Source organism: Mycobacterium sp. pR1184, assembly GCF_041287235.1.
Lineage (GTDB): Bacteria > Actinomycetota > Actinomycetes > Mycobacteriales > Mycobacteriaceae > Mycobacterium.
On sequence record NZ_JBGGKR010000007.1, the window covers coordinates 286,659 to 344,329 of the forward strand.

General features: G+C 66.9%; 45 protein-coding genes, 1 tRNA gene and 2 pseudogenes (1 of these 48 only partly in view). 23 read left to right on the top strand and 25 right to left on the bottom strand.

What is annotated here, in order from left to right:
* The 6 genes from ACAG21_RS15180 to ACAG21_RS15205 all read left to right on the top strand — a co-directional run.
* Positions 1-255, top strand: partial view of a hypothetical protein gene (locus tag ACAG21_RS15180; RefSeq protein ID WP_370496928.1) — the 3' end only. It extends 1,419 nt beyond the left edge of the window; only the last 255 of its 1,674 coding nucleotides appear in the window; its start codon lies off the left edge, out of view; the stop codon is at positions 253-255.
* Between the two features lie 172 nt (positions 256-427).
* A complete protein-coding gene (locus ACAG21_RS15185) occupies positions 428-1,876 on the top strand; it encodes a Wzz/FepE/Etk N-terminal domain-containing protein (RefSeq protein WP_370496929.1) in 1,449 nt (482 codons plus the stop codon).
* Positions 1,873-3,348 (top strand): O-antigen ligase family protein, encoded by a 1,476-nt coding sequence (locus ACAG21_RS15190; protein ID WP_370496931.1) that lies wholly within the window; start codon positions 1,873-1,875, stop codon positions 3,346-3,348. Before ACAG21_RS15185 ends, ACAG21_RS15190 begins: the two co-directional genes overlap by 4 nt.
* A gap of 81 nt (positions 3,349-3,429) precedes the next feature.
* A complete protein-coding gene (locus ACAG21_RS15195; RefSeq protein ID WP_370496932.1) occupies positions 3,430-4,443 on the top strand; it encodes a glycosyltransferase family 4 protein in 1,014 nt (337 codons plus the stop codon).
* Positions 4,430-5,386 carry an aldo/keto reductase gene (locus ACAG21_RS15200; RefSeq protein ID WP_370496933.1) on the top strand — a complete coding sequence of 319 codons (957 nt, stop codon included), beginning with the start codon at positions 4,430-4,432 and terminating at the stop codon, positions 5,384-5,386. The genes ACAG21_RS15195 and ACAG21_RS15200 overlap by 14 nt, the downstream gene beginning before the upstream one ends.
* Positions 5,383-7,080, top strand: a complete 1,698-nt coding sequence (locus tag ACAG21_RS15205; protein WP_370496934.1) for a GMC family oxidoreductase — start codon at positions 5,383-5,385, stop codon at positions 7,078-7,080. The genes ACAG21_RS15200 and ACAG21_RS15205 overlap by 4 nt, the downstream gene beginning before the upstream one ends.
* Positions 7,081-7,084: 4 nt before the next feature.
* On the opposite strand, the gene ACAG21_RS15210 is transcribed toward ACAG21_RS15205, so the two are convergent.
* Both ACAG21_RS15210 and ACAG21_RS15215 read right to left on the bottom strand, forming a co-directional pair.
* Positions 7,085-8,128: a glycosyltransferase gene (locus ACAG21_RS15210; RefSeq protein WP_370496997.1), complete on the bottom strand. Its 1,044-nt coding sequence runs from the start codon at positions 8,126-8,128 to the stop codon at positions 7,085-7,087.
* Positions 8,129-8,139: 11 nt separating this feature from the next.
* Positions 8,140-8,961, bottom strand: a complete 822-nt coding sequence (locus tag ACAG21_RS15215; protein WP_370496935.1) for a class I SAM-dependent methyltransferase — start codon at positions 8,959-8,961, stop codon at positions 8,140-8,142.
* 223 nt (positions 8,962-9,184) lie between these two features.
* On the opposite strand from ACAG21_RS15215, the gene ACAG21_RS15220 reads away from it, so the two are divergent.
* Positions 9,185-10,036, top strand: coding sequence for a hypothetical protein (locus tag ACAG21_RS15220; protein WP_370496936.1), 852 nt, complete (start codon positions 9,185-9,187; stop codon positions 10,034-10,036).
* A gap of 22 nt (positions 10,037-10,058) precedes the next feature.
* Here the strand turns inward: ACAG21_RS15220 and ACAG21_RS15225 are convergent, their stop codons facing one another.
* From ACAG21_RS15225 to ACAG21_RS15245, 5 genes are all read right to left on the bottom strand, one after another.
* Complete coding sequence (locus ACAG21_RS15225; RefSeq protein ID WP_370496938.1) at positions 10,059-12,005, bottom strand: glycosyltransferase; 1,947 nt, start codon at positions 12,003-12,005, stop codon at positions 10,059-10,061.
* Positions 12,002-13,465 carry a flippase gene (locus ACAG21_RS15230; protein ID WP_370496939.1) on the bottom strand — a complete coding sequence of 488 codons (1,464 nt, stop codon included), beginning with the start codon at positions 13,463-13,465 and terminating at the stop codon, positions 12,002-12,004. The genes ACAG21_RS15225 and ACAG21_RS15230 overlap by 4 nt, the downstream gene beginning before the upstream one ends.
* A 6-nt stretch (positions 13,466-13,471) precedes the next feature.
* Positions 13,472-14,980, bottom strand: a complete 1,509-nt coding sequence (locus ACAG21_RS15235; RefSeq protein ID WP_370496940.1) for a sugar transferase — start codon at positions 14,978-14,980, stop codon at positions 13,472-13,474.
* Positions 14,981-15,129: 149 nt separating this feature from the next.
* Positions 15,130-15,693 (bottom strand): dTDP-4-dehydrorhamnose 3,5-epimerase family protein, encoded by a 564-nt coding sequence (locus ACAG21_RS15240; RefSeq protein WP_370496941.1) that lies wholly within the window; start codon positions 15,691-15,693, stop codon positions 15,130-15,132.
* Positions 15,694-15,735: 42 nt separating this feature from the next.
* The gene (locus tag ACAG21_RS15245) at positions 15,736-16,893 is read right to left on the bottom strand and encodes a PPE family protein (RefSeq protein ID WP_370496942.1); all 1,158 of its coding nucleotides are present in this window, start codon (positions 16,891-16,893) and stop codon (positions 15,736-15,738) included.
* A 468-nt stretch (positions 16,894-17,361) separates the two neighbouring features.
* Here ACAG21_RS15245 and ACAG21_RS15250 point away from each other — a divergent pair.
* The 3 genes and pseudogenes from ACAG21_RS15250 (at position 17,362) to ACAG21_RS15260 (ending at position 20,943) form a co-directional block, all read left to right on the top strand.
* Positions 17,362-18,061: pseudogene (locus ACAG21_RS15250) on the top strand (TetR family transcriptional regulator).
* 120 nt (positions 18,062-18,181) lie between these two features.
* Positions 18,182-18,889, top strand: coding sequence for a TetR family transcriptional regulator (locus ACAG21_RS15255; protein ID WP_370496943.1), 708 nt, complete (start codon positions 18,182-18,184; stop codon positions 18,887-18,889).
* A 74-nt stretch (positions 18,890-18,963) separates the two neighbouring features.
* Positions 18,964-20,943 (top strand): hypothetical protein, encoded by a 1,980-nt coding sequence (locus tag ACAG21_RS15260; protein ID WP_370496944.1) that lies wholly within the window; start codon positions 18,964-18,966, stop codon positions 20,941-20,943.
* Positions 20,944-20,971: 28 nt separating this feature from the next.
* Here the strand turns inward: ACAG21_RS15260 and ACAG21_RS15265 are convergent, their stop codons facing one another.
* Both ACAG21_RS15265 and metG read right to left on the bottom strand, forming a co-directional pair.
* Positions 20,972-21,337, bottom strand: a complete 366-nt coding sequence (locus ACAG21_RS15265; RefSeq protein ID WP_096289849.1) for a PAS domain S-box protein — start codon at positions 21,335-21,337, stop codon at positions 20,972-20,974.
* 121 nt (positions 21,338-21,458) lie between these two features.
* A complete protein-coding gene (gene metG, locus ACAG21_RS15270) occupies positions 21,459-23,015 on the bottom strand; it encodes a methionine--tRNA ligase (protein WP_370496946.1) in 1,557 nt (518 codons plus the stop codon).
* Between the two features lie 18 nt (positions 23,016-23,033).
* Here metG and ACAG21_RS15275 point away from each other — a divergent pair, with 18 nt between their 5' ends.
* From ACAG21_RS15275 to ACAG21_RS15295, 5 genes are all read left to right on the top strand, one after another.
* Positions 23,034-23,894: a TatD family hydrolase gene (locus ACAG21_RS15275; protein WP_370496948.1), complete on the top strand. Its 861-nt coding sequence runs from the start codon at positions 23,034-23,036 to the stop codon at positions 23,892-23,894.
* A gap of 143 nt (positions 23,895-24,037) precedes the next feature.
* Positions 24,038-25,165, top strand: coding sequence for a transglycosylase family protein (locus tag ACAG21_RS15280; protein ID WP_370496949.1), 1,128 nt, complete (start codon positions 24,038-24,040; stop codon positions 25,163-25,165).
* A complete protein-coding gene (rsmA, locus tag ACAG21_RS15285) occupies positions 25,129-26,049 on the top strand; it encodes a 16S rRNA (adenine(1518)-N(6)/adenine(1519)-N(6))-dimethyltransferase RsmA (RefSeq protein WP_370496998.1) in 921 nt (306 codons plus the stop codon). The genes ACAG21_RS15280 and rsmA overlap by 37 nt, the downstream gene beginning before the upstream one ends.
* Before the next feature lie 78 nt (positions 26,050-26,127).
* Positions 26,128-27,081: a 4-(cytidine 5'-diphospho)-2-C-methyl-D-erythritol kinase gene (locus ACAG21_RS15290; protein ID WP_370496950.1), complete on the top strand. Its 954-nt coding sequence runs from the start codon at positions 26,128-26,130 to the stop codon at positions 27,079-27,081.
* A gap of 339 nt (positions 27,082-27,420) precedes the next feature.
* Entirely contained in the window at positions 27,421-29,058 is a 1,638-nt protein-coding gene (locus ACAG21_RS15295; RefSeq protein WP_370496951.1) for a fatty acyl-AMP ligase, read from the top strand.
* Between the two features lie 80 nt (positions 29,059-29,138).
* Here ACAG21_RS15295 and pth read toward each other — a convergent pair whose 3' ends face one another.
* From pth to ACAG21_RS15335, 8 genes are all read right to left on the bottom strand, one after another.
* Entirely contained in the window at positions 29,139-29,714 is a 576-nt protein-coding gene (pth, locus tag ACAG21_RS15300; RefSeq protein WP_370496952.1) for an aminoacyl-tRNA hydrolase, read from the bottom strand.
* A 12-nt stretch (positions 29,715-29,726) separates the two neighbouring features.
* Positions 29,727-30,383: a 50S ribosomal protein L25/general stress protein Ctc gene (locus tag ACAG21_RS15305; protein ID WP_370496953.1), complete on the bottom strand. Its 657-nt coding sequence runs from the start codon at positions 30,381-30,383 to the stop codon at positions 29,727-29,729.
* Between the two features lie 141 nt (positions 30,384-30,524).
* Positions 30,525-31,394 carry an oxidoreductase gene (locus ACAG21_RS15310; RefSeq protein WP_370496954.1) on the bottom strand — a complete coding sequence of 290 codons (870 nt, stop codon included), beginning with the start codon at positions 31,392-31,394 and terminating at the stop codon, positions 30,525-30,527.
* Between the two features lie 64 nt (positions 31,395-31,458).
* Positions 31,459-32,088 (bottom strand): LpqN/LpqT family lipoprotein, encoded by a 630-nt coding sequence (locus ACAG21_RS15315; RefSeq protein WP_370496999.1) that lies wholly within the window; start codon positions 32,086-32,088, stop codon positions 31,459-31,461.
* A gap of 23 nt (positions 32,089-32,111) precedes the next feature.
* Positions 32,112-32,459 (bottom strand): arsenate reductase (glutaredoxin), encoded by a 348-nt coding sequence (gene arsC / locus ACAG21_RS15320; RefSeq protein ID WP_370496956.1) that lies wholly within the window; start codon positions 32,457-32,459, stop codon positions 32,112-32,114.
* Entirely contained in the window at positions 32,460-33,440 is a 981-nt protein-coding gene (locus ACAG21_RS15325) for a ribose-phosphate diphosphokinase (RefSeq protein ID WP_096289838.1), read from the bottom strand.
* A gap of 93 nt (positions 33,441-33,533) precedes the next feature.
* Positions 33,534-35,030, bottom strand: coding sequence for a bifunctional UDP-N-acetylglucosamine diphosphorylase/glucosamine-1-phosphate N-acetyltransferase GlmU (glmU, locus tag ACAG21_RS15330; RefSeq protein ID WP_370496957.1), 1,497 nt, complete (start codon positions 35,028-35,030; stop codon positions 33,534-33,536).
* A gap of 129 nt (positions 35,031-35,159) precedes the next feature.
* A tRNA-Gln gene (locus tag ACAG21_RS15335) sits at positions 35,160-35,231 on the bottom strand.
* A gap of 171 nt (positions 35,232-35,402) precedes the next feature.
* Between ACAG21_RS15335 and ACAG21_RS15340 the strand changes: the two genes are divergently transcribed.
* Positions 35,403-35,996: a TetR/AcrR family transcriptional regulator gene (locus ACAG21_RS15340; RefSeq protein ID WP_036472997.1), complete on the top strand. Its 594-nt coding sequence runs from the start codon at positions 35,403-35,405 to the stop codon at positions 35,994-35,996.
* A gap of 105 nt (positions 35,997-36,101) precedes the next feature.
* On the opposite strand, the gene ACAG21_RS15345 is transcribed toward ACAG21_RS15340, so the two are convergent.
* Complete coding sequence (locus ACAG21_RS15345) at positions 36,102-36,761, bottom strand: DUF1295 domain-containing protein (protein ID WP_370496959.1); 660 nt, start codon at positions 36,759-36,761, stop codon at positions 36,102-36,104.
* A 93-nt stretch (positions 36,762-36,854) separates the two neighbouring features.
* A complete protein-coding gene (gene lysA, locus ACAG21_RS15350) occupies positions 36,855-38,195 on the bottom strand; it encodes a diaminopimelate decarboxylase (RefSeq protein WP_370496961.1) in 1,341 nt (446 codons plus the stop codon).
* Positions 38,196-38,314: 119 nt separating this feature from the next.
* On the opposite strand from lysA, the gene mfd reads away from it, so the two are divergent.
* The 7 genes and pseudogenes from mfd (at position 38,315) to ACAG21_RS15385 (ending at position 47,701) form a co-directional block, all read left to right on the top strand.
* Positions 38,315-41,992 carry a transcription-repair coupling factor gene (mfd, locus tag ACAG21_RS15355; RefSeq protein ID WP_370496964.1) on the top strand — a complete coding sequence of 1,226 codons (3,678 nt, stop codon included), beginning with the start codon at positions 38,315-38,317 and terminating at the stop codon, positions 41,990-41,992.
* Positions 41,993-42,056: 64 nt separating this feature from the next.
* Positions 42,057-43,090 (top strand): annotated as a pseudogene (locus ACAG21_RS15360) (nucleoside triphosphate pyrophosphohydrolase).
* 354 nt (positions 43,091-43,444) lie between these two features.
* A complete protein-coding gene (locus ACAG21_RS15365; protein ID WP_330977991.1) occupies positions 43,445-44,176 on the top strand; it encodes a lytic murein transglycosylase in 732 nt (243 codons plus the stop codon).
* 88 nt (positions 44,177-44,264) lie between these two features.
* Complete coding sequence (eno, locus tag ACAG21_RS15370; protein ID WP_370496966.1) at positions 44,265-45,554, top strand: phosphopyruvate hydratase; 1,290 nt, start codon at positions 44,265-44,267, stop codon at positions 45,552-45,554.
* A 35-nt stretch (positions 45,555-45,589) separates the two neighbouring features.
* On the top strand, positions 45,590-46,282 hold the full coding sequence (locus ACAG21_RS15375) for a septum formation initiator family protein (protein ID WP_370496967.1): 693 nt from the start codon (positions 45,590-45,592) through the stop codon (positions 46,280-46,282).
* A complete protein-coding gene (locus ACAG21_RS15380; RefSeq protein WP_370496968.1) occupies positions 46,275-46,766 on the top strand; it encodes a DUF501 domain-containing protein in 492 nt (163 codons plus the stop codon). Before ACAG21_RS15375 ends, ACAG21_RS15380 begins: the two co-directional genes overlap by 8 nt.
* The gene (locus ACAG21_RS15385) at positions 46,757-47,701 is read left to right on the top strand and encodes an exopolyphosphatase (protein ID WP_370496969.1); all 945 of its coding nucleotides are present in this window, start codon (positions 46,757-46,759) and stop codon (positions 47,699-47,701) included. Before ACAG21_RS15380 ends, ACAG21_RS15385 begins: the two co-directional genes overlap by 10 nt.
* A gap of 88 nt (positions 47,702-47,789) precedes the next feature.
* Here ACAG21_RS15385 and ACAG21_RS15390 read toward each other — a convergent pair whose 3' ends face one another.
* The 6 genes from ACAG21_RS15390 to ACAG21_RS15415 form a co-directional block, all read right to left on the bottom strand.
* Complete coding sequence (locus ACAG21_RS15390; protein ID WP_370496970.1) at positions 47,790-48,470, bottom strand: response regulator; 681 nt, start codon at positions 48,468-48,470, stop codon at positions 47,790-47,792.
* Positions 48,467-51,046, bottom strand: a complete 2,580-nt coding sequence (locus ACAG21_RS15395; protein ID WP_370496971.1) for an ATP-binding protein — start codon at positions 51,044-51,046, stop codon at positions 48,467-48,469. Before ACAG21_RS15395 ends, ACAG21_RS15390 begins: the two co-directional genes overlap by 4 nt.
* Before the next feature lie 12 nt (positions 51,047-51,058).
* A complete protein-coding gene (locus ACAG21_RS15400) occupies positions 51,059-51,982 on the bottom strand; it encodes a potassium-transporting ATPase subunit C (protein WP_370496972.1) in 924 nt (307 codons plus the stop codon).
* A 1-nt stretch (position 51,983) separates the two neighbouring features.
* Complete coding sequence (gene kdpB / locus ACAG21_RS15405) at positions 51,984-54,131, bottom strand: potassium-transporting ATPase subunit KdpB (RefSeq protein WP_370496973.1); 2,148 nt, start codon at positions 54,129-54,131, stop codon at positions 51,984-51,986.
* Entirely contained in the window at positions 54,131-55,801 is a 1,671-nt protein-coding gene (gene kdpA / locus ACAG21_RS15410) for a potassium-transporting ATPase subunit KdpA (RefSeq protein ID WP_370496974.1), read from the bottom strand. The genes kdpB and kdpA overlap by 1 nt, the downstream gene beginning before the upstream one ends.
* A 462-nt stretch (positions 55,802-56,263) precedes the next feature.
* Positions 56,264-57,616, bottom strand: coding sequence for a DUF2254 domain-containing protein (locus ACAG21_RS15415; protein WP_370496975.1), 1,353 nt, complete (start codon positions 57,614-57,616; stop codon positions 56,264-56,266).
* Between the last annotated feature and the right edge of the window lie 55 nt (positions 57,617-57,671).

The window sequence follows — 57,671 nt, forward strand, 5'->3', positions numbered from 1 at the left end:
GGGGACAACTCCGGTAACGAGCCCGCGCCGGCGTCGGGGGACGAAACCGTGACCGTCGATATCGGCAGCTTGCCACCCGGCAACTACACCCTGCAGGCGGCGGCCACCTGGCAACAGCACAAACCCGACGCGTCGCACGTGGTGAACTATCCGCCGATGCGGCTGGCCCGCGACGGGCGAGACGGCACCGGGTGGTACCCCCTGGCGACCATCGACATACCGCGCGAGGTGGTCACTTCCACGCCCCGGCAGTAAATGGCGCGTAGGGTGCCTCGGCAAACCACGCAAAAGTCCGCCACTGCCTGGGCGGACGATCGGATCTCGATTTGACCATGCTGCATAATGAGCGTTGGGTTTGCGCAGCGGCGGTTTAGGAGACCGAATGGATGCTCTAGCCCCGCTGAGCTACTAGAAGGGTATTCGTTGGATGGATTTCCGTACTTTTGTCCGGATTATCGCGGCGCACTGGAAGCTGGCAGCGGGCGCGTTCCTGGCGTGTGTGCTCGGCGCGGTGGTGGTTACGGCGTTGCAGACCAAGCACTATCAGTCGTCGGCCACGATCCTGATCTCGTTCTCCGGGGCCACCGACCTGACCGAGCTGTACAACGGCACGCTGACCGCGCAGGAGCGGCTGTCGTCGTACGCCCAGATCGCCGGCGGGCGCACGGTGGCCGAGCGCGCGATCAGCCAGCTACAGGTCCCGATGAGTCCCGATGCCCTGGTGAGCCAGACGCAGGTGAAGTACACCGCGAAGTCGATGCTGTTCACGATCTCGGTCAAGGACACCGATCCGACGCGCGCCGCGGCGCTGGCCGGGGCGATGGCCGACCAGTTCGCGACGATGGTCCCGACGCTCGGTGTGACCGCGCACTCGACCAACGGCGCGCCACAGAGCAGCACCGCCCCACGACCCGACACCGGTGACACACCTCCGCCGTCCGAGGTGCCCGGCCAGCCGACGGCCAAGCCGTTGCCGGTAGCCAGGGCCCGAGTGGTGGAGGCGCCCCGGGTGCCCACCCACGCGATCGCCCCGTCGCCGGTACGCAACGTGGCGATGGGTCTGATCGCCGGTCTGCTGCTGAGCATCGCGGTGGCGCTGACCCGGGAGGCGACCGACCGCACCGTGCGCACCCGCGAGAAGCTGGAAGAGCTGTCCGGCTTGCCGACGTTAGGGGAGCTGCCCGGAAAGCGGGGCACCGCACCGAAATTCGGCACCGACATCGCATTCGACGACGCGGTGCGCGGTCTGCGCACCCGGCTGAGCCGGGCGATGGGGCCCGATGCCAGCCGGGTGTTGGTGGCGGCACCGTTCGGCGGTGAGGGAACCACGACGACGGTGCTGAATCTGGCGCGGGCCTTCACCGAACTCGGTCAAGACGTACTGCTCGTCGAGGGCGACACCCGGCGGCCGGTGATCGCCGGTCTGCTCAGCGTCGAATCGGGCGAGGGACTGGCGCATGCGCTGGCCGACCCCAGCATCGCCGTGCAGGCCGTACGCGCGACCCCGATTTCCAGGTTGTTCCTGCTCGCGGCCCGGTCCGGCCGGCGCGGCGAGGGAGTGCCCGCCAGCGCGTTCACCCCGAACGTGATCGACAACGTGCTGGCGAACCTGTCGTCGCGGTTCGGCCAGACCGTGGTGGACGGCCCACCGGTGCTGGCGACGGCCGATTCCGGCCTGCTGGCCGGCGCGGTGCAGGCCACGGTGCTGGTCGTGCGCGCGAATCGCACCACCGTCGACGAACTCACCGACGCCCTGGCCGCGCTGCGTACCGCCGGCGCGAACATCGTCGGAACCGTGCTGACCGACGCCAAGCCGTCGGTGCACAGCAGGGCCGCGGCCCGCGCGTATCGAGGAAAGATCAGCGGGTCGGCGTGATTCCCTACCTGCGCAGCCGCGACCGCCTGGTGGTGGCTGCCGCTGCGCTGACGGTGTTCCTGCTGGGATGCTTCCTGTTCGGCGTGTTCTCGGTACGGCGGACCACCGAGGGCGTGCTCTTGATCGCTGCCCTGTTCTGCCTGGTCGTGTACTGGGTGAAGCCCGAAGGCATGGTCGCGGTCACGTTCTTCGGGGCGTTCGCGGCGCTGCCGGAAGGCCTGCACGTCGGAAAGGTCATCGGCCCGGTCGCGATCTACGCCTACCAGATCACCGCCCTGCTCTCGATCTTGTATCTGCTTCCCAAGGTCAGACCCCGGTTCTCCGATTACCTCCTGCCGGGGGTGTTCGCGATGACCGTGCTGCTCTACACGTTCTACGGATTCTGGGCCGGGCATGACGACCTGATGGTGGCCCGTGAATCGACGACGCTGCTCGAAATGGTGGCCGGGTTCGTGCTGGGGATGCTGGTCGTCTGGGGCCGTCACGCGGAGTGGCTGGTCCGCGTCATGATCGTGATTCTCTGGTTTTCGGCGGCCATGGCGATCGTCAGTTCGTTGCATGCCGTCCGGTTGGCCGGCCGGGCGGAGAGCCTGGAAGAGGCGACGGGTGCCGGCCAGGCACTGCGCATCGTGCTGTCCACTCAGACACCGGCCACCGCCGTGCTGTCCGCGCTGGTCGCCGCCGCGATCGTGGGCCGGGTGAAGCCCACGATGTTCTACGCGCTGGGTCCGCCCGCGCTGATCATCTCGCTGCTGTCCTTCTCCCGGAACACGCTGATCGCCATGGTGGTCGCCGCGCTGGTGGCCCTGCTGTCCAGCTTCGGATTGCCGGCGCTGCGCCGGCTGGGCACGGTCGTGTTGGTCAGCTTGGCGGCTCTGGCGGTCACGGTGCCCGGATCGCTGTTCTTGCTGCAGCATTCGCAGGCCGGGGCGTGGCTGAGCGACCAGTTCACCGCGTTCGGCCAACGGGTGCTGGGCGGTATTTCGACGAGCGCGCTGGCCGTCGACCAGTCGACGCTGGACCGGCTGCAGGAAAACGCCCGGCTCAACACCGCGATCGCCGAGGCGCCGATCTTCGGCCACGGCCTCGGCTACGCCTATCAGCTGCCGACCGGGAACGACCCGGATGCCTTCTCCTGGAAGCTGGGCCCCACCTACTCGCACCTCTTCTACCAGTGGTGGTTGGCCAAGGCCGGGGCGGTGGGTGTGGCGGTGTTCGCGTGGTTCGCCGCGACCCCCATTGTCAAGGCGGCCCGACGCGCGTCGGCGCCGGCCAAGATCAGCGCGGCGGTCAGCACCAGCCTGCTGGCGATTTCCGCGGTCTGGCCGTTGCCCGAGATGCCAATGGACGCGTTGGCGCTGGGTCTGGCTCTCGGAGCGACGATGGGATTTGCTGGGCTGGACCGTCGGGAGCGCGAAGCCGGCCGCGACACCGTCGACGAGATTCCGGAGCTGGCCGCCGCGCCCAGCTGAAATTTTTCAAAGCGTTACCCAGACCAGCGCTGACCTGGTTTATCTTGACCTGGTGGCCAGTTTGCTGGGGGACCTAGCCGGGTGTTAGCCGTTACCCACGTTGGCCCCGACATGTACAGCTTCGGCGGCACCCAGTCCGTCATCCGGGTCATTCGCGACAACCAGATCGGCGCCGACGACATCCGCGTGCTGTCCACCTGGGACGGCGGCAACCACGCGAAGAGCTTCCTGCTCACCGCGCGCGCGGGCGCGGCGCTCGCCCGCACCGCTCGTCCGGCCATCGTGCACTTCCACATCTCCAACGGCGGCGCGTGGCTGCGCGAGGGACCGCTGATCCGGCTCGCGCGAGCGCGCGGTTTCCGGATCATCGTCACCATCCACGGCTCCGATTTTCACGAGTTCGCGACGTCGCGACCCCGGTTCGTGGGAGCCACGCTGAAATGTGCCGACCACGTGATCCTGTTGTCGGAGCAAGCTCGTGCCGCCGTTGCAGCGGTGGCGCCGTCGGTGCATACCTCCGTGGTCGCCAACCCGATCCCGATCGATCGAGATGCGCCACCGGCGAGCTTGACGCCACCCGTGGCGCTGTTCGCCGGGACCATCGGTCGCCGCAAAGGTGTCGACGACCTGGTCGCCGCCTGGCGGCTGCTGCTCGACCAGGGCATCGAAGGGCAGCTTCGGATCGTCGGGCGCATCGACGACTACACCCCGCCGCCCACCGAGCGCATGTCGGTGGAAGGTCCGGTACACCCCGACGAGATCCGCGATCTGCTCCGGACGGTTCGCGTGGTCGTCCTGCCGTCCTACGCCGAAGGAATGCCGATGATCCTCACCGAGGCCCTCGCCGGCGCGCGGCCATTCGTGGCCACCCCGGTGGGCGGAACAGCGGAGATCGCATCGGACCCGGGTATGCTCGTGCCGGTTGGTGATGTGCCCGCGCTGGCCGCCGCGATAGGCCGCTATCTGCGCAATCCGGGTTTGGCCGAGCGCGATGGGCTGCGCGGCCAGCAGCACATCGCGGCGACGCGTAGCCCCCAAATCATCGACGCCGAACTTCGCCGGATCTACGGGGGCTGTGCGATTGAAGCGAGTTGAACTGCAGGGACCGCAGCTCGCCGTGAGTGCGGTCGGTTTCGGCTGCGGCGGATTGATGCAGTCGCCGTCGCGCAAGGAGCGGATGGCCGTCCTCGGCAGCGCGGTGGACAACGGGATCACCCACTTCGACACCGCGCGGATGTATGGCCTCGGAATGGCCGAAGCGGAACTGGGGGCGTTCGTGCGCACGGTCGGTCGCGACGCCGTCACCATTGCCACCAAGTTCGGCATCGATGTCGGCGGCGCGGCACGGCGACTCGCCCGGTTTCAAGCCCCGGCGCGGGCGCTGCTGCGCAAGGCGCCGGCGCTGCGCCGCGCCGTCAAGCGACGCCAGGGACCCGACACCACTGTCCGGGAGTATGACGCGGCGATCGCGGCGCGCAGCCTCGACGCGAGCCTTGCCGCGTTGGGCGTCGACTACGTCGACATCCTCTTGCTGCACGCGCCCAAGCCCGGCGACACGGTGCGCGACGGCGAACTGCGTGAGTTCTTCGCGAATGCCAAGCAGCAGGGCAAGATTCGCGCCTGGGGCGTCTCCCAGGACGAAGGGCTCGAGGTGGATTTCGCGGCGGCGTTCGCGCCCGAGGGCGTCAGCCAATTCCGCAGCGATCTGCTCAATCCCGCGCCGCGCCCTGCCGACCTCGCGTTCGGCGTGCTGAACAGGCCGTACACGACGCTGTCCGGCGCGCTGTCGGCCGACCAGCGGCTGGCCGCACAGTGGCGCGAGGCCCTGCAACTCGATCCGCTGGCTCCCGGCGTGCTGCCGAAGCTGATCATCGGGTCGTCGGCCGCGGCGACCGGATCGCCCGCGATTCTCTACAGCACCACCAAGCCGCACCGAATCGCCGAAGCGGCGAGCGCCGTCTCGTCGCCGCTGGACACGGAGACCCTGACGCGGTTCCTCGGCCTCGTCGCGCAGTTCCGGGAAGGTGCGGTCGCGTGATCCGCGCCCCGGAGGAGTTCGCCGCCGCCACGACGATCGAGACCGACGTCGTGGTCGTCGGGGCCGGCGCGGTAGGCATCGCCACGGCGCTGGAACTCGCCGGGGCCGGCGTGCGGGTGGCGTTGATCGAAAGCGGCCTCGAGCGACCCGACGAAGCGGCACAGGACCTGGCCACGCTCGACTCGCACCAGGACGACTACTTCCATGCGCGCAGCGAGCTGACGGTCCGGCGACAGGTCGGCGGAACCACGGCGCTGTGGGGCGGGCGGTGCGTCAAGTTCGACCCGATCGATTTCGAGGACCGGCCGATCACCGCGCAGGCGCCCTGGCCGATCGGCGACGACGACATCGCTGCCTACCGGCAACGAGCCTGCGATTGGGCGGGGTGCGGTCAGGCGAAATTCAATGCGCGCGAGATCCCCGAGATCGCGAATAACAGTCTGGTCGTTGGGCTTCCGGACGGCGCGGTGCGCACCACCGATCTGGAACGCTGGGCCTTGCCGACGCGGTTCGGCCGCGAATATCGCAGCGCGTTGCGCGACGCCCCCACTTTGACGCTGTGGACCGGGCTCACCTGCACCGAGATCGTGACGACCGAGGCCGGCGACGCCGTCGACCACCTCGTGGTCAAGACACTGGCCGGCCGGCAGGGCAGGGTCGTCGCGCGGGACTACATCATCGCGACCGGTGGTCTGGAGGCAACCCGGCTGTTGATGGTGTCGGATCGCCGTCATCCCGCCGGTCTGGGAAATGCCGGCGGCCACCTCGGGCGCTGGTACATGTCCCACGTCGAGGCCCGGGTCGCGCGCGTGCATTTCAACACCGACAAGGTCATTCACGCCTACGAACGGGACCGCGACGGCGTGTACCTTCGCCGCCGCTTCACCTTCGACCCGCAGCTGCTGCGCGACGCCGGGATGCCGAATGCCGCTGTGTGGCTGGTGAATCCGGCGATCAGCGACCCGAGTCACGGCAGCGGGATTCTGTCGGGCGTCTACCTGACGCTGATCTCACCGTTCGGCCGTTTCCTGCTGGCCGCGGCGATCCGCGAGGCACACACCAAGCGGGCCGGCTCGCCCCGGGTGCTCGCGCATCTGCGCAATATCGTGCGCGACCTGTTTCCGTCGATCCGCTTCGCGATCACGTTCTCCTACGCCAGGTTCCTGCGCAGGGGCCGCAAGGCGCCGGGGTTTTTCGTCAAGAGCGCCGACAACACCTATGCGCTGCACTACCACGGCGAGCATCTTCCGCATTGGGAGAGTCGCGTCGAGCTGACCGATGAACGAGATGCGTTGGGAATGCGCAGGATTCGCACTCATATGCACTTCTCCGAAGACGATTTGGTCAGCGTGCGCAAGGCCATCGGCCTGATCGACGAACACCTGCGCCGCCACGGTGCCGGATCGGTGGAATGGCTCAGCGAGGACGTCGAGGGCCTGGTGCGCGAGTACCTGAGCGAGATGGGCGGTTTCCATCAGGTGGGTACCACCCGGATGTCGGTGGCCCCCGAGGACGGCGTGGTGGACCCGAACCTTCAGGTGCACGGGGTGCGCGGGTTGTACATCGCGAGCACGTCGGTACTGCCCACGTCGAGCCAGGCCAACCCCACGCTGCTCGGCATCGCGCTGGGAGTGCGTCTTGCCGACCATGTCGCGAGGGCCCAGTGCCGGCCTTCGGATTCCCGGACCGCCTGAGACGTCAGCGCCGGCGGGCCAGCACCTCGTCGATGACTTCGAGGAAGCGGTCCGCGACGATGTCGACGGCGCAATGCTGTGCGTAGTGGCGCGCCGCCGCGGCCCCGAGTTGGGCCGCGACGGAGGAGTCGGCCAGCAGGTCGAACGCGGCGGCCAGCCCGGCGACGTCGTCGATACCGATCGGCGGGCAACCCGGCGGCTGGTATTCGGGCAGCCCGCCCGCGGTGGACACGATCGGCATGACGCCCAGCTGCATCGAGAGCACCTGCACCCCGCTTTGTGATGCCCGCCGGTAGTGCGAGATCGAGCCCTTGGCGGTCGACAACGCGGGGATGACATCGGCGTAGCGGTAGCTGCCGTTGCGCCACACCGTGTGTTTGGGCAAGGCGGCGGCATCCAGCGGGCCGTCGCCGATCAGCACCAGGTTGTCGCCGCGCCAGCCGTCGCCGGTGACGTGTCGCTGCCAGGCCTCCAGCACGACGTCGACGTTTTTGTACGGGTTGAGCCGGCCGAACAGGACGAAGTCACGGCGTCCCTGCGCGCCCACGAACGGCGGGATGCGGGATAGGTCGACATCGCTGGCAAGCGGCACGACGTGCACCGGTGTGCCCGCGACGTCGCGGCGCCCGGCCACCCCGGCCGCGACGTATCGGCTATAGGTGATGGTGGCCGCCGACCGGGCGCCCCAGCGGTCGAACACCGCACGCTCGTAGGCCGGCGTCTGTTCGTCGGGGTCGTGCGGGCGGTCGTCATGCACCACCTGGATGCGCGGCGCCAGCCCGGCCAGCGCGATCCAGCGTGGGTCGCGGACGATCTCGGCGATCACCACGTCGGGAGCGAACTTGCGGATCTGGCGCCAGGCGTTGAAGGTCGGCACCCAGGTCGACGCGGTCTTGAACCGCGGATCGAGCACCAACTCGTAGTCGCGAGCGGCGTCGGACTCCGGGTGTTTGTCAGAGGTCACCAGCAGCACATCGGCGCCATGGCGGATCAGCGCCTCGGACTGCACGCGCACCGCCGGCCGCGTCCACGGCGAAAGCCAAAGCACCCGAGGTGAATTCACTGCCCTCCGTCGGCCTGTAGGAAGATGTCGGCGTCGGTCCACATCTTGGTTTCCAGCGATCGCCGGGGCACCGCCGCAAGCAGGTTCGTCACATGTGGTGAGGCGAGCAACCGCCAGACAAGGGGATTGATCTTGGCCCGTGTCCAGATGTGCAGACCCATGCCGCCGATTGCCCACCACCGGGTCTTGGAGGTGTGGAACCGCATGCCGAAGCGCTGCCCGATCAGTTCCAGGGTCCGCTTCTGGTAGAAGGTGATGTGCTGCCCGGTGGCAAAGGCGTAGTACATCCATTCCTCGGTGTCAGGGGGACCGCCGTCGAAAAGCTCCGTCGTGAAGACGATCGTGTCGGTGCCGGTGGTGTCGAGCAGCTCGGCCACGAATGCGACCGGGTCGGCGAGATGCTCCATCACCTCGAAGGCGGTGACGACGGTATACGGCGCGCCCGGACCCGCCTTTGCCTCGAAGCCCTGCGCGGTCAGGTTGGGGGAGTACTTGTCGGTCCAGTAGTAGTCGAAGCCGATGTCGCGCATCAGGCGGGTGAAGACGCCGTAGCCCCCGGCCGCGTCGAGAAACCGGCCGCGCGGATCGAAGAGGAAATACAGCAACACGGACATGACCCGCGCCAGGTATTGGTTGCGCCACAGCATCGTGGTGTCCGCCGCCGCCATCGGGCTGGCATACGCCTCGTCGAGCCAATAGGGCTCTTCGGTGGCCAGCACACCGCAGTTATCGCAGAAGTAGTACTTGCAATCGTATTTGCAGAGCACCTCGTGATTGAACGCCGGCGTGGTGGCCGAACTGCAGATGCGGCACCGCACGGTCTCAATTTCCTCCTGAGCATCCTCGCGATATCAGCCAACCGGGGAGGACAGTGGCAAACCTACGGCACATTCCGCGCGGTGAGCAACCCTACGCCCGGGGCGATCCGCCACGCGCGGCGGTACGGGGGAAATCGCCGGGGCTACAAGAACTCCCACGTGCGGAGTTGTCCACCGCGATACGCAAATTCCGCGGTCTGGGGATGGTAGCTTTAGTGACCAAATGCCCAAAGAGACGCTCAAGGAAAAGATCCGGCGCATCCTCGGCACCCAAACGCGGGATCAGCTCAAGGATCTGATCCTGTTCGACCATTCTCAGTCGCTGAAGGCGAACCATCCGAATCCGCTGAACCGCGCGGGCAAGAAGTGTTTTTCGTCGACGGACGAGGACGGCATCACGCTGGAGATCCTGCGCCGCATCGGCCACCTCGAGGACGGGGTATTCGCCGAATTCGGCGTCGGCGACGGGACGGAAAACAACACGCTGATTCTTGCCGCCCTGGGCTGGAAGGGCTTCTGGGTCGGGGGACAGGAACTTGCGGTCACCTACCGGGACGGTCCGCACTTCACTTACGAGAAGGCCTGGATCACCGCGGAGAACATCCTGGCGCTGAGCGCGACATGCCTGCGCCGAATCGGTGCCAGCGTGGTCGACGTCGTCTCGCTGGATTTGGACGGCAACGACATCTACCTGGTCGAAAGGCTGTTGGCAGACGGGATGCGCCCGAAGCTTTTCATCGTCGAGTACAACGCCAAGTTCCCGCCGCCGGTGAAATTTCAGATCAGCTACGACCCCGACCACCAATGGCAGTCCGACGACTATTTCGGAGCGTCGCTGAGTAGCTTCGTCGCCCTGTTCGCGCGCTTCGACTACCGGCTGGTGTGCTGCAACTCCCATTCGGGTACCAATGCCTTTTTCGTCGACAACGCTGTGTCGCAGCACTTTGCGGACGTGCCGACCGACATCGGCGAGCTCTACGTCGAGCCCCGGTACTTCCTGTATTCGGGGCGGTACTCGCAGCACCAGACATCGCTGCGCACGATCGAAAAGATACTGGGCCCTCGCGAGCAGTAAATCCTAAGCGGCACAACCGGATTCATAGTACCGCGTTGATCGCCTCGACATAGGCGTCGGTCATCGCCTCCACCGTGTAATGCTGGTGCATGCGCTCGAAGCCGCGCCGCCCGATCGACGGCAGTTCGTCGGGCTCCGCGAGGATGTCCGCCAAGCGCTCTCGCCATCCCGACACCGACACCGGGTCGACGAGGAACCCCGCCTTTCCGAAATCCAGCATCTCCGGCACGGCGCAAATCGCCGACGCCGCAACCGGTATCGACCGGGCCATCGCCTCGAGAATCACCAGCGGGAAAGCCTCGGAGCGGCTGGGGACACACAGCAGATCCGCATCGGCCAGCGCCGTCTCGGGGCCGGGGACCCAGCCGCGCCAGTGCACCCGGTCGCGCAGTTCCGCCGGCGTACGTGCCTGCAGTCTCTCCCGGTCCGGACCGTCACCGAAAATCGATAACTGCCAAGGCATGTCGGCCAGTCCGGCGAGCGCCTCGACCAGTAGGTGTGGGTTTTTGTGTTCGAGGATGCGCGACAACATCACCAGGTGCAACGGTTCGCCGGCGGTCCTGGTCCGGGTCGGTGGCAACCGATCGCCGGCCCGGACCACCCCGTTGGGGGCGACGAAGCGCCGGCCCCAGAGCCTGTGCTGTGCGGTCAGCATGTCCCAGTGCCGTTGTGCCAGAACGATGAAGCCGTCTGCCCGGCGCATGGCGATGGTCAGCGGCCGGGAATAGATGGGCCGGTCCTGCTCGGGAGGAACATGCGGTGCCACCAGCCAGCGCCGGCCCTTGCCGGCCGCCCGCCACAACGTCGCAAAGCCCGCCTCGGTGTTGGTGTCGGCCGTGATCAGCACGGTCGGCCCCTCGGGCACGTCGATCGCCGGCGCCCACCAGGGCTGGCGCACCACCCGCACGGTAGGCGGGATCTCGGCGATCAACGGGCCGAACCGCTGCACGCAGACGATCGTGACCGAGTAGCCGCGCCGGTCCAATTCAGTTGCCAACAAAGCCTTTTGGCGCTCAGCACCGCCGTAAACCAGACGGTTGCTGGAGATCACGATCGACGGCAGGTCGGTGCGGCGGGCGACGGGCACCTCACGCCTGGACCGCTGAACACGCTGCAGCAGCGTGGTGGCGGCCAGATACAGATCCGCGTGATGAACGCTCTTCTGGTGCTCGAGCAGTAGCGCGGTGTTGGTGCGCGCCAACTCCAGCTCGCGGCGGCGCTGGACGCCCCTGCCGGCCGCCGGGGCGCCCCGATCGACACCGAGTTCGTCGGCCAGCACCAACCGCCAGCCCGCCGCGCGGGCGCGCGCCTGCCAGTCGGCCGTCTCGCCGTAGCCGAAGAACTCTTCGTCGAAGCCGCCGATGGTGTTCCACGCCGCGCGGTTGATCGCCAGACAGGTGCCGTCCAAATCGCCGTCAAGACTGTGTGATTCGAGCGGTTGTCGGGCATAGCGCGGTGAGATCGGCGTGCCGCGCAGCGAGTCGGAGTAACCGGCTTCGGCCATCAGCGCCCTCGCGACGGTGTGGCGCCGGGTCGCGACGTCCCAGGGCTTGCGGTCGTCCGCCGGGTCCTGCGCCATCGGCGCGACCGCCGCGACTTTCGGCCGGCGCAGCAACTCTCGGGTATGCGTCAAGGGCCCCAGCAGCCGGGCGCCGGCACGCAGCAAGAGCAGATCGGCGTCGGCTGGTGCATGCTGCACCAGCGCGTTATATGCCGCCGCGACACCGGTATTGGCCGACCCGGCCACCCAGTGCACCGTCGGGTACCGGGTGGCCAGCTCGCCGGGCGTGCAGGTATAGACGTAGACCGGCAGCTCGGGTAGGTGCTCGGCGACGCCGGCCAGGCAGCGCTGCAGCGCGTCATCAGAGTCGTGCGCGACGATCAGCACCGCAAGTGACCGCGTCGACGGCAACGCGGCCGAGTCGCCGACCGGTTGCTTCAGATAGGACCGATCCAACTCATGCTTCATGCCGCGAGCTGACTCCGCCGCAGCGAGCTCAGGTCCGACCAGCGCAGCGGACCGACGGCCGCGCTGGTGGCCAGGTAGACGAAGGCGGCGACTGCCAGGACGACAACCACGTGATAGCCCGAAAGTAGCAGTGTGACAACGACACTGGCGCCCGTCGGCACCAGCACCCGCAGCAGGAAGACCATCGGTGTGCGGTAGCCGCAATGCCGGCGCAGCCACCAGCTGCTGATCACCATGTTGAAGAACTCCGTGCACACCAGCGCGACACCGGGCCCGACCGCACCGTAGCGCCCGGCCAGCCAGAGGTTGAGCGCGACGTTGAGCACCAGGGTGGCGATCGTCAACCAGAACAAGATCCGCTGATGATGGCTGGCAACCAAACCCTGGCCGAGGGTGCCGCTGACGAATCGCAGTGCCGCAGCGACGAATAGCAATGCCAGGGTCGGGGTTCCGCGGGCGACGAACGCCTTGTCGCCGAACAGCCCGATCAACGGACCGGCCAGCAACGCGCCGATCACCGCGACCGGCACCGCGACGAAGTACATCAGCTCGACGCTGCGGCGCAGAAAGCCGGCGAACGCGACGACGTCCCGCGCGAACAGCTCGGTGGCCGTCGACAGCGTCGACTTGAGGAAGATCAGCGACACCACGATCGTGTTGAATGCGATCGTGAACGCCAACCCGTACACACCGACCTCGGAGTGGGTGCTCAACAGCGACAGGATCACGCCGTCGGCGCGGCAGTACAGCAACCCGACGACGAGGAATCCGATCAGCGGCAGGCTTTCCCGCAACAGGTCGGTGGCCTCGCGTGGCGCGAAGACCGGCCGCACCGAGATGTGCCGCATCACGGCGGCCCCCTGGATCAGCAGCGCCGCGGCGGGCGGAATGAGTTGTGCGACAGCGAACCAGATGACGTCGGCGCGCTGCGCCACCAGGATGGCGACCATCGCCAGCGCGCCGAGGCGCCCGACGACGTCGGAGATCGCCACGGCGGAGAACCGCACGGTGGCAAGGAACACCGGCTCGAACCGCGTCACCATGGTCTGCATCAGCAGCGCCCCGGACAGCACGATGAGCATCACCTGCACATCGGAGTCGTGATAGATCAGCAAGCCCGACCCGGCCGCCAGCAGCGCCAGCGGAACGCAGTAGACCAGGGCCATACCGCTGTTGACGCGGACCAGGCGCTCGAGGTCGCCGTGGCCGGAGGTCACCCGCCGCACGATCACGGTGGCGATGCCGAGGTCGGCCAGGCTGGTCCACATGGCGATGAACAGCATCGCGATGGACAGCAGACCGTACCGCCCGGGACCCAGGTAGCGGGCGGTCATGGCCACCGACACCACCGAGGCCATCATCCCCAGCGCGCGGCAGATCAGCTGGATGGAGAACGCGTGAGCCATCCGCCGCAGCGGGACTGACGGTACGACCGCACCGGGTGCCGTCGGCTCAGTCATGACTCCCTAGTATGCGCCGTGACTTGTCAGGACGGCCTTGACGGTCTTGGCAATGATCATCAGGTCGCCCGCCATCGACCAGTTGTCGACGTAGGACAGATCCAATCGGACCGATTGCTCCCAGGAAAGTTCTGAGCGACCACTTACCTGCCACAATCCGCTGACGCCCGGCTTCACCAGCAACCGGCGCGCGACGTCACCGTCGTAGTTCTCGACTTCCCGGCGCAGCGGCGGCCGCGGTCCGACGACACTCATGTCGCCCTTGATCACATTGATGAACTGCGGCAGCTCGTCGATGCTGAAGCGGCGCAGGATCCGGCCGACCGGCGTGACGCGCGGGTCGCGGCGCATCTTGAACAGCATGCCGCCGGCGCTTTCGTTGTGCGCCAGCAGCTGGTCGAGCTGCTGGTCGGCGCCGTCGGTCATCGTGCGGAACTTCAGCATCGTGAACGGTTGTCCGTCCATGCCGATGCGCTCGGATGGGTAGAAGACGGGGCCCTTACTGGTCAGCTTGACCGCGATCGCCGCGGCGATCAGCACCGGTGCCGTCGCGATCAGCGCGGCCAGGGAGAAACAGAAGTCGAAGGCCTGCTTCTGAAAGCGCTGGGTGCCTTCGTATTGCGGCTTCTCGACGTGCAGCAGCGGCAACCCGGCGGTCAGCTGCAGGGTCAGTCGCGCTTCGGCGACGTCCATCACGCCGGGTGAGACGACCAGGTCGACGTCCTTGGTCTCCAACTGCCACATCAGTTCTCGGATCCCGCGAACCCCGAAGTGCTCGGTCCGCGTGACCGCGACGGTGTCGGCGCCGCACTTGTCGATCGCCTCTACAGCGTGGCTTTCGTCGCCCAGGATCGGGACCTCGCGGCCCTCGACCACCAGGGTGTTGCCGCGCGACGGGCCGTATCCGGGAATGCAGACCCCGACCACGACGCAGCCCGCCCGGGGGTCGCGGGCCAGCTCGTGCGCGAGGTGCGCGACGGCCTGGCGGTCACCGACCGCGAGGACCTTGGTCTGGCATTGGCCGCGGGCCCGCTTACCGCCCAGGTGCTGGCGCCACAGGCTGCGGCTGGCCAGCAGTCCGAAGGTACCGGCGGGCAGCGCGATCGCGAGGTAACCGCGGGCCAGGTCGACCTTGGCGAGCAGGGTCACCATCGCGATGATGCCGAACGTCCAGAACGACGCGCTGCCGATCCGGCGGTACTCGTCGATGCCCGACCCGATGATGCGCGGGGACCGAGTCTGGAACACCGCCAGCGCCGACAGCCACAGCGCCGCGAAGAGAATCGAGAACAGCGTCATGACCGGGCCCGAGTAGGCCGAGGTCCGAGCCGGCGACTCCCCGAATCGGACGAGTTGGGCGAGCATCACCGATCCCGAGACGATCAGCGTGTCGCTGGCGCGCAGCCGCCCCGCGTACACGTCTTGCCAGCGCCGCACGGCCTTGGTGTCGGGCACCGGCACCGACTGGGTGGCCAGCGCGGAACCAGGAAGTCGACCGCCCGGCAACGAAATCATCCCTGTTGGCCTTCGCTTATACGGTGGCTGGTTGGGGCGGAACGCAGTCGCGGACGGTGCCGGAGACATCGGCATGATCATGGCTCGGCGTCCTCAGGTCGCACATGACGGGTAGATCACCTGAAGAGCCGGCGCGGTGGCGGCGCCCCTCAGCATGATGCGGCGCTCACAATCGGCAGCGGCCGCGGCGCGTACGCCGGCCAGCTGGCGTCCTCCTCGGAGATGACGGTGACCGGCAGCGGCCATTCGATTCCGAATTCCGCGTCGTTCCAACGCAATCCCTGCTCGTCGGCCCGCTCACGGTGACCGCTGATCTGGAAGTGGACCTCGGTGTTGGCGGTCAGCGTCTGAAAGCCGTAGGCGACGAAGGGCGGCAGGAACAGCGCCCGGTGATTGTCGGCGTTGAGCTCGACCATCATGTGGTCGCCAAAAGTCTGTGAATCGGGCCGGATGTCGACGACGGCGGCGGCAATCGCACCGCGGGTGCAGCGCAACAACCGGGACTCGACGAACGGTGGAACCTGAAAGTGCAGACCCCGCACCGTGCCGCGGGTGTAGTTGAAGAACACGTCCGTCTCGGTGACTTTGAACGTCAGGCCGTAACGATCGAATTCCTTGGCGCTGAACAAGCGCGACGAAAAGCCGCGGTGGTCCCGCTGCGGTTCGATGTCGACGATGGTCACGCCGGCGACCTTCGTGGGCGTGTACTTCACCTACCGCTCCTTCCGTACCAGGTATTCATCGAAGGCATGTCCTTATCCAGCGGCGAACGGGCGAGCCATGGCGGTGGGGATGAGCCCGTAGCGAGGAACCGGCGGTGTGCGCGGCGCGGTGCCACGCGCCATGGGCAGCCCGCCCAGCATGTTCGGCATTGAGCTGCCGTTCAGGGCGATGTTCGGCAGCGCGGCGGCCGCCATCGGGGTTTGCGGGATCACGCTGGTCCAGGCCGTGGGCACCGACATCGGGCCCAGGTGGGCCGCCGTGCCGAGGCTGCCGATTACGCTCGATCCGATGTTCGGCAGCGCCGATGCCGCGCTTGCCGCACCCGACGCCGCACCTTGTGCGGCGGCCGCGGCGCCTTCCGCGGCGGTCCGGGCCATACCCTGCGCGGTCTGGGCCATCGACAGCACGGAGGACATCCCGTACAGCGGGGTGGCGCCCGCGTTGAGGTAGTTCGGCAGCCAGCTGGGTACCTGGGACGCGAGGTTGGTCAGCGTGTCCGAAACGGCGGTGCTGGTGCCCGTCGACACCGTGCTGGTGCCGGGCGTGGTCAGCGACTGCATCGTGGTGGGCACCTGCGAAACCAGGTTCGCCAGATCCGCGTGCTGCAATCCGGTGGAGACCGTGGCCTGGCTGACGGCGTTGCTCTGGGCGACCAACCCGGCGTCATCGGTGACCTTCGGCGGAAGGTTGAACTGGGAGACGTCGCAGACGGCCACCGAGTTTCCGGCGTACTGGTACATCGCCGCGGCGTCCTGCGCCCACATCTCGCCGTATTCGGCTTCGTTGGCGGCGATCGCGGCCGAGTTCTGGCCGAAGAAGTTGGTGGACATCAGCGTGGCGAGCTGAACCCGGTTGGCCGTCACCACCGGAGGCGGGACAGTCATCGCGAAGGCGGCTTCATAGATTTCGACGGCGAGCGTGGCGTGGCTGGCTGCCTCCTCTGCCCGCGCGGCCGCGCCCGACATCCATGCGACATACGGACCGAAGGCCGAGGCCATGGTCAGCGAGGTGGGGCCCAGCCACCGTCCGGTGGTCAGTCCACTAATCAGCGTCCGGTATGAGCTCGCCGCCGAATGCAGCTCGGTGGCCAGGTTGGCCCAGGCGACCGCGGCCATGGCCATCGAACTGGGGCCGGGGCCGGCGTACATCCGCGCGGAGTTGATCTCCGGGGGCAAAGCGCCAAAGTCCATTGTCTGAATCCCTGGTCAGCGAGCCGAGCGGGCCGCTGCGGCCTGGCTGGTCGACTGAGTGACGACGAACGACATGTTTTCCATCCCCGAGAGATTTGCTCTAACAAACTGGCGAGTTGATAATAACCCAAAAAACATACTAATAGTCAACGTTTCTGGCAGTGATGCTGACTACAAGTATCGGGGGTGTCGTGAACACAGCCGTTAATTCCGGGACCGTGCTGCTAACCTCAGAGTCAGTTCAAATGTCGTCCCGAGAATCGCGGTGCGGGTTTGCGCGAACCGCTGAAGAGCCGAGGTGCGCGCCCTGCTCGAGGAAGGCATCAACGTTATGAAGGCGATCACCCCAGGTCAGGGCCTCGCAGCGGGAAGGCTTGCGGACAGAACAGGATTCCGCTTCGGCGCCGGGTCGGCGCCGCTGACCGATCGGCGATCCCCCGGTACCGGAGAGCCGAGTTGTCCGCTTCGATGACCAGCCATTCAACCGACGGACGGGCCGACGCGACCCGCCGACACATCCTGCGCGCCGCATCGCACCAGTTCGCGCGGCGTGCCTACCACGAGGTCGGGCTCGACGACATCCTTGCCGAGGCCGAACTGACCAAGGGTGCGATGTACTTCCACTTCCGGTCGAAGCACGCCTTGGCGGTCGCGATCATCGACCGGCAGACCGAAGCGGGCGCCCTGGCCGTCCAAGACCTGGTGACGCGGGGTCTTTCGGGCCTCGAGACGCTGATCGACTTCTCGTACCTGATCGCCATTCAGGACATCAAGACCGACCAGGTCAGGGCGGGACTGAACCTGATCGAGTCGGTCGGGCGTTCGGAAGGCCTACAGGAGAAGCTGCTGGATCAGTGGGTAAAAGCCCTGGGTGACGTCGTGCAACAGGCCATCGCCGAGGGCGACGTCGACGAACGGTGCGACCCGCTGGACGTGGGACGCATGATGGTGTCCCTGCACATGGGCCTGCGCAAGACCAGCAATCTGGACGATCCCGAGCGGTTCCTGCTCGACCTGGAAAGGTGCTGGGGCCTGCTGTTGGGCGGGATCCTGCAACCCGACCGGGACGAGTACTTCCGGCAATTCCTGCGGCGACGTGCCGCGCTTGGCGGTCCACACCAGTTCGACTCCCGCCGAGCCCTCGTCGACCACCGGCGATTCGCCGTAACCAGGGCGAACATCCCGGCCCGATTTGCGACTGCTGTTAATCTTGATTCTGTTGCAGCGCAATGTGAGACGTGATCACCGTTATCTGCGCGCTCGATGAAACTCCGGAGGAGCAGGGGTAATGGCGCGCCAGGTCCGGTCTGAGGTCACCCGGCGAAAGATCCTTACCGCCGCCATCGAAGTGTTCGGCGAGGTCGGCTATTCGGCCGCCGGTTGGGGCACCATCATCGAGCGCACCGGGATGACCAAAGGCGCCCTCTACCACCACTTTGATTCCAAAGAGTCCCTCGCGTCGGCGATCATCGAGGAGGGCGCCGACACGCTGCTCAACGCGTTCCGGAACGTGTGCGGGAAGGCGTCACCGGGGCTGGAAAACCTGCTGCATGGCACGTTCACGATCGTCGGGATGCTGAGTTCGGACGAGACCGCCCGCGCCGCCGAGCAGCTGACCTGCACGTTGCGCGGTTTCAACCAAGCGGCTGGGCACTTCTGCGCGGGCATGGTAGAGCTGCTGGCCGGCGAGGCCAGGAGGGCGATCGCCGAAGGCGACCTGCGCCAAGACCTCAATCCCGAATGGGTCAGCGAGGCCATCGTGGGCGCCATGTTCGGCGCCCGGGCGGTGGCCGACGCGATAGCCGGCCTGGATAAAGACAGAGGCGGCACCGGTGACCTCGAACGCTTGGCCCGGGTGTGGGAACTCCTGCTCCCCGGCATCGTCTCGGAAGCGTCGCTGGCGTACTTCCGTCAGTTCCTTTCCCGCGAGGCCATGCGCCATGCCCGGCCCGCTGCGATGCGGCGCGACAGCGCCGCAGTTTCGGAAATCGGGTGAACCTGGGCGAATGCCCACCGCGGGCCGCGGCCCGCCACTTCGATTGCGTGCCGTTTCGACAACGTACCGAAAGAATGCATACTGTTCCGGTGGTGTACCAGAAGTATGTAGCCAGGCTTGCTGCTCTGGCCGGTGTGATCGGGTTCCTGGTCTTGAGCGCCCCGCCCGCGGGTGCCGCGCCCTCGGATGCGGGTACGACGACGGACTCGCTGACCCTGTCGCTGGCCGACCTCGGGTCTGCCCCCAACCTGGAGTTCTGGGGTCTGACCAGCACGCAAGTGCTGACCGTGCCGGTACTGCGCGGGCTCACGCCGACCGCGCTGAACACCACCGTCGAGCTGCCGATCAATCTGCGGACGGGCACGCTCACCGTGAGCCAGGACCAGCGCACCCTGGCGCGGCTGAACCTGCCCGCCGCGGACAATTCGCCGCTGGTCATCCCGCTGGCCGGCGCGGAAGTGGTCGACAACTGGCTGACGATCACTTTGCGGACCTACCTGGTGCCCCAAGACGGGGTCTGCCTGTACCCGGAAAGCCCGCTGCGCCTGTCCAGTCCGTCGATCAGCTACACCGGCGTCGAACAGCCGCCCACCACGGTGGCGCACTTCTTGCCGCCGGTGTTGAAGAAGCTGAGCATCTACCTGCCGCAATCGCCGTCGTCCTCGGAGTCCGACACGGCGATCCAGCTGGCCGCCTCGGCCGCCTCGCGTTATGGCAGGCAGAACCCCGAGATCGCCGTCGTCCCGTTGCCGGAAGGCCAAGTTGCGCCACCGACGCCGCCGCAATCGTTGGAACGCCAGATCGTCGTCAAAGAGGGGTCGGACAACGGCCTGGCCCTGCAAGGCTCCGGCGCGGCGACGTACCTCCTGATGTCGGGACCGCTGGGGGAAGCCGACGAATCCGACACGGCCGTGCTGTTCAATGACCTGTCGCAGCTGGCGGTTTCGTCCAAGGCCGTCGTCGATCAGCTCAAGCCCACCGCGCAACAGCCCGGCGACAGCACGACCATGCGCGAACTCGGGCAGGTCGTCGCCAACGCCACCTCACTGCAGCCGCGGGTCTCGATCGGATTGGATCAGACCCGGTTCGGCAGATCCATTCGCAACGTGCGCGTGCATCTGCAAGGCTCCTACACCCCGACCCCGTCCAATATCGGCGGTCAGGTCACGGTCAACATCGGCCCGGAGACCATCGACCACTTCCCGACCGACGGCCACGGCACCATCGACCGCTGGGTGGATGTGCCCGATCGGCTGCTGCAGCGCTACACCAGCCTTGACGTCGTGCTCGATGTGGCGAGCAACGTCGGACACTGCGGGGACTTCTACACCGCCGGACCCGGGAACCAGCTACTGACGCTGAACATCAACGGCGACACCACTATTGAGAGCAAGCCGGCCGCACCGCCGGTACCCGACGGTTTCCAGTCGCTGCCCCAGGCGCTGATGCCCCGGGTCCAGGTGGGTATCGAGGCCCACTCGCTGCCCGACACCCTGCGCGCCGTCAGCCTCGTGGTGGGTCTGCAGCGGATCAGTTCGACGCCGATCTACACCCATGTGACGAGCGTGCAGCAAGCCATCGATTCGTCGAATCCCGCGATCCTGATCTCGGCCGACGGGTGGAATCACTCCAACGTCGTGCTGCCGGTGTCGGCCGGACCCAGCGGGCCGATCACCGTCAACGCCTACACCGCCGACGGCAAACCGACCACGCTCGCGCTGGATCCGGTGATGAAATTCGGTTCTCTCCAAACGGTTTTCAATCATGGCCGGTCACTGCTGGTCGCGACGTCCAACGGCACGTCGGCTCAGGTCGACGAGCTGATCCGGTGGCTGGGCGGTGACAACAACAAGCGCTGGCAGCGGCTCAAGGGTGTCGCGGTGGTGGCCGTGGCCGGACAGGACCCGGTGACCGTCGAACACTCGCCGACGGCGGGGCCGGTCAACGCACCCGAGGACCACTCCGACCTGGGGTGGCTCTGGTGGGTGGGCGGCGCCTGGCTTGCGGTGACTGTCGTCGGGGCCGGAGTGATCGTGCTGCGAGCCCGGCGCTGATCGGCGGGCTCAAGGGCTCAACGGGACGTCAGCGCTCGTCGTCCCACAGCTGCTCGGTCAGATCCTGGAAGGTCGCCAGGGCGAACCGGTCGTCGGCGCGCATTCCCACTGATTTGCTCATCAGCGCGCGCACGACCGAGCCGTCCTTGTGTGCCAACTCGACGACCTCATTCGCCAGGGCGTGGACGACAGACAGCAGCGAGGATTCCGAGTCGGGAGCCCGGTGGAAAACCTCGCCGAAGCGCAGCGCCAGCACCTCTTCGGGTTCGTAGCCCACCATTTCCGCAAATGCGGTATTGGTGAACAAGATCGCCCCGTCGTCGCCGACCGCCAGCACCGGGACCGGAATCCGCTCCAGCACCACCAGGGCAGGCAGCTGCTTCAAGGTGGTCATCGGCGATTGATTGTGCTGGTGCCGATTCTGTCGTCGCTCCACAGAGCGATTATGGTCTATGCCAGAGCTCATGCTGCACATATTTCCTGTCGCGTGCCCTGACGGCGGTTTGCTGCCATCTTTACCCGTCTTCGGAAGCCGGCTGGTATCGAGGGAATACGCCGGTCGGCGCCGGTAATACCGAGCCAGGGGTTAGCCGCGCGCCGATCGCGGCAAACGTCCGCTGGCCGTCAGCCTGCCCGAGTAGATCCAGCAGCTTGCCGGCCGACTCCGGCATCACCGGCGCGACCAGCAGTGCCGCGATCCGCACCGCCTCGCAGGTGACGTAGAGCACGGTCCGAAAGCGCACCTGGTCCGCCTCGGATTCGCTCTTGCGCAACACCCATGGCTGCTCGGCCGAAAAGTATCTGTTGGCCTCGCCCAGCATCAGCCAGATCGCCTCGAGCGCCAAGTGCATGGCCTGCTCGTCGAAGTTCGCGCGCACCCGCTCCAATAACGCGTCGGCCGTCGCGAGCAGGTCGGAGTCGGCGGCGGTGAACGCACCGGGTTCGGGCATCACACCGTCGAGGTTCTTGGCGATCATCGACAACGACCGCTGCGCCAGGTTCCCCAACTCGTTGGCCAGATCGGTGTTGATCCGGTTGATGATGGCCTCTTCGCTGTAGCTGCCGTCCTGGCCGAATGGCACCTCGCGCAGCAGGAAGTAGCGCAGCTGGTCCACGCCGAACGCATCCGCCAGTGCCACCGGGTCGATGGTGTTGCCCACCGATTTGCTCATCTTCTCGCCGCGGTGGTGCAAGAATCCGTGCGCGAAAACCCTTTTCGGCAGCTCGATTCCGGCCGACATCAGAAACGCCGGCCAGTAGACCGCGTGAAACCGGATGATGTCCTTGCCGATCATGTGCAAATCCGCGGGCCAGTAGCGGCGGAACACTGGCGAGTCGGTGTCGGGGAATCCCGCGCCGGTCAGGTAGTTGGTCAGCGCGTCGACCCAGACGTACATGACGTGGTCGGGGTGCTCGGGCACCTGCACGCCCCAGTCGAAGGTGGTTCGCGAGATCGAGAAATCGGTCAGCCCGCCCGAGACGAAGCTGACGACCTCGTTGCGCCGCACCTCGGGTCCGATGAAGTCGGGATTGGCGGCGTAGTGGGCCAGCAGCTTGTCGGCGTAGGCCGAGAGCCGGAAGAAGAACGTCTGCTCCTTCTCGCTCCAGGTCACCGGCGCGCCGGTCTCGATGGCGATGCGGGTGCCGTCGACGACCTCGGTTTCCGAGTCGCTGAAGTAGCGCTCGTCGCGCACCGAGTACCAGCCGGAATAGGTCGCCAGATAGATGTCACCGGCGGCCTGCATGCGCCGCCAGATCTCCTGGGACGCCTCGTGATGGTCGGCGTCGGTGGTCCGGATGAAGCGGTCGAACGAGATGTTCAGGGCTTCCTGCATGCGTTGGAACACATCGGAATTGCGCCGCGCCAACTCGGCGGTCGGTACTCCCGCGGCGGCCGCGGTCTCGGCAACTTTCTGGCCGTGCTCGTCGGTCCCGGTCAGGAACCGCACGTCGAAACCGTCGAGCCGCTTGAAGCGCGCGATCGCGTCGGTCGCGATGTATTCGTAGGCATGACCCACGTGCGGCGCGCCGTTCGGATACGCGATCGCAGTAGTGACGTAATAGGGCCTCATCGAGATTCACCCTATTGTGTGCGCGTGAGCTCCAGCCGACCTGGTAAACGAGAAGCGCCGCCGGCCCCGGCGCCGCTAGCGCCCCTGATCGATGCGCACACCCACCTCGATGCCTGCGGCGCCCGCGACGCCGCCGGCGTGGCGGCCATCGTCGACCGCGCCGCCGCGGTGGGGGTGGGGGCCGTCGTGACGATCGCCGACGATCTGGAATCGGCGCGCTGGGCGGCCCGGGCGGCCGGCTGGGACCCGCGCGTGTACGCCGCGGTGGCGTTGCACCCGACCCGCGCGGACGCCCTCGACGATGCGGCGCGCGCCGAGATTGAGCGGCTGGTGGCCGATCCCCGCGTGGTGGCCGTGGGGGAGACCGGGATGGATCTGTACTGGCCCGGTCGGCTGGACGGTTGCGCCGCGCCCGATGTGCAGCGGGAGGCCTTCGCGTGGCACATCGACCTGGCCAAGCGGTGCGGCAAGCCGCTGATGATTCACAACCGGGACGCCGACGCCGCGGTGCTCGACGTGCTGGACGCCGAAGGCGCGCCCGAAGCCGTGATCTTCCACTGCTTTTCGTCCGACAGCGCGATGGCCCGTCGCTGCGCCGACGCGGGGTGGTTTGTCAGCTTGTCCGGGACGGTGAGCTTCCGTAATGCGCGGGCGCTGCGCGAGGCCGTGCCGCTGGTACCGGCTGAACAGCTGCTGGTGGAAACCGACGCGCCGTTTTTGACACCACATCCTTATCGCGGCGCACCCAACGAGCCATATTGCCTTCCTTATACTGTTCGTGCGATCGCGGAACTGCTCGATCGCCCGGCGGAGGAACTAGCCCGAGTCACCACGAGCAATGCCGGGCGGGTCTACGGACTCGTCGAATCGGGCGGGTGATTTCCACAACACATTCGCGCCGGAGTTGCTCCAGCTTGACCGGTTCGTTACCGTCTTGTGATCGAATTGTTGGTTTATTGCACTGTTGTCGAATGCTGCTGGGTAGGTCGTTAAGTGGTTGCTGAGGTCGGGGTAGACGCGCGTTGACTGTACTGAGAAGGCTTCATCAGACCCCATCGCCGATGTTGCGGCTGGTCGTAGCAGGACTGCTGCTAGTGCTCGCGTTCGCCGGCGGTTTCGCGGTTTCGGTATCCAAGACGGTGACGTTGACCGTCGATGGCATCGCGATGCGGGTGACGACGATGAAGTCGAAGGTGATCGACATCGTCGAGGAGAACGGCTACGTCGTCGACCAACGCGACGACCTGTACCCGGCCGCCGACGTGCAGATTCACGATGCGGACAAGATCACGCTGCGCCGCAGCCGGCCGCTGCAGATCTCGCTGGACGGCAGCGACACCAAGCAGGTGTGGACGACGGCCTCCACCGTCGACGAGGCGCTGGCCCAGCTCGCGATGACCGACACCGCCCCGGCAGCCGCCTCGCGCGCCAGCCGGGTTCCGCTGGCCGGCATGGCCCTGCCGGTCGTCAGCGCCAAGAGCGTCCAGATCAACGACGGCGGCAACATCCGCATGGTGCACCTGCCGGCACCCAACGTCGCGGGTTTGCTGAGTGCGGCAGGCGTGCCGCTGCAGGACAGCGATCAGGTGGTGCCCGCCGCGACGGCGCCGATCGTCGACGGCATGCAGATCCAGGTGACGCGTAACCGCATCGAGAAGGTCACCGAGCGAGTCCCGTTGCCGCCCAACGCGCGCAGGGTCGAAGACCCCGACATGAACATGAGCCGCCAGGTTGTCGAGGACCCGGGGAGCCCGGGCACCCAAGACGTGACCTACGCGGTGGCCACGGTCAACGGCGTGGAGACCGGCCGGCTGCCGATCGCCAACATCGTGATCGCGCCGGCACGCGACTCGGTGGTGCGGGTGGGCACCAAGCCCGGCACCGAGGTGCCCCCGGTGACCGATGGATCCATCTGGGATGCCATCGCCAGCTGCGAGGCCGGCGGAAACTGGGCGATCAACACCGGCAACGGCTATTACGGCGGCGTGCAGTTCGATCAAAGTACCTGGGAGCGCAACGGCGGGTTGCGGTTCGCCCCGCGCGCCGACCTCGCCAGCCGCGACGAGCAGATCACGGTCGCCGAGGTGACTAGGGAGCGCCAGGGTTGGGGCGCCTGGCCGGTGTGCAGCGGAAGAGCTGGTGCGCGCTGACGATCCAGCTGCTCGGACGAACCGATATCAGGCGGCTGGCCAAAGAACTTGAGTTTCGGCCACGAAAATCGTTGGGCCAGAACTTTGTCCACGACGCCAATACCGTCCGGCGGATAGTTGCGACCTCTGGAATCGGCCGCGCCGACCACGTCCTGGAGGTCGGCCCGGGTCTCGGCTCGCTCACCTTGGCGTTGCTGGACCGCGGTGCCACGGTCGCCGCCATCGAAATCGACCCGGTGCTCGCCGAGCGGCTGCCGCGGACCGTCGGTGAGCACTCCAACAGCGAGATCCAGCGGCTGACGGTGCTCAACCGCGACGTGCTGAACCTGCGGCGCGACGAGCTGGCCACCCAGCCGACCGCTGTCGTCGCGAATCTGCCCTACAACGTCGCGGTCCCGGCGTTGCTGCATCTGCTCGCCGAATTCCCGACCATTGCGACCGTCACCGTGATGGTGCAGGCCGAGGTCGCCGAGCGGCTGGCCGCCGAGCCGGGCGGCAAGGAGTACGGCGTGCCCAGCGTCAAGGTGCGCTTCTTCGGGCGGGTTCGCCGCTGCGGCATGGTGTCGCCGACCGTGTTCTGGCCGGTGCCCCGGGTCTACTCCGGGCTGGTCCGCATCGACCGGTACGACCGCGCGCCGTGGCCCACCGACGACGCCTTCCGGCGCCAGGTGTTCGAATTGATCGACATCGCGTTCGCGCAACGGCGCAAAACGTCTCGCAACGCGTTCTCGGAATGGGCGGGCTCGGGCAACGAATCGGCAAATCGCTTGCTGGCGGCCAGCATCGATCCCGCCCGCCGCGGCGAGACGCTGTCCATCGACGACTTCGTACGGCTGCTGCGCCGGTCCGGCGACCCCGCGCAGCCGCAAGCTTCCGGCGGCTGAGCCGGGCGCCGTTGCGTGTGGTTCGCCTGCCACAGCGATAGTCTGCTGCCGTGGCGGTGGTTGGCTGGGAGACTGCGCATGTCTGACGGCAGCACCGCCGCGCAATGGGTGCCAACCGGATCCGTCACCGTCCGGGTGCCCGGAAAGGTCAACCTGTACCTCGAGGTCGGCGATCGGCGCGACGACGGCTACCACGAGCTGACAACCGTGTTTCATGCCGTCTCGCTGCTCGACGAGCTGACCGTGCGCAATGCCGACGTCTTGTCGCTCGAGCTGGTCGGCGAAGGTGCCGACCAGCTGCCCACCGACGAACGGAACCTGGCCTGGCAGGCCGCCGAGCTGATGGCCGAACACGTCGGCCGTGCGCCCGACGTGTCGATCATGATCGACAAATCCATCCCGGTGGCCGGCGGCATGGCCGGCGGCAGCGCGGACGCCGCGGCGGTGCTCGTCGCGATGAACTCGCTGTGGGAGCTCAACGTGCCGCGCCGCGATCTGCGCATGCTGGCCGCGCAGCTGGGCAGCGACGTGCCGTTCGCCCTGCACGGCGGTACCGCGTTGGGCACCGGGCGCGGCGAGGAACTGGCCACGGTACTGTCCCGCAACACCTTCCACTGGGTGCTGGCCTTCGCCCACGGCGAGCTGCTGACGAGAAAGGTGTTCGGCGAGCTCGATCGGCTGCGGGACGATGCGGACACGCCGCGACTCGCCGAGCCGGGGCCGGTGCTGGCCGCGTTGGCCGCCGGCGATCCCGAGCAGCTGGCGCCGCTGCTGGGCAATGAATTGCAGGCGGCCGCCGTCAGCCTGAATCCCGCGCTGCGGCGCACGCTGCGCGCCGGTGAAGAGGCGGGGGCGCTGGCCGGCATCGTGTCCGGTTCGGGCCCGACGTGCGCGTTTCTGTGCAGCTCAGCGTCCTCGGCGGTTGACGTCGGCACACACCTGTCCGGCGCCGGTGTGTGCCGCATGGTCCGCGTCGCCACCGGTCCGGTGCCGGGCGCCCGGGTGGTCCCGACGCCGATGACCGACGACTGAACGAGCTGTGAAATCCGACTCAAATTGCCGAAATGGTCGGTTGTTACTTAAGAGGAGCTTAAGATAACTCGCGGTGACCACTACCGATCAGCTCGAACATTCGGTCTGGCCGTCCGCCGGCAGTCCCGGTGGACGGCCGATTGGTCGATGCCGACCGGGCTGGGCGGGTCGGGGTCGTCGCGATGATCGGGCAACCGGACACGGGGTTGCTGACCAACCACTATTTCGAGATCTAACCGCTTCCCAACTGTGCTCGCGCGCCTGCTGCAAAGTGTTGCCTGGCGAGCGGAACATGAAATTTCGGGTCTTGGGGATAGCGCCGGAACCGAGGAGGTTTGCGTGAGCAGGTTTACCGAGAAGATGTTCCACAACGCCCGCGTCTCGAAGAAGGGCATGGTCACCGGTGAACCCCACGAGCCTGTTCGCCACACCTGGGGCGAAGTCCACGAGCGTGCGCGCTGCATCGCGGGCGGCCTGGCCGCCGCGGGCATCGGCCTCGGTGACGCCGTCGGCGTGCTCGCCGGCTACCCGGTAGAGATCGCCCCCACCGCGCAGGGCCTGTGGATGCGCGGCGCCAGCCTGACGATGCTCCACCAGCCCACCCCGCGCACGGATCTGGCCGTGTGGGCCGAGGACACGATGAACGTCATCGGCATGATCGAGGCCCAGGTCGTGATCGTCTCCGAGCCGTTCCTGGTCGCGATTCCGGTGCTGGAAGAGAAGGGCATCAAGGTTCTCACCGTCACCGACCTGCTCGCGTCGCAGCCGATCGACCCCATCGAGGTGGGCGAGGACGACCTGGCACTGATGCAGCTGACGTCGGGTTCGACCGGCTCGCCGAAGGCCGTCCAGATCACGCACCGCAACATCTACTCCAACGCCGAGGCGATGTTCATCGGCGCGCAGTACGACATCGACAACGATGTGATGGTCAGCTGGCTGCCCTGCTTCCACGACATGGGCATGGTCGGCTTCCTCACCATTCCGATGTACTTCGGCGCGGAGCTGGTCAAGGTCACGCCGATGGACTTCCTGCGCGACGCGCTGCTGTGGGCCAAGCTGATCGACAAGTACCAGGGCACCATGACCGCGGCGCCCAACTTCGCCTACGCGCTGCTGGCCAAGCGGCTGCGCCGCCAGGCCAAGCCGGGCGACTTCGACCTGTCGACCCTGCGTTTCGCGCTGTCCGGCGCCGAGCCCGTCGAGCCCGCCGACGTCGAGGACCTGCTGGACGCGGGTAGGCCGTTCGGCCTGAGGTCCTCGGCGATCCTGCCGGCCTACGGCATGGCCGAGACGACGCTGGCCGTGTCGTTCTCGGAGTGCAACGCCGGCCTCGTCGTCGACGAGGTGGACGCCGACCTGCTGGCCGCCCTGCGCCGGGCCGTACCCGCGACCAAGGGCAACACCCGTCGGCTGGCCACGCTCGGTCCGCTGCTCAAGGACCTCGAGGCCCGCATCATCGACGAGCAGGGCAACGTGATGCCCCCGCGCGGTGTCGGCGTGATCGAGCTGCGCGGCGAGTCGCTGACCCCGGGCTACCTGACCATGGGCGGCTTCATCTCCGCTCAGGACGAGCACGGCTGGTACGACACCGGCGACCTCGGCTACCTCACCGAGGACGGCCACGTCGTGGTGTGTGGCCGCGTCAAGGACGTCATCATCATGGCTGGGCGCAACATCTACCCGACCGACATCGAGCGGGCCGCCTGCCGCGTCGACGGTGTCCGCCCCGGTTGCGCCGTGGCGGTCCGCCTCGACGCCGGCCATTCACGCGAGACGTTCGCCGTCGCGGTCGAATCGAACGCGTTCGGCGACCCGGCCGAGGTGCGCCGGATGGAACACGAGGTCGCCCGCGAGGTGCTCAAAGAGGTCGACATGCGGCCGCGCAACGTCGTGGTGCTCGGTCCGGGCACCATCCCGAAGACGCCGTCGGGCAAGTTGCGCCGGTCCAACTCCGTCACGCTGGTCACTCGGTAGCGACCTCCTGCTGCGTCGAGTGTGCGCTGGCGGCGCCGACACGCCGGGCGGCCGCAGCCTGGACGCACAATGGACGTGAATTACCAGGCGTGGACGCGGTTCTGCGCCGGCTCTAGCCCCAGTTCGATCAGCAGCTCGGTGGCGTCCGCGGCCTGCTCGCAGATCGTCGGAACCTCGGGACGCTCGCCCGCGGTGAAGTTCTCCAGCACGAACGCCGCCGGGTCCTTGCGTCCGGGCGGGCGCCCGATGCCCACGCGCACCCGCTGAAAGTCTTTGGTGCCCAGCGCCGCGGCCACCGAACGCAGCCCGTTGTGGCCGCCTTCGCCGCCGCCGAGCTTGAGCCGGATGCGTCCGAAGTCGAGGTCAAGTTCGTCGTGAACGACGATGATGTCGGCCGGCGCCACGGAGTAGAACTTGGCCAGCGGGCCGACCTGGCGGCCGGACTCGTTCATGTAGCAGCGCGGCTTGGCCACCAGCACCGAGTGCCCGGCGAGCCGACCGTTGACCACTTCGGCGCCGGAACGCTTGTGCACCTTGAACTTTGAGCCCAGCCGCGCGGCGAGCAGGTCGGCAACCATGAACCCGAGGTTGTGCCGGGTTCGGGCGTAGTTGTCTCCGGGATTGCCCAGGCCGACCACCAGAAGAGGATCGGCCACGTCGTCGACTGCCTACTCGGACTCTTCTTCGGAGCCCTCGGCTTCGCCGGCCCCCTCCTCGGCGGCTTCGGCGCCCTCGCCGGTCGTGCCCGCCCCCTCTTCCTCGAGGTCGGCAGCGGTCGGCGCGTTCACCACGTTGACCACCAGCATGTCCGGGTCGGAGATCAGGTTGACGCCCGACGGCAGTGGGATCTGACCGGCGGTGAACTGCGTGCCGGGCGGGGCGTCTTCGACCGACACGGTCAACTGCTCGGGAATCGACAGGGCCTCGGCCTCGATCTCGATGGTGTTGGTCTCCTGGGTGACCAGGGTGTCCGGTCCGGCCTCGCCCTCGATCACGACATTGACCTCGACGTTGACCTTCTCGCCGCGGCGCACGACCAGCAGGTCGGCGTGCTGGATAGTGCGGCGGATCGGGTGGATGTCGAGCACTTTGGTCAGCGCAAACTGTTCCTTGCCGGCGATGTTGAGAGTCAGCACCGCGTTGGTGCCGGAGTGCCGCAACACGGCCGCGAAGTCACGCCCGGGCAATTCCAGGTGCTGGGGGTCGGCGCCGTGGCCGTAGAGGACGGCGGGAATCTTGCCGTCGCGGCGGGCCCGCCGCGACGCGCCCTTACCCGTCTCCGTTCGGACTGTGGCCGTGAGTTGGTTGACTGCGGACTTCGCCATCGTGTCGCTCCTGTGTGCTCTGTACCTAGGTTTCCAGGCACGGCCAGGATCGCGACATGTGTCGGTCTCCGTCGATAACGGTGCCGGCTAGACGCCTGCCACCCTCGCCGTGACGCCCGGCCAGGTTAGCGCATCGGCGCCTCAGAGCGGAAATTTGGTGCCGGTGAGCTCCTCGGAGACCTCCCAGAGCGCGGTTGCGGTGGTCGGATCCTGAGCGTGCCGGCTGCGGCTGACGGGTTGGGTTCGGCCGATCCAGCCGAACTTGGGGCCGATGAATGTGTCGCCCGGCAGGTCCTGCGACGCGGCGTACAGCGTTTGCTGTGCGCCGAACTCGGGGCTGGTGGCAACCACCCGGGTCACGGCCGACATCATCGCGTCGCCCAGCTTGCGGCCCGTGGCGCCCTGCAGATTCGTGTGCGAGTAGCCGGGATGGGCCGCCAGGGAGCGCAGCGGTGAATCTGCCAGCTTGAGCCGGCGCTGCAGCTCATTGGTGAACAGCAGGTTGGCCAGCTTCGACTGGCAGTAGGCCAGCCAGGGCGAATAGCGCCGGTTCTGCCAGTTGATGTCGCCGAAGTCGATCCGGCCGGCCCAGTGCGCCATCGATGTCAGCGTCACCACCCGGTCGGTCAGCTTGGGCAGCAGCAGGTTGGTCAGGGCGAAATGACCGAAGTGGTTGGTGCCCATCTGGCTTTCGAAGCCGTCAGCGGTCAGGGCGAACGGGGCCGCCATGATGCCGGCGTTGTTGATCAGCACGTCGACCGCGTCGACCCCCTCGGCGAACAGGTGGATCGACGTCAGAGCGGCCAGATCGAGTTGGCGCACCTCGACCTGGCCGCGTATGTCGCGAGCGGCCTTCTCGCCCTTGCGCGGGTCGCGCACGGCCATGATGACCGTCGCGCCGACTCGGGCCAGCTCGCGTGCGGTGATCGCACCCAGCCCACTGTTGGCGCCGGTGACAATCACGGTGCGCCCGGCGAATGACGGCAGATCGGCGGCGGTCCAGTCGGTCATGCCTGATAACCCTAGTGTTCGGGGGCTCGCGGCGAGTCGGCAGTCTCGCGCGCAAAGGCACAAGCTATTTCGCCGCGACGACGAATCCGTGGATGATCGTGTCGATGTCGGTCGACTGCGCGGCGGCCTGGTCGGCCAGGCCGGTGATCGTGAGCTGAACGAAGTAGCGCTGTTTGGCCGGCGGCGATCCGGTCGGCAGCACGATCCGGTTCCAACTGTGCAGCCGGGTGCCGTTGTCGCCGTTGTAGCTGCCCTGGATCATCGCCGAGGGAAAGCCGTTGTAGGGCTCCATCGAGGAGTCCAATTGCTTGAAGTTCTCGAACAATTGGGCGTCGTCGTTGCCGTGCTTGATGACCTGCGCCGGGTCGAAGTCCCCGTTCAGGGCGAACACCACCAGCCGCGCGGTCGGATACTTCTTGTCCTTGGCCAAGATCACCGTCTCGGGCGTGATATGCGGATCGGTGAACGGCGACCAGCCCGGCGGTGTCGGTATCGACACCGACAGATCGGTCAGGGTGCTCGGCGCTACCTGCTTGCCCGTCACGCCGATGCTGTTCAGGTACTGCGACAACGGAACCGGTTTCTCGACCGTGGTGGTCGTCGCCGTCGAACTCGTCGTCCAAACCGTCGAGTAGTCAGGAGCTTTCGGCCCACAAGCGACCACAGAAAGCACCGCCGTCGTCAGCGCGGTAATCGTGGCAGCGGCCGCGAGCCGTCTCACAGAATCTCGTGAACCGCGTCGATCGGACGGGCCAGCCGGGTGCCCTTGTCCGTCACGACGAATGGACGCTCGATCAGGATCGGGTGCTCGGCCATCGCGTCGAGCAACTCGTCATCGGACGCGTCGGCCAGCCCGAGCTCGGCGTACAGCGATTCACGCTTACGCACCGCGGTGCGCGCGTCGATACCCGCGTCGCGGATCATCTTGACCAACTCGGCGCGCGACGGCGGAGTCTTCAGGTACTGGACGACGGTGGGCTCTAACCCGTTGTCCCGCAACAACTCCAGCGTCTTGCGCGAGGTGCTGCACTTGGGATTGTGGTAGATGACAGCCTCGAAAGCCATCTAGGCGTCTCCGTCGAATAGTCCTGTGACAGAACCATTTTCGAATACCGCACGAATCGTGCTGGCCAGCAGCGGCGCGATCGACAATACCGTGAGCTGAGGAAAGCGCTTCTCCTCGCCGATCGGCAGCGTGTTCGTGACGATGACCTCCCGGGCACCGCAGGAGGCCAGCCGCTCGGCGGCCGGGTCCGACAGCACGCCGTGGGTCGCCGCGACGATCACGTCGGTGGCGCCGTCTTCAATCAGCAGGTTGACCGCGCCCGCGATCGTGCCACCGGTGTCGATCATGTCGTCGATCAGCACGCAGGTGCGGCCCTCTACCTCACCGACGACGCGGTTGGAGACCACCTGGTTGGGCACCCGCGGGTCGCGGGTCTTGTGGATGAAGGCCAGCGGGACGCCACCCAGCGAGTCGGCCCACTTCTCGGCGATGCGCACCCGGCCGGAGTCGGGGGAGACCACGACCATGTTGCCGTCCGGGTAGTTGTCCTTGATGTAGGTCGTCAGCAGGGTCTGACCGCGCATGTGGTCGACCGGCCCATCGAAGAAACCCTGGATCTGGTCCGTGTGCAGGTCGACGGTCACGATCCGGTCGGCGCCGGCGGTCTTGAGCAGGTCGGCGACCAGCCGCGCCGAGATCGGCTCGCGGCCGCGGTGTTTCTTGTCCTGGCGGGCGTAGGGATAGAACGGCATGACGGCGGTGATCCGCTTGGCGCTGCCTCGCTTGAGGGCGTCGATCATGATCAGCTGTTCCATCAGCCAGTTGTTGACCGGCGCCGGATTCGACTGCAGGACGAAGGCGTCGCACCCGCGTACCGACTCGTGGAAGCGCACGAAGATCTCGCCGTTGGCGAACTCCCGCGCTGTCTGCGCGGTGACGTGGACGTCGAGTTCCTTGGCGACCTGCTCGGCCAGCTCGGGGTGTGCCCGGCCGGAGAACAGCATCAGATTTTTGCGGTTATCGGTCCAGTCGTGGCTCACCGTGCTGCCCTCGCCGTTCGGGATCGAAATTGGAAATGCCCATGGTACGTAGCGAATGGTACGGAAGGACGGCCGGGTTGCCAGGCACCAAATTCATGGTGTCTGTTCGGGTTCGGACGGCTCAGCGGCCGTCCTAGCTTGCTGAGCGGCCTTGTCCGCTGCCTCCGCGGCGGCACTGCCTGGGCGTTTCCGTTGCACCCAGTTCTCGATGTTGCGTTGCGGGCCGGCGGAAACCGCCAATGCTCCCGGCGGCACGTCGTCGCGCAACACGGTGCCCGCCCCGGTGTAGGCGCCGTCGCCGACGGTCACTGGTGCCACGAACATGGTGTCCGAGCCGGTGCGGACGTGTGAGCCGACGGTGGTGCGCCGCTTGGTCTGCCCGTCGTAGTTGACGAACACGCTGGATGCCCCGATGTTGCTGTGCTCGCCGATGTCGGCGTCGCCGACGTAGGTCAGGTGCGGCACCTTGGTGCCGGTCCCGATGCTGGAGTTCTTGACCTCGACGAAGGCGCCGAGCTTGCCGTCGGCCCCCAGCGCCGTGCCGGGCCGCAGGTAGGTGTACGGGCCGACCGTGGCGCCGCCGCCGATCGACGCCGAGTCGCCATGCGTACGGATCACCGAGGCGCCGTCGCCGACGCTGACGTCGGTCAGCGTGGTGTCGGGGCCGACGACGCAGCCGCCCCCGATCTGGGTGCGGCCCAGTAGCTGGGTGCCGGGGTGCACGACGGTGTCGCGGCCGATCGTCACGTCGACGTCGATCCAGGTGGTGGCCGGATCGATTACGGTCACGCCGGCCAGCTGATGGGCGGCGACGATGCGGCGGTTGAGCTCGGCGCCCAGCGCGGCGAGCTGGACGCGGTTATTCACCCCGGCGACCAGCGCGCTGTCGTCGACGTGGCGGGCGTGCACCGGCCGGCCGTCGCCGCGCAGGATCGCGATGACATCGGTCAGGTACAACTCCTGCTGGGCGTTGTCGGAGCTCAGCCGGCCGAGCGCCGAACGCAGCGCCGCGGCGTCGAACGCGTAGACACCGGCGTTGACCTCGCCGATCTTGCGCTGCGAGTCCGTCGCGTCGGCCTCCTCCACGATCGCCATCACTTGGCCTGGCTGGGGGTCGTCCTGGGTGCGCAGAATGCGGCCGTAGCCGAACGGATCGGGCAGCGTGGTGGTCAGCACCGTCGCGGCCGCCGACACCGCGTGGTGGGTCGCGATCAGATCGGCCAGGGTGTCGGCGTCCAGCAGCGGGGTATCGCCCGAGGTGATCACGACGACGCCGGCGTAGTCCTGCGGCAGCGCGGACAGGCCGCAGAGCGCGGCGTGGCCGGTGCCGCGCGGGCGGTCCTGCAGGGCGACGTCAATCGGACGGCCGAGGGTCTCGGCGAGATCGGCCACGATGGGCGCGATGCGCTGGTGTTCATGGCCCAGCACCACGACCAGCCGCTGCGGCGCCACCTTGGCGATCGCGTGCAGGGAGTGCGACAACATGCTGCGGCCGCCGAGGGTGTGCAGCACCTTGGGGGTGTCCGAGCGCATCCGGGTGCCCGGCCCGGCCGCTAGAACGACGACCGCAGTGTCACCGCGAAACGACATCGACTCTCCTCGTGCTGTGTCCCACGCCGGGCGGAACACGCAGGCGCCGCCACGCCGTCAAGACTGTCATTCACCTGCACCGGTGGCAAAAATCTCATCCGTGCCCCCTGGCAAGACCAGCAACCGAAGCTCCGTCGCCAGGACTCGAACCTGAACTATCTGAACCAAAATCAGAGGTGCTGCCGATTACACCACGACGGACTGCAGATCACGGCCGACGGCGGCTAACCGCCAACCGCGCCACCAAGACTTTAGACGGTGTGGGAACCGTTGGCGGCCCGCCGTCGAACCCGGGCAATTTCACCAGGTGAAACCGATACCCTGAGTGACGTGGCAGCCCCGGACAAAGAAGTGCGCGCGCCACGCGCCCGGATGACCGGCAGCGAGCGGCGACACCAGTTGATCGGCATCGCGCGCTCGCTTTTCGCCGAGCGTGGCTACGACGGCACCTCGATCGAGGAGATCGCGCAGCGCGCCAACGTGTCCAAGCCGGTCGTCTACGAGCACTTCGGCGGCAAGGAGGGCCTGTACGCCGTCGTCGTCGACCGGGAGATGTCGGCGCTGCTGGACGGGATCACCTCGTCGCTGACCAACAACCGATCCCGGGTGCGGGTCGAGCGCGTCGCGCTGGCGCTGCTCACCTACGTCGAGGAACGCACCGACGGCTTCCGCATCCTGATTCGGGATTCGCCCGCCGCGATCAGCACCGGCACCTACTCCAGCCTGCTCAACGATGCCGTCGGGCAGGTGTCCTCGATCCTGGCCGGCGACTTCGCCCGCCGCGGCCTGGATCCGGATCTGGCGCCGCTGTATGCCCAGGCGTTGGTGGGTTCGGTGTCGATGACCGCGCAGTGGTGGCTGGACACCCGGGAGCCCAAGAAGGAAGTCGTGGCCGCGCATCTGGTCAACCTGATGTGGAACGGCCTGACTCATCTGGAATCCGACCCCCGGCTGCAAGACGAGTAGCTGTTTGCGCCCTCGCGTTCCGCGAGCGTAAGCACCGCGCGATATTCGGCGCGATTTTTCGCAGTGGCCTTACGCTCGCCGATCAGCTCTGCCGGCCCGCGGGGCCTAGTCGACGGCAACCCGCCGAGCTGCGGGCCGGAGCAGGCGTGGCAACAGCATGCCGGTGCGGGCCTTGTAGCCGGCGAAGCCGGGAAGCCGCGACATGGACCGGTCCTTCTTGATCATGTTGCGGATGAAGAACCCGAAGATCCACGCGGAGTTGACGATGAACGGGATCCAGTGCCACGAGATGATCGCAAAACCCATATACGTCAAGATCTCGCCGAGATAGTTCGGGTTGCGGGTGCGGGCGAACAGGCCGGTGTCGATCAGACCGGAGCGAACCTGCAGGGTGTAGTACTTCTGCGCGTCGGAGACATAGTGCAGAAAGATGCCGAAGGTGAAAATCGAAACCCCGAGGCCGACTGCCCACGCCGGCACGTTCGGGTGCAGCCAGGCCAGCAGGATCGGTGCGGCGTAGTACCCCGCGAGCGGCACGAACACGAACACGATGCCGATCCAGATCGGCACTTGCTCGGCGAAACGACGATCTGGATAGGTGCGGCCCTTGATGAGCCACAGAATCGAGTAGGTGCCGTGCATCCCCAGATACAGCCACATCGCGGTGGAGAAGTTGCCGAAGGTCAGCATTGCCGCCACCGTCACCGGGATGACCAGCGCCTTGTGGACGTTGATGAACAAGCCGGTGGGCCGCGTTAGCGCCATGTACCGAAGCTAGGGCGACGAACGCGCCGGTGGCAGGGACGGAAGGCCTTTCCGCCGGGGTCGTCGGTCAGTATTCGACGGCCCCGGCCCGATTCAACCGCAGTCGCGTGAGAGCAGGTCGGCGACGGTTTCGCGGCGAACCAGTGGCCGAATCCGGCCGTCCTTGACGGCCACCAGCGGCGGCCGGCACACCATGTTGTAGTTCGACGCCATGCTGTGGTGATACGACCCGGTGCACGCCACCGCCAGTAGGTCGCCGGGATGCAGGTCCACCGGCAACTCGATATCGCGGGCGATCTCGTCGCCGGCCTCGCAGTGCCGGCCGGCCACCGTGACCCGCTGTTTGAGTCCCACCGAATGGCGGTTGGCCAACGTGACCGTGTACTGGGCGCCGTACAACGACACCCGCGGGTTGTCGCTCATCCCGCCGTCGACCGCGACGAAGGTGCGCCCGCCCGGCTGTGTCTTGATCGAGCACACCCGATACAGCGTCACGCCGGCCCGGCCGCTGATCGCGCGACCGGGTTCCACCACGAGCATCGGCCGCGGGAAATGCTGCGCGGCGCAGGCCTCGTCGAGCGCGTCTTCGATGACGATGGCCAGGTCGTCGAGGTCGAGTTCGCGATCGCCCGGCAGGTAGGGGATCGCGTGGCCGCCGCCGATGTTCAACTCGGTGAGGATGATTCCGTGCCGGGCCCGGATGTCGGCCATCGCGGCGATCATCCGGCGGATGGCCTCCCCGTACAGGGCGGGGTCGGTGACCTGCGAGCCGATATGGCAGTGCAGCCCGATCAGGTCGAGGATCGGGTGCGCCAGCACCCGCTGCACCGCGTCGGCGGCGTGATCCCCGGCGAGCGTGAAGCCGAATTTCTGGTCGCTGATACCGGTGGTGACCGCGCGGTGCCCATGGATGTCGATGTCGGGGGTCACCCGGATCAGCACCGGCTGGCTCTTGCGGGCGCATCCCGCCAAGTACGCGATCTCGATGCAGGAATCCAGCACGACCCGGCCCACTCCGGCGTGCACCGCCTCCTGCAACTCCTCGGGGGATTTCGCGTTGCCGTGCATGATGATCCGGGCCGGATCCACCCCACCGGCCAGCGCGACGGCCAGCTCGCCGGTCGAGCAGACGTCGACGCCCAGGCCTTCTTCGCGGGCCCAGCGCGCCACCCCCGTGGTCAGCAGAGACTTTCCGGCATAGACGATCTCGACACCGCGCAACGCCTTGCGGTAGCGACGGGCGCGGTAGCGGAAGTCGGTTTCGTCTATCACGTAGGTCGGCGTGTGGAACTCGTCGGCGATATCCGAGAGCGGAACGTCGCCGATGCGGAGCCGGCCGTCCTCGTCGGAATGCGTAGTGACAGGCCAGATCGCGGGATCCAGCCGTCGGGGCGCCGCCCGGCCAATGGAGGGCAGCATGTCAAGCAATGTCATGACTTCAACGTGCGCCCGGCCGGCGCCGGACGGCGGAATCCTTACGATCCCTTGACGGCTGCGGGCGCAATATTGACGTTGTTCTGTGCACTTTTCGCCGCACCTAGAATGGGTGCATCATGACCGCACCGGGGCCTGCTCGCCCAGAAACCCCGATCGCGGGGCTCGTTGAATTAGCGCTGACGGCGCCCACTTTCCAGCAGCTGGCCGCGGATGCGGCCACCGCGCCGGACGAACTGAACCTGGTCGGCCCGGCCAGCGCGCGCCTGTTCGTGGCCAGCGCCCTGGCGCGACGCGGGCCGCTGCTCGTGGTCACCGCCACCGGGCGCGAAGCCGACGATCTCAGCGCCGAGCTGCGCGGCGTGTTCGGCGACGCGGTGGCGGTGTTCCCGTCCTGGGAAACGCTGCCGCACGAACGTCTTTCGCCGGGCGTGGACACCGTCGGCAGCCGCTTGATGGTGTTGCGCCGGCTGGCGCATCCCGACGACGCCACCCTGGGTCCGCCCCTGCAGGTGGTGGTGACCGCCGCGCGTTCGCTGTTGCAGCCGATGACGCCGCGGCTGGGTCTTGTGGAACCGCTCACATTGCGCGTGGGCACGGAGGTCGAATTCGAGAGCGTGATCACCCGGCTGGTCGAACTGGCCTACACCCGGGTCGACATGGTCGGTCGGCGCGGCGAATTCGCCGTTCGCGGTGGCATTCTCGACGTCTTCCCGCCGACGGCCGAACACCCGGTGCGCATTGAGTTCTGGGGCGACGAGGTCAGCGAGATGCGGATGTTCGCCGTCGCCGACCAGCGGTCCATCCCGGAGATCGAGGTCGAGACCCTCGTCGCGGTCGCCTGCCGTGAATTGCTGCTGACCGACGACGTGAAGGCTCGGGCCGCCGAGCTGCTGGCCCGCCATCCGGCGGCCGCGGGCGCGATCACCGGCAGCGTCTCCGACATGCTCGCCAAGCTGTCCGAAGGCATCCCGGTCGACGGGATGGAGGCGCTGCTTCCAGTCCTCCGCCCCGACGATCAGGTGCTGCTGACCGATCAGCTGGCCGACGGCACCCCGGTGTTGCTGTGCGACCCGGAGAAGGTGCGCAGCCGCGCCGCCGACCTGATCAAAACCGGCCGCGAATTCCTCGAGGCGTCCTGGTCGGTCGCGGCCATGGGCACCTCAGAAGATCAAGCGCCGGTCGACGTCGAGGAGCTGGGCGGGTCGGGCTTCGTCGAGCTGGACGATGTGGCGGCCGCCGCGGCCCAGGCCGGTCACCCGTGGTGGACGCTGAGCCAGCTGTCCGACGAGTCGGCGGTCGAGCTGGAGGTGCGGGCGGCGCCGTCGGCCCGCGGCCACCAGCACGACATCGAAAGCATCTTCGCGATGCTGCGCGCGCACGTGTCCACCGGCGGCTACGCCGTGATCGTCGCCCCCGGAACCGGTACCGCCCATCGGGTGGTGGAGCGGCTGGCCGAGTCCGACACCCCGGCCGCGATGCTGGACTCGGGTGCGGCGCCCAAGGCCGGCGTGGTGGGGGTGCTCAAGGGGCCGCTGCACGACGGCGTCGTGATCCCCGGCGCCAACCTGGTGGTCATCACCGAGACCGACCTGACCGGCAACCGGGCGACGTCGCCGGAAGGCAAGCGGCTGGCGGCCAAGCGGCGCAACACCGTCGACCCGCTGGCGCTGACCGCCGGGGACCTGGTGGTCCACGACCAGCACGGCATCGGGCGCTTCGTCGAGATGACCGAACGGACCGTCGGCGGGGCCCGCCGTGAATATCTGGTGCTGGAATACGCCTCGAGCAAGAGGGGCGGCGGTTCCGACAAGCTGTATGTCCCGATGGACTCGCTGGACCAGCTCTCCAGATATGTCGGCGGGCAAGCGCCGGCACTGAGCAAGCTCGGCGGCAGCGACTGGACCAACACCAAGACCAAGGCGCGCCGCGCGGTGCGCGAGATCGCCGGCGAGCTGGTGTCGCTGTACGCCAAGCGGCAGGCCAGCCCCGGCCACGCCTTCGCACCGGACACCCCATGGCAGGCCGAGATGGAGGATGCGTTCGGTTTCACCGAGACCGTCGACCAGCTGACCGCGATCACCGAGGTCAAGTCCGACATGGAGAAGCCGATCCCGATGGACCGGGTGATCTGCGGTGACGTCGGCTACGGCAAGACCGAGATCGCGGTGCGGGCGGCATTCAAGGCCGTCCAGGACGGCAAGCAGGTCGCGGTGCTGGTGCCCACCACGCTGCTCGCCGACCAGCATCTGCAGACGTTCAGCGATCGGATGGCCGGCTTCCCGGTGACCGTCAAGGGGCTGTCCCGCTTCACCGACGCGGGAGAGTCCCGCGCCGTGATCGACGGCCTGGCCGACGGGTCGGTGGACGTCGTGATCGGCACGCATCGCCTGTTGCAGACCGGGGTGCGCTGGAAGGACCTCGGCCTGGTCGTCGTCGACGAGGAGCAGCGCTTCGGCGTCGAGCACAAGGAACACATCAAGAGCCTGCGCACCCACGTCGACGTGCTGACGATGAGCGCCACCCCGATCCCGCGCACCCTGGAGATGAGCCTGGCCGGGATCCGCGAGATGTCGACGATCCTGACGCCGCCCGAAGAGCGCTACCCGGTGCTGACCTATGTGGGCCCGCACGATGACAAGCAGGTGGCGGCGGCGTTGCGGCGCGAGTTGCTGCGTGACGGCCAGGCCTTCTACGTGCACAACCGGGTCAGTTCGATCGACTCGGCCGCGGCCCGGCTGCGCGAGATGGTGCCGGAGGCGCGTGTCGTGGTGGCGCACGGCCAGATGCCCGAGGAGCTGCTGGAACGCACCGTGCAGGGGTTCTGGAACCGCGACTACGACATCCTGGTGTGCACCACGATCATCGAGACCGGCCTGGACATCTCCAACGCGAACACGCTGATCGTCGAGCGCTCCGACACCTTCGGGCTGTCCCAGCTGCATCAGCTGCGAGGCCGGGTCGGCCGCAGCCGGGAACGTGGCTACGCCTACTTCCTCTATCCGCCGCACGTGCCGCTGACCGAGACGGCCTACGACCGGTTGGCGACCATCGCCCAGAACAACGAGCTGGGCGCCGGGATGGCGGTCGCGCTGAAGGATCTCGAGATCCGCGGCGCCGGCAACGTGCTCGGCGTCGAACAGTCCGGGCACGTCGCCGGGGTCGGCTTCGACCTGTATGTGCGGTTGGTGGGCGAGGCCGTCGAGGCGTACAAGGCGGCCGCCGACGGGGAGACCGTCAGCACCGTCGAGGAACCCAAAGATGTGCGCATCGATCTGCCGGTGGACGCGCACCTGCCGCCGGACTACATCGCCAGTGACCGGCTGCGGCTGGAGGGCTACCGCCGCCTGGCCGCCGCGCCCGACGACGCTGCCGTCGATGCCGTCGTCGAGGAGCTGACCGACCGCTATGGCGCGCTGCCCGAACCGGCCCTGCGGCTGGTGGCGGTGGCGCGGTTGCGGCTGCTGTGCCGCGCTTCGGGCATCACCGAGGTGTCGGCCCCATCCGCGGCGACGGTGCGGCTGTCGCCGATCACGCTGCTAGATTCTGCCCAGGTGCGGCTCAAGCGGATGTATCCGGCCGCCAACTACCGCGCCACCACGTCCACGGTGCAGGTTCCGATTCCGCGAGCCGGCGGCTCCTCGGGTGGGCTAGGCGCGCCGCGGCTCCGCGATGTCGAGTTGGTGCAGATGGTGGCCAACTTGGTGACCGCCCTGCAAGGGAAACCGCAGCAAGAAATTGGTATAACGAGTTCGTCACCTGCGCCGATGACCAGGGAGGAGCGGCAAGCGCGATGATCCGCGCCGGTGACGACGGCACCGCCCCCTGCGGGGGACGAATCGATGAGGAGGAACGGCGCACATGATCGTCGTGTTGTTCGACCCCCGTCGGCCATCGCTGGTGCCCGTCGAGGCGATCGAGCACCTCACCGGTGAGATCCAGTACACCGAGGAGATGCCCGTCGCGGTGCCCTGGTCGTTGTCCTCCGCGCGTCCGGTCGACACCGGCGATGACGCACCGGTGTTGCTGTCGTCGGACCCCGAGCACCCCGCCGTGACCGCGCGGCTGGCCGCCGGCGCCCGGCTGATCTCGGCGCCGGACACGCCGCGCGGCGAGCGTCTCGTCGACGCCGTCGCGATGATGGACAAGCTGCGTACCGCCGGGCCGTGGGAAAGCGAGCAAACCCACGACTCGCTGCGCCGGTTCCTGCTGGAGGAGACCTACGAGGTGCTGGACGCGGTCCGCAGCGGCAACGCCGAGGCGCTGCGTGAAGAGCTCGGCGATGTGTTGCTGCAGGTGCTCTTCCACGCCCGCATCGCCGAGGAGGCGCGGCAGTTCCCGTTCGACATCGACGACGTTGCCGCCACGCTGATGCGAAAGCTGGGCAACCGTGTGCCGGGAGTACTTGCGGGCCAATCGATTTCGCTCGAAGAACAACTGGCCCAATGGGAAGAGCGCAAAGCCGCTGAGAAACCCCGCAATTCGGTGATGGAGGACGTCCATACCGGCCAGCCGGCGTTAGCGCTGGCGCAGAAGGTGATTCAGCGCGCGCATGCGGCCGGCGTGCCCGCCGATCTGATTCCCGCCGAGATCACCTCCATCTCGGTGTCGACGGATGTCGACGCGGAAAGTGTGCTGCGCACCCACGTTTTGGAATTCGTGGACATGGTCCGCGCGGTCGAGCGTTCGATCGCTGCCACACGTCGCGGGGACAGCGTGCCCGAGGAGTTCGACGTGGCCCCGCTGGGCGAGGTCACCGAGCAGGAGTGGCGCGAGCACTGGCCATCCGCGGTGGCCGAGCCCGCGGCGGCGGACGAGGGCTTCGAGGACGAGGACGTCGACGCGAATTCCGAAGACGACGAGGACGACGACGAGTCCGAGGACGACGACGGTAGCGAGGACGCGCAGGCGGACGGCGAGACCGGCAAGGGATCCAAGAAGTCCGGCAAAGGCGCCAAGCGGAGCCGAGACCGGGGTTGATGCCGGTCTGAGTCGCCTTCGCGGATTTGCTGATCAGCGATCCCCGCGATGTTTGCCGTTTTCCATGGTCACGACGGGTAATGTGGCTTGTGAGTTGGTGAATCCCGGTGGTTGGCATTGTTCCCGCTTTGCTAGCCAGGGCACGCGGCAGCTAAGCGACGAATTGGCTGACAGGGCATTCGCCGGCTCAACGCGACCGGTTACCGCGAAAGGTCATGGGACGATAATCATTGAGTGACGTTGGTGTAGGGGAAGTTAAGGGGAACGTGGTGTCGCCGAGGCGTTGGTTGCGGGCGGCCGCCGTGATAGGCGCGACCGCGATGCTGATGGCCTCGAGCTGCACCTGGCAACTCAGCCTCTTCATCCCCGCCGGCGTACCGCCGCCCTTCGGGGATCCGGTGCCCGCGGTGAACACGCACGCCAGCGGCCGGCCCGCAGATCAGTTGCGGGACTGGGCGCGGCCCCGCGCCGCGGCCCTGGAAATCCCGCTGATCGCCTTGGAGGCCTACGCGTACGCCGCCCGCGTCGCCGAGGTGGAAAACCCGAAGTGCCACATCGCATGGACCACACTGGCCGGCATCGGACAGGTCGAGAGCCATCACGGCACCTATCGCGGCGCCACGCTGTCGCCCAACGGGGATGTAAATCCACCCATCCGGGGTGTCCAGCTGGACGGCAGCGGCGGCAACCTGCGCATTGTCGACGCTGCGCAAGACACCACGGACAGCCAGCCCGCGATAGCCCGCGCGATGGGGCCCATGCAGTTCATCCCGGAGACCTGGCGGCTGTACGGGGTCGACGCCCACAACGACGGCCGCCTCAGCCCGGACAACATCGACGACGCCGCCCTGGCGGCGGCAGGGTACTTATGTTGGCGCGGAAAGGATCTCGCGACAGCTCGCGGATGGGTCACCGCGCTGCGCGCCTACAACAACTCCGGGGTCTACGCGCGCGCCGTCCGTGACTGGGCGACCGCCTATGCGGCGGGTCACCCGCTGTAGAAGGATGAACCACTGTCCCAGGCTTTAGGCTGAAGGCCGTCCCGGGGCAGGCATCAGCTACTAGACACGTCCAGGCAAGGAGATCCCAGTGCCGATTATCGAGCAGGTCGGGGCCCGCGAGATTCTCGATTCCCGAGGTAACCCGACCGTCGAGGTCGAGATAGCCCTGATCGACGGAACCTTCGCTCGCGCGGCGGTGCCGTCCGGCGCGTCGACGGGCGAGCACGAGGCCGTCGAGCTGCGCGACGGCGGCGAGCGCTACGGCGGCAAGGGCGTGGACAAGGCCGTGCAGGCTGTGCTCGACGAGATCGGCCCGGCCGTGATCGGACTCAATGCCGACGACCAGCGGCTCGTCGACCAGGCGCTGGTGGATCTGGACGGCACCCCGGACAAGTCCCGGCTCGGCGCCAACTCGATCCTCGGTGTGTCGCTGGCCGTCGCCAAGGCCGCCGCCGATTCGGCCGAGCTGCCGCTGTTCCGCTACCTCGGCGGCCCGAACGCGCACATCCTGCCGGTGCCGATGATGAACATCCTCAACGGCGGCGCACACGCCGACACCGGGGTCGATGTCCAGGAGTTCATGGTCGCGCCGATCGGCGCGCCGAGTTTCAAGGAAGCGCTGCGCTGGGGTGCCGAGGTGTACCACTCGCTGAAGTCAGTGCTGAAGAAGCAGGGCCTGAGCACCGGGCTGGGCGACGAGGGCGGTTTCGCGCCCGACGTCGCGGGCACCAAGGCGGCGCTTGACCTGATTCTGTCGGCCATCGAAGCGACCGGTTTCAAGGCGGGATCCGATGTGGCGCTGGCGCTCGATGTGGCGGCCACCGAATTCTTCACTGACGGTGAGGGTTACAGCTTCGAAAAGGAGATCCGCAGCGCCGAGCAGATGTCGGAGTTCTACGCGAGCCTGCTCGACACCTACCCGCTGGTTTCCCTCGAGGATCCGCTGTCCGAGGACGACTGGGACGGCTGGGTGGCGTTGACGACGGCCATCGGTGACCGCGTCCAGATCGTCGGAGACGACCTGTTCGTCACCAACCCGGAACGCCTCGAAGAAGGCATCGAACGCGGCGCCGGCAACGCGCTGCTGGTCAAGGTGAACCAAATCGGCACGCTGACCGAGACGCTGGACGCGGTCGCGCTGGCTCACCACAGCGGGTACCGCACGATGATGAGCCACCGCAGCGGTGAGACCGAGGACACCACGATCGCCGATCTGGCGGTCGCCGTCGGCAGCGGACAGATCAAGACCGGCGCGCCGGCCCGCAGCGAGCGGGTCGCCAAGTACAACCAGCTGCTGCGCATCGAGGAGGCCCTCGGCGACGCCGCCCGCTACGCCGGCGATCTGGCCTTCCCGCGCTACGCATTGGATGTGAAATAGCTTGACAGTCAACAGAAAACACGGCTAGGCGGCCGATGCCCGACGCGAAACGGCCAGATCCGAAGCGCCGCTCCCCGGCATCGCGCCCGGGGAAAGCCGGCGATTCGGTCCGGCGGGGTCGGGCCGCCAAACCGTCGTCCAAGCCGTCGTCGCGCACGTCGAAACTCGCGCAGAACGCCACCGCTGCCCGCACGACGGCCGAGCACATCGTCGAGCCCATCAAGCGGCAGATCGCCGAGTCGGTCGAGCAACGATCCGAGCAGCGGCTCGGTTTCACCGCGCGGCGCGCTGCGGTGCTGGCCGCCGTGGTGTGCGTGCTGACGTTGACGATCGCGGGACCGGTGCGCACCTATTTCGCGCAGCGCACCGAGATGGCTCAACTGAACGCCAGTGAAGCGGCGCTGCGCCGTCAGATCGCCGAACTCGAGCAAAAGAAGGTCAAGCTCGGCGATCCGGCCTATATCGCGGCGCAGGCCCGCGAGCGCCTGGGATTCGTAATGCCGGGGGACACCCCGTTCCAGGTCCAGCTTCCCCCCGGCGCGGCGGCGTCCCCCCAGCCCGGCGCCGAGACGGCGAAGCCGTCGAGCAGTGCGCCGTGGTACTCCTCGCTGTGGCACACCATCGCCGACGCGCCGCACCTGCCACCGGCCAGCGCGCCGGGGCCGCCGGCCGGACCCGGGCAGCCCGCGCCGGCGGAATCACCGAAGCCCGCGACTCCCGGTGGTTGATCGTGGCGACCTGGAAGCGGTGGCACGCCAACTCGGTCGCGAGCCGCGCGGTGTGCTGGAGATCGCCTACCGATGTCCCAACGGCGAGCCCGCCGTGGTGAAGACCGCGCCGAAACTTCCTGACGGAACACCGTTTCCGACGTTGTACTACCTGACGCATCCCGCGCTCACCGCGGCCGCGAGCAGGCTGGAGACCACGGGACTGATGCGCGATATGACCGAGCGGCTCAGGACGAACCCCGAACTGGCCGCCGCGTATCGGCGGGCGCACGAGTCCTATCTGGCCGAGCGGGACGCGATCGAACCGCTCGGGACGACGTTCTCCGGCGGCGGGATGCCGGACCGGGTCAAATGCCTGCATGTGCTGATCGCGCATGCGCTGGCCAAGGGACCCGGGGTCAATCCGCTGGGCGACGAGGCCGTGGCGTTGCTGGCCGCCGAGCCGGCGATGGCCACGATTCTGGACGCTGAGTTGTGGCGCTGAGAGCCGCCGGTGTCGACTGCGGCACCAACTCGATCCGGTTGCTGATCGCCGACGTCTCCGAAGGGCGGCTGACCGACGTGCACCGCGAGACCCGGATCGTGCGCCTGGGTCAGGGTGTCGACGCCACCGGCCAGTTCGCGCCGGAGGCGATCGAGCGAGCCAGAGTCGCGCTCGTCGACTATGCGAAGCTGATGAAAGACCATGGCGTGCAGCGGGTTCGGATGGTTGCCACCTCGGCCGCTCGCGACGTCAGCAACCGTGACGACTTCTTCGCGATGACGGCCGGTGCGCTGGGCCCGGTGCTGCCCGGTGCTGTCGCCGAGGTGATCACCGGAGCCGAGGAGGCCGAGCTGTCCTTCCGCGGCGCGGTCGGTGAATTAGACAGCGCCCGTGGACCTTTCGTTGTCGTAGATCTGGGCGGCGGCTCGACGGAGATTGTGCTGGGTGCCGAGCAGGTCATCGCGAGCTACTCGGCCGACATCGGCTGCGTCCGGCTGACCGAACGCTGCCTGCACTCCGACCCGCCGACGCCTGCGGAAGTGGACGCCGCGCGTGCATTCGTGCGCGAGCGGCTGGAGCCCGCGCTGCGGCACGTGCCGGTCGAGGGGGCCCGGACCTGGGTCGGACTGGCCGGCACGATGACCACGCTATCGGCGCTGGCGCACAACATGACGACCTATGATGCTGCGGCCATTCATCTTTCGCGGGTCGACGGCGAAAACCTGGTGTCGGTGTGTGAGAAGCTGATCGGCATGACGCGAGCACAGCGCGTCGCGTTGGCGCCGATGCACGAGGGCCGCGCCGATGTGATCGGCGGCGGCGCGATCGTGGTGCAGGAGCTGGCCCGCGAGTTGCGCGCCCGAGCCGGCATCGACGAGTTGACGGTCAGCGAACATGACATCCTCGACGGCATCGTGCTCTCGATCGCCGGGTAGCTGTGCGTCGACCGCTTTGAGTGTGCGTCCAGGGCGCCGTCAACGCACAATCCCCGCCGTGCGGGCACGGTCGAAACCCAGATGCGACTCAGGCCTCGAAGCGGTAACCCATGCCCGATTCGGTCAGCAGGTGCTTGGGATGCGACGGGTCGTCTTCGAGTTTGCGCCGCAATTGAGCGAGATACACACGCAGGTAATGGGTTTCGGTGGCATACGCCGGCCCCCACACCTCTTTGAGTAATTCCTCGCGGCCCACCAGCTTCCCGCGATTGCGCACCAGCACCTCGAGCATGCCCCATTCGGTCGGGGTGAGGTGCACCTCGGCGCCGTTCTTGGTGACCTTCTTAGCGGCCAGGTCGACCGTGAACGCGTCGGTTTCCACCACCGGCTCGTCGAGCTCGGAGGCCGCGGCGTTGCGGCGCACCGCGGCCCGCAGCCGAGCCAGAAACTCGTCCATTCCAAAGGGTTTCGTGACGTAGTCGTCAGCCCCGGCGTCCAGTGCCTCGACCTTGTCGGAAGAATCGGTGCGCGCGGACAACACGATCACCGGCGCCGTGAGCCAGCCCCGCAGACCGGCGAGCACCTCGATGCCCGAGATGTCGGGCAGGCCGAGATCAAGGATCACCACATCGGGTTTGTGTTCGGCCGCGGCGCGCAGGGCACCGGCGCCGGTCGCGGCGGTGACGACCTCGTAGCCGCGCACCGACAAGTTGATGCGCAGCGCACGCAGAATGTGCGGCTCGTCGTCGATCACCAAGACCCGGGTCATGGGACACCAATCGGTTGTGGCGGTGCAGCCAATTCTACGACGACGGTGAGTCCACCCCCAGGAGTGTCTCCGGCCGCGATGCTGCCGCCCATGGCTTCCACGAAGCCACGCGCCACCGACATCCCCAGTCCCACACCGGTGGTGTTGTCGTGGTCGCCCAGCCGCTGGAACGCTTCAAAGATCTGATCCTCGGTCCCATGCGGGATTCCGGGGCCCTCGTCGATCACGTTGATCAGCACCCGATCTGCGACCCGCCCGGCGTTGACCCGGACCACGCAGTTGGGCGCATACCGCAGCGCGTTGTCGATCAGGTTGGCGAACACCCGTTCCAGTAGTCCGGGATCGGCCATCGCCACCGCGTCGCCCACGTCGACCTTGACCCGGTCAATCGCGGAGCGGTAGAAGCCGGTGGCTCCCTTGCCGATACTGACCAGCGCGCGCTGCACGGTCTCCTCGAGATAGACCATGCGCAGGTCCGGTCGCACCACACCCGCTGCCAGACGCGAAGAATCAAGCAGGTTTCCGACCAAGGCGGTCAGCTGGTCGATGGATTCCTCGATGGTGGCCAGCAATTCGGCCGTGTCCTCGGCGGAGAACGCGACGTCTTCGGCGCGCAGACTGGACACCGCGACCTTGGCCGCCGCCAGCGGTGTCCGTAGGTCGTGGCTGACCGCCGAGAGCAGCGAGCGCCGCAGCTCGTCGGCCCGCACGATGGCCTCGGCTCGGCTGGCCTCTTCGGCCAGCTCGCCCTGACGGATCAGGCCGGCGGCCTGCTTGGCCACCGCGGTCAGCACCCGGCGGTCGCGGGCGGAAAGCTTGCGTCCCGCCATCAGCATCCAGAACTCGTCGTCACCGACCTCGATCGCGGTATCCGCGGAATCGACGGTCACACAAGGATCTTTGCCCACGCAGGCGACGATGTAGCTCTTCTTGCCGGCGGCGCGGTCTTCCTCGCTCGGCTCGCGCAGCATGCTGACCGCGCGCTGCGAGTAGGTCTCGCGCACCCGTTCCAGCAGCGTCTCGAGGTCCGCGCCGCGCAGCACCGAACCCGCGAACAGCGTTAGCAGCTCGGCCTCTTGAGCCGCGAGCCGGGCTTCGCGGGTTCGATTGTTGGCGAAGTCGACGAGCACCGCGACCGCGACCGCGATCAGCAACAGCACCAATTCGGTGATGGCACTGTTGGGTTCGGCGATCGTGAAGCTGTGCCGGGGAGCAATGAGGAAGTAATTCAGTAGCAGCCCGGACAACACCGCCGAAAGGGCCGCCGGCGCAACGCCTCCCAGCAGACCCACCAGCAGCACCCCGACGAAGAACAACGCACTTTCCCCGCCGGTGTCCAGATAGGGGTCCAGCATCGTCACCGTGACGGCACAAATGAGCGACGGCACGATGATCGCGGCCAGCCAGGAGGCGATGCGTCGCTCACGTGGGGCAAACGACGCGAAATGGAAACCCCGCTTCGATTCGTCGTGGGTGACGATGTGCACGTCGATCTTGCCCGACTGCTGAACGACGGTCGTGCCGATACCCTCCTCGAAAATCCGGGCCCATCGGGACCGTCGAGAGGTGCCGATCACCAACTGGGTGGCGTTCATCTCACGGGCGAAATCCAGTAGTGCCGTGGGGACGTCGTCACCGATCACGGTGTGTACCGACGCGTCCAGGCTGTTGGCCAGTTCGCGGATCTTGTGCATCCGGGATTCCGACAGACCGGCCAGCCCGTCGCCTCGTATAACATGAACGACCATCAACTCGGCGCTGGATTTCGATGCGATGCGCGAGGCCCGCCGAACCAAAGTTTCCGATTCCGGACCACCGGTGACCGCCACGACGACGCGCTCGCGTGCTTCCCACATGTCGGTGATCTTGTTCTCCGCGCGGTACTTGGCCAGGGCGGTGTCCACCTGGTCGGCCAGCCACAACAGCGCCAATTCCCTTAGCGCCGTGAGGTTTCCGCGACGGAAGTAGTTAGAAAGCGCCGCGTCGATCCTGGCTGGGGCGTAGACATTGCCGTGGGATAACCTGCGCCGCAGTGCTTCCGGCGTGATGTCGATGAGCTCGACCTGCGAGGCTTCTCGGACAATGGAGTCCGGAATCGTTTCTTGTTGTTCGATGCCCGTGATTTGGGCGACGACGTCGTTGAGGCTTTCCAGGTGCTGGATGTTGACGGTGGAGATCACGGCGATGCCGGCATCGAGAAGTTCTTCGACGTCCTGCCAGCGTTTGTGATTCTTGCTGCCCGGCGTATTGGTATGGGCGAGTTCGTCGACCAGCACGACCTGCGGATGTCGCGCCAGCACGGCGGGCACGTCGAGCTCCGGGAACCTGCTACCGCGGTAGTCGATATAGCGCGGTGGAATCGTCTCGATGCCCTCAAGCATCGCAGCGGTTTTCGCGCGGCCATGGGTTTCCACCACCGCCGCGACCAGATCGGTGCCGCGTTCCAGCCGCCGGTGTGCCTCGCCGAGCATTGCGTAGGTCTTGCCGACGCCGGGAGCCGCACCGAGGTAGATGCGTAGCTCCCCGCGCTTGGGATGGCGGTCTTGGCGGGAGACGTCGCTCACGTCAACCATCATCCCCCTATGCCGTTAGCTCGATACCGGATATTTGCGATCGAGTTCCAGGTTGAGCTGCAACACGTTTACCGTCGGCTCCCCGAAGAATCCAAGGTCACGGCCGCTGCGGTACTGGGCTAGGACCGCCTTGATCTGATCCGGGCTGACATGGCGAGCTTTGGCCACCCGGGCGACCTGGATGTCGGCGTAGGCCGGCGAGATGTCAGGGTCGAGCCCGCTTCCGCTGGCGGTGACCGCATCGGCGGGTACCACAGGGCTGGCGGGTGCGGCCCCACGGATGGGCACAATCTGGCCCATCGAGTAGTCCTCACCGTACTTAGCGCACTCGACCCGCACGCCCTGGTAGCTGGTCAGGAACGGCGTCCGCGTCGTCTGGCACGGCTCGTTGAGGCTGATCACTTGGGTGGGGTGAATGACGTTTCCGCGGGTGTCGCGGGGGCCGATCACCGAGAGCACCGCGCCCACGCCGCCGCCGGTGCAGAACGGACGCGAACCATCCACCCCCTCCAGCTGGCCGACGGTGGCGCTGCGCGTGCATACCTGCGTCAGCAGGCTTGGCTTGAAGCCCGCGTCCGAGGCAGACTTCCCCGCCGCCAATTGCGCTGGGTCGGCCGGCGTGTCGACGATGCTTTCCGGCCCGAGGTTGCTCGCGCTGGACGACGTCGGGTCATAACCCGTGCCGGCCGCCGACGGTCGGCTCTGGAAGTACTGCGGCAGGGCGTTGCCGTCCTTATCGGTGAACAGCTGACCGATCAGCCGGCTGCCGATCGGCTTGCCGTTCACCGTGAGAATGGATCCCTCGGCCTTGTCGTGCAATCCGGGGATCTGCGCGACCAGCCAGATGAACAAGGGATAGGCCAAGCCGGTGATCACGGTCAGCACCAGCAGCGCGCGCAAGGCCGCCCAGTGCACGCGGACGAAATTCGAAAACTTCATGTCAGGACATCCCTGGGACGAATTGGATAACGAGGTCTATCAGTTTGATCCCGACGAACGGGGCGATGATTCCACCGAGACCGTAGATATAGAGGTTGCGGCTCAACAGTTTTGACGCGCTGCTCGGTGTGTAGCGCACACCGCGCAGCGACAGCGGGATCAGCGCCACGATGACGACCGCGTTGAAAATCACCGCGGACAGGATCGCCGACTGCGGACTGTGCAGCCGCATGATGTTGATCAGATCCAGGCCGGGAAACAGCGCGACGAACATGGCCGGGATGATCGCGAAGTACTTCGCGATGTCGTTGGCGATCGAGAACGTCGTCAACGCGCCGCGAGTGATCAGCAGTTGCTTGCCGATCTCGACGATCTCGATGAGTTTGGTTGGGTCCGAGTCGAGATCGACCATGTTGCCGGCCTCTTTGGCGGCCGAGGTGCCGGTGTTCATCGCTACGCCCACATCGGCCTGGGCCAGCGCCGGGGCGTCGTTGGTGCCGTCACCGGTCATCGCGACGAGTTTGCCGCCGGCTTGTTCGCGTTTGATCAACGCCAGCTTGTCCTCGGGCGTGGCTTCGGCGAGGAAGTCGTCGACACCCGCCTCGTCGGCAATCGCTTTGGCAGTCAACGGGTTGTCGCCGGTGATCATCACCGTCCGGATGCCCATCTTGCGCATCTCGTCGAAGCGATCCCGCATGCCTTGCTTGACAACGTCTTTGAGGTGGATGACTCCCAGCACTGCGGCCTCGCCGTCACGGACCTCACCCACGACCAGGGGGGTGCCGCCGCCGGCCGAGATCCCGTCAACGATCTCGCCGAGCTGGTGCGACACCTCGCCGCCTTGAGTGCGCACCCATTCCGCGACCGAGCTGGCCGCGCCCTTGCGCAGTTGGTGCCCGTCGAGGTCGACCCCCGACATCCGGGTTGTCGCTGAGAACTCCACCCAGTGGGCATGGGCTAGCTCGCCCGGAGTGCGCGCGCGCAGCCCGAAGTGTTGTTTGGCGAACACGACGACCGAGCGACCTTCCGGTGTTTCGTCGGCCAGGCTGGACAACTGCGCGGCATCGGCCAGCTGCTCGTCGGTGACGCCGTCGAGCGGGATGAAGGCAGCTGCTTGGCGATTGCCCAAGGTGATGGTGCCGGTCTTGTCGAGCAGCAGGGTGTTCACGTCGCCGGCAGCTTCCACCGCCCGCCCGGACATCGCCAACACGTTGCGCTGCACCAGCCGGTCCATGCCGGCGATGCCGATGGCGGACAGAAGTGCGCCGATCGTGGTGGGGATCAGACAAACCAATAGTGACACCATCACGATCCCGGTAACGCCATTTGTGTTGAGCGCCTCGGTGTTTGGCACACCAGGGTTGTTCATCTTGGAGTAGATGGCGAGCGGTTGCAGGGTTGCGACGGCAAAGACGAAGATGATCGTCAACGCGGCCAGCAGGATGTTCAGGGCAATCTCGTTGGGGGTTTTCTGCCGGTTGGCGCCCTCGACGAGCGCGATCATCCGGTCGATGAAGCTTTCCCCAGGCTTTTGGGTGATCTTCACGACGATCCGGTCGCTCAGCACGGTGGTGCCACCGGTGACCGCCGAACGATCGCCCCCGGACTCCCGGATCACGGGCGCCGACTCGCCGGTGATGGCCGATTCGTCCACCGAGGCAATGCCTTCCACGACGTCGCCGTCGCCCGGTATGACTTGCCCGGCCTCGACCACGACGACATCGCCCTGCTGCAGCAGCGGCGCGGCGATCTCTTCCTCGACGCCGGGCGTGCCGGCTTCCCAATTCTTGAGCCGCCGGGCCATCGTGTGGGTTTTGGCCCGGCGCAGCGTTTCCGCCTGAGCCTTACCGCGCCCCTCGGCCACCGCTTCGGCGAGATTGGCGAAAAGCACAGTCAGCCATAGCCACACCACGGTTAGCCACGCAAACCAGGTCGGGCTGATGATCGCCAATACCGTGCTCCAGGCAGCGCCGATTTCGACGATGAACATCACCGGGTTGCGCCACAGTGTGCGCGGGTCGAGTTTGCGCACCGCATCCGGCGTTGCCTTCCACAACATCTTCGGGTCCAGAAGGCCGCCCTGTACCCGTTTGTTGCTGGGCGAGGAGGCGGGCTGCGTCGGCGCAGCCGAATCGACGGTCGCGGTCATCAGTGGATTCCTTCAGCGAGAGGCCCGAGCGCGAGCATGGGTAGGAAAGTGAGGGCCACCAGGATCAACGTGACGCCGGCGACCATTCCGACGAACTGTGGCCGGTGGGTGGGCAGCGTTCCCGCCGATTCCGGGGTGCTGCCCTGCCTGGCCAGCGACCCGGCCAAGGCGAGTACCAACACGATCGGCAGGAACCTGCCGAACACCATCGCCAGTCCGAGGGCGGTGTTGTACCAGTCGGTGTTGACGCTGATTCCGGCGAATGCCGAACCGTTGTTGTTAGCGGCGGAAGTGAACGCGTACAAGACTTCCGAGAGCCCGTGCGGGCCGGTGTTCAGCATGCCGGCGCGTTCGCCCGGCAGCGCCATCGCAATCGCCGTGCCGGTCAGCACGATCAGCGGTGTGACCAGGAAATAGCTTGCCGCCAGCTTGATTTCGCGCGGGTTGATCTTCTTGCCGAGGTATTCCGGAGTCCGCCCCACCATCAGCCCGGCGACGAAGACCGTGATAACGGCCAGAATCAACATGCCGTACAGGCCGGAGCCGGTCCCACCGGGAGCGACCTCACCGAGCTGCATGTTGAACATCGTGATCATCCCGCCGAGGCTGGTGTACGAGTCGTGGAACGAGTCGACGGCACCGGTGGAGGTCAGGGTTGTCGAGTCGGCGAATACTGCCGAGTCGGCGATGCCGAACCGTTGCTCCACACCTTCGGCCGCCGCACCCGTCGCGGTCGGTACCGTGCCGTGATGCTGCAACTGGAACCAGAGCATGAGCGACACGCTGAGCAGATACAGCGTCGCCATCACCGAGGCGATCGCGTAGCCCTGCTTGGTGCTGCCGACCATCCGCCCGAAGGTGCGCGGCAGCGAAAAGCTGATCACCAGCAGCAGGAAGATCTCCAGCCAGTTCGTCCACGGATTCGGGTTCTCGAACGGGTGCGCGGAGTTCGCGTTGTAGAAGCCGCCGCCGTTGGTGCCAAGCTCTTTGATTGCTTCCTGGCTGGCCACCGGGCCGCCGGTGATGGTCTGCTGGGCGCCGCCGAGGGTGGTGGCGACCTGGTCGTGCAGGTGGAAATTCTGGATCGCGCCCCCCGCGATCAGCACGATCGCGGCGATGATCGAGATGGGCAGCAGGATGCGCAGCACCGTGCGTACCAAGTCGACCCAGAAGTTCCCGAGGTCGCCGGTGCGCCTGCGGGCGAAGCCGCGCACCAGGGCGATCGCCACCGCCATCCCGACGGCGGCCGAGACGAAGTTCTGCACCGCCAGGCCGGCCATCTGTACCAGGTGGCCCTGCGTCGATTCGCCGGAGTAGGCCTGCCAGTTGGTGTTGGTGACGAAGCTGACCGCGGTGTTCCAGGCCAGCGCCGGCGTCATCTTGGTCGCCGGATCATGCAGGTGCAGTGGCAATTTGTCCTGCACGAGCTGGAACACGAACAGGAAGAGAATGCTGATCGAGGAGAACGCCAACACACTGCGGGCGTAGGCGCCCCAGGTCTGCTCGGAGCGTGAGTCGACACCGATCAACCGGTAGATGAGTCGCTCGGCGTAAGAGTCCTTCTCCGACGTGTACACCCGGTACATGTAGTCGCCGAACGGCACATGCACCGCAACCAGCGCTGCGACGAGAAGTACGAGGAAAATGATTCCCGCGGACGTTGTGCTCACTAGAACCTCTCCGGGAACAGCAGGGCGCACCCGAGAAACAGGGCGAGAACGATGGAAAGTACTAGACCTACGACGTTTTCGTAGTTCACAGCCGTTCGACCAACTTCTGCACGAGGCCTAGCACGGCGAACACCGCCACCGTGAGCACGACGAATGCCAACACGCCCATCTTGTCTCCGTTCCGCGCCGAACGCGTGCATACGAAAGGACCTCATCGAGTCAGCCACACCGCAGTCCTCGGAGGCAAGGTCAGCTTGAAATTAATCGGGGCCAGCCCGATAGGGCCGTTGGTTGATGCTTTCCTAACGGCGCCGCAGTGCACCTTTGCGGTTTCTTTACGCCACTATGTTCGAACCGGGCGGTTCTGTTCAAGCGTGTGATCGGGTTCGGCCACGAGCCCGCTAAACCGCTGTCCGCTCGGCCGCCGGCACATCGAACCGGAGACCGGTTCGTCGTAGCCAATCACGATTCGTGACAAAGCTTTTCGCGAAGCGCGACTAACGCGACGTAACGGCGTTCGACGTCGGCGCGGTCGGAGTGTTCGGAAACCGATTCCACATTCGAACGCGCAATCATGGCCGCCTGGTCCGTCAGGACTTGGGCGCGCTGGGGGTCGGTCGTCTGCTCCATGATCGTCGTCAGCGCATCGAGCTGACGGATCATCACCGCCGGCATGCCGCGACCGGCTTGGCGGATCTTTTCGAACGATCGTTGCACCAGCCGCTCGTAGCTGACTTGATCGGAGATGACGCGAATGACTCCGCGGCGATCGCGATGCACTTGAGTGGGCGCCCATATTGGGGCGATTTTGCACAGGCAGTCACCGAGCCAGTCGATGCAGGTAAGTGCCGTGAAGGTGTCGTTGACGGCCGGAGATAGTGCGCGAATCGCGATTTCGACGAGCTGATCGACGCCGAAGGCGACATCCTGTGTCAGGGTGCGATGCGGTCCGGTTGCCTGAGCCCGCGCCAGGTAGTCGGCCACCCGCTCGGCGGCGGTCGCGGGCCACACGCTGGCCAGCTCACGGCCTTCGACCAAGAAATGCCCCGGGCGATAAGGCAGCCGGATCACCGCGTCGGCCTGGGCGGCGACGCGGACCAGCGCCTGATGGCGAATGAATTGCAGGTAACCGCTTTTGGGCGTGGGTATGACGGTGCCGGCGGTTTCAATTCTGGTGAGTAGCTCGTCGAGCGAAGGACCCAGCGCGGGATTTCGGGTCGCGAATTCCGGTTGGTCCTCACTCTGTACCGCCACGGCACGGGCCAAATCTCTGGCGATGCCGGCAATCACCTGGGGTAGCTGGATTTGGGTGGCGATGTGGTGAATGAAGTAGATCAAGACCATCACATCGATGAGAACCAGGCCGAAAGCAGTCGTGATCGAGATGTGAGGCACGAAGTCGCCGTGATCTCCGGGTCCGATCGACACCAGCGTCACGATGCAGTACACGAACGTCGCCACGAACACCCCCAGTGTGAGCTGGGTGCCGCGGTCGCGGATGAAATTTCGTAGCATCCGCGGGCCGAACTGCGTCGACGCGAGGGTCAACGTCACGATCGTGATGGAAAAAACGATGCCGACGACGGTGATCACCGAGGCCGCAATGGAGGTCAATATCTGACGCGCCGCATCGGCGGTTCCGCTGATAACCCAACTCGGAGGCCGGATTTCGCCCTGGTACGTGGCCCGGTCCAACCACAGCGTCAGGGCGAAAAGACCGAGCGCCGCGACTATCACCATCGCCGGGACGAACCACAGGTTGGTGCGCAGTTCTTCGCGGCGCCACTCCGGCCATACCAGACGGGGGCTTGGCATCACATCAGCACAGCCGCCGGCGAACGCACACCGAAGCGTTCACTATCACGGCGGC

Bases quoted from the DNA above. Each gene is read 5' to 3' on its own strand.
- ACAG21_RS15400 (WP_370496972.1), bottom strand. From the start codon at position 51,982: ATGAAGTTTTCGAATTTCGTCCGCGTGCACTGGGCGGCCTTGCGCGCG.
- ACAG21_RS15185 (WP_370496929.1), top strand. From the start codon at position 428: ATGGATTTCCGTACTTTTGTCCGGATTATCGCGGCGCACTGGAAGCTG.
- mfd (WP_370496964.1), top strand. From the start codon at position 38,315: ATGACCGCACCGGGGCCTGCTCGCCCAGAAACCCCGATCGCGGGGCTC.
- ACAG21_RS15340 (WP_036472997.1), top strand. From the start codon at position 35,403: ATGACCGGCAGCGAGCGGCGACACCAGTTGATCGGCATCGCGCGCTCG.
- ACAG21_RS15310 (WP_370496954.1), bottom strand. From the start codon at position 31,394: ATGACCGACTGGACCGCCGCCGATCTGCCGTCATTCGCCGGGCGCACC.
- ACAG21_RS15260 (WP_370496944.1), top strand. From the start codon at position 18,964: ATGCATACTGTTCCGGTGGTGTACCAGAAGTATGTAGCCAGGCTTGCT.
- glmU (WP_370496957.1), bottom strand. From the start codon at position 35,030: ATGTCGTTTCGCGGTGACACTGCGGTCGTCGTTCTAGCGGCCGGGCCG.
- ACAG21_RS15220 (WP_370496936.1), top strand. From the start codon at position 9,185: ATGCCCAAAGAGACGCTCAAGGAAAAGATCCGGCGCATCCTCGGCACC.
- arsC (WP_370496956.1), bottom strand. From the start codon at position 32,459: ATGGCTTTCGAGGCTGTCATCTACCACAATCCCAAGTGCAGCACCTCG.
- ACAG21_RS15230 (WP_370496939.1), bottom strand. From the start codon at position 13,465: ATGACTGAGCCGACGGCACCCGGTGCGGTCGTACCGTCAGTCCCGCTG.
- ACAG21_RS15235 (WP_370496940.1), bottom strand. From the start codon at position 14,980: ATGATTTCGTTGCCGGGCGGTCGACTTCCTGGTTCCGCGCTGGCCACC.
- ACAG21_RS15345 (WP_370496959.1), bottom strand. From the start codon at position 36,761: ATGGCGCTAACGCGGCCCACCGGCTTGTTCATCAACGTCCACAAGGCG.
- ACAG21_RS15375 (WP_370496967.1), top strand. From the start codon at position 45,590: ATGCCCGACGCGAAACGGCCAGATCCGAAGCGCCGCTCCCCGGCATCG.
- ACAG21_RS15415 (WP_370496975.1), bottom strand. From the start codon at position 57,616: ATGCCAAGCCCCCGTCTGGTATGGCCGGAGTGGCGCCGCGAAGAACTG.
- kdpB (WP_370496973.1), bottom strand. From the start codon at position 54,131: ATGACCGCGACCGTCGATTCGGCTGCGCCGACGCAGCCCGCCTCCTCG.
- ACAG21_RS15395 (WP_370496971.1), bottom strand. From the start codon at position 51,046: ATGATGGTTGACGTGAGCGACGTCTCCCGCCAAGACCGCCATCCCAAG.
- lysA (WP_370496961.1), bottom strand. From the start codon at position 38,195: ATGACATTGCTTGACATGCTGCCCTCCATTGGCCGGGCGGCGCCCCGA.
- ACAG21_RS15255 (WP_370496943.1), top strand. From the start codon at position 18,182: ATGGCGCGCCAGGTCCGGTCTGAGGTCACCCGGCGAAAGATCCTTACC.
- ACAG21_RS15390 (WP_370496970.1), bottom strand. From the start codon at position 48,470: ATGACCCGGGTCTTGGTGATCGACGACGAGCCGCACATTCTGCGTGCG.
- ACAG21_RS15265 (WP_096289849.1), bottom strand. From the start codon at position 21,337: ATGACCACCTTGAAGCAGCTGCCTGCCCTGGTGGTGCTGGAGCGGATT.
- ACAG21_RS15245 (WP_370496942.1), bottom strand. From the start codon at position 16,893: ATGGACTTTGGCGCTTTGCCCCCGGAGATCAACTCCGCGCGGATGTAC.
- ACAG21_RS15290 (WP_370496950.1), top strand. From the start codon at position 26,128: ATGTCTGACGGCAGCACCGCCGCGCAATGGGTGCCAACCGGATCCGTC.
- ACAG21_RS15305 (WP_370496953.1), bottom strand. From the start codon at position 30,383: ATGGCGAAGTCCGCAGTCAACCAACTCACGGCCACAGTCCGAACGGAG.
- metG (WP_370496946.1), bottom strand. From the start codon at position 23,015: ATGAGGCCCTATTACGTCACTACTGCGATCGCGTATCCGAACGGCGCG.
- ACAG21_RS15225 (WP_370496938.1), bottom strand. From the start codon at position 12,005: ATGAAGCATGAGTTGGATCGGTCCTATCTGAAGCAACCGGTCGGCGAC.